General features: G+C 71.4%; 52 protein-coding genes and 1 tRNA gene (2 of these 53 only partly in view). 17 read left to right on the top strand and 36 right to left on the bottom strand.

Translation table 11 applies throughout. The features are described from left to right. From ACIQPT_RS25820 to ACIQPT_RS25835, 4 genes are all read right to left on the bottom strand, one after another. A protein-coding gene (locus ACIQPT_RS25820; protein ID WP_401158936.1) for an ATP-binding protein crosses the window boundary here: on the bottom strand, window positions 1-1192 show its 5' end (the start). 1325 nt of this gene lie to the left of the window's left edge; the window shows 1192 of its 2517 coding nt (coding positions 1-1192); the start codon lies at window positions 1190-1192; the stop codon falls past the left edge of the window. 221 nt (window positions 1193-1413) lie between these two features. After that, the gene (locus ACIQPT_RS25825; RefSeq protein WP_003966237.1) at window positions 1414-1737 is read right to left on the bottom strand and encodes an STAS domain-containing protein; all 324 of its coding nucleotides are present in this window, start codon (window positions 1735-1737) and stop codon (window positions 1414-1416) included. Window positions 1738-2008: 271 nt separating this feature from the next. Beyond that, window positions 2009-2857, bottom strand: a complete 849-nt coding sequence (locus ACIQPT_RS25830) for a 3-hydroxyacyl-CoA dehydrogenase family protein (RefSeq protein WP_364887947.1) — start codon at window positions 2855-2857, stop codon at window positions 2009-2011. A gap of 149 nt (window positions 2858-3006) precedes the next feature. Beyond that, window positions 3007-3648, bottom strand: coding sequence for a TetR/AcrR family transcriptional regulator (locus tag ACIQPT_RS25835; RefSeq protein ID WP_401158940.1), 642 nt, complete (start codon window positions 3646-3648; stop codon window positions 3007-3009). A gap of 107 nt (window positions 3649-3755) precedes the next feature. Here ACIQPT_RS25835 and ACIQPT_RS25840 point away from each other — a divergent pair, with 107 nt between their 5' ends. Genes ACIQPT_RS25840 through ACIQPT_RS25850 form a run of 3 tightly spaced genes read left to right on the top strand, consistent with a single transcriptional unit; the run spans window position 3756 to window position 5884 of the window. Next, complete coding sequence (locus ACIQPT_RS25840; protein WP_401158943.1) at window positions 3756-4538, top strand: ABC transporter ATP-binding protein; 783 nt, start codon at window positions 3756-3758, stop codon at window positions 4536-4538. A 10-nt stretch (window positions 4539-4548) separates the two neighbouring features. Further along, a complete protein-coding gene (locus ACIQPT_RS25845; protein WP_401158945.1) occupies window positions 4549-5298 on the top strand; it encodes an ABC transporter permease in 750 nt (249 codons plus the stop codon). A gap of 13 nt (window positions 5299-5311) precedes the next feature. Beyond that, window positions 5312-5884, top strand: coding sequence for a cob(I)yrinic acid a,c-diamide adenosyltransferase (locus tag ACIQPT_RS25850; protein ID WP_401158946.1), 573 nt, complete (start codon window positions 5312-5314; stop codon window positions 5882-5884). Between the two features lie 2 nt (window positions 5885-5886). Here the strand turns inward: ACIQPT_RS25850 and ACIQPT_RS25855 are convergent, their stop codons facing one another. After that, entirely contained in the window at window positions 5887-6459 is a 573-nt protein-coding gene (locus ACIQPT_RS25855) for a hypothetical protein (protein WP_401158948.1), read from the bottom strand. Between the two features lie 150 nt (window positions 6460-6609). Here ACIQPT_RS25855 and ACIQPT_RS25860 point away from each other — a divergent pair, with 150 nt between their 5' ends. From ACIQPT_RS25860 to ACIQPT_RS25870, 3 genes are all read left to right on the top strand, one after another. Continuing rightward, window positions 6610-7806 carry a sensor histidine kinase gene (locus ACIQPT_RS25860; RefSeq protein WP_401158949.1) on the top strand — a complete coding sequence of 399 codons (1197 nt, stop codon included), beginning with the start codon at window positions 6610-6612 and terminating at the stop codon, window positions 7804-7806. Then, window positions 7803-8453: a response regulator gene (locus ACIQPT_RS25865; RefSeq protein WP_401158951.1), complete on the top strand. Its 651-nt coding sequence runs from the start codon at window positions 7803-7805 to the stop codon at window positions 8451-8453. Before ACIQPT_RS25860 ends, ACIQPT_RS25865 begins: the two co-directional genes overlap by 4 nt. A 165-nt stretch (window positions 8454-8618) precedes the next feature. Next, entirely contained in the window at window positions 8619-10493 is a 1875-nt protein-coding gene (locus ACIQPT_RS25870) for a glycosyl hydrolase family 18 protein (RefSeq protein WP_401158953.1), read from the top strand. A gap of 114 nt (window positions 10494-10607) precedes the next feature. Here ACIQPT_RS25870 and ACIQPT_RS25875 read toward each other — a convergent pair whose 3' ends face one another. From ACIQPT_RS25875 to ACIQPT_RS25995, 25 genes are all read right to left on the bottom strand, one after another. Beyond that, the gene (locus ACIQPT_RS25875) at window positions 10608-11054 is read right to left on the bottom strand and encodes a DUF2550 domain-containing protein (protein ID WP_401159141.1); all 447 of its coding nucleotides are present in this window, start codon (window positions 11052-11054) and stop codon (window positions 10608-10610) included. Between the two features lie 133 nt (window positions 11055-11187). After that, complete coding sequence (locus tag ACIQPT_RS25880) at window positions 11188-11562, bottom strand: F0F1 ATP synthase subunit epsilon (protein WP_003966248.1); 375 nt, start codon at window positions 11560-11562, stop codon at window positions 11188-11190. 109 nt (window positions 11563-11671) lie between these two features. After that, window positions 11672-13114 (bottom strand): F0F1 ATP synthase subunit beta, encoded by a 1443-nt coding sequence (atpD, locus tag ACIQPT_RS25885; RefSeq protein ID WP_103534326.1) that lies wholly within the window; start codon window positions 13112-13114, stop codon window positions 11672-11674. Continuing rightward, complete coding sequence (locus tag ACIQPT_RS25890) at window positions 13114-14031, bottom strand: F0F1 ATP synthase subunit gamma (RefSeq protein ID WP_401158956.1); 918 nt, start codon at window positions 14029-14031, stop codon at window positions 13114-13116. Before ACIQPT_RS25890 ends, atpD begins: the two co-directional genes overlap by 1 nt. A 3-nt stretch (window positions 14032-14034) precedes the next feature. Continuing rightward, a complete protein-coding gene (gene atpA, locus ACIQPT_RS25895; RefSeq protein WP_401158958.1) occupies window positions 14035-15606 on the bottom strand; it encodes a F0F1 ATP synthase subunit alpha in 1572 nt (523 codons plus the stop codon). A 132-nt stretch (window positions 15607-15738) separates the two neighbouring features. Then, window positions 15739-16554 (bottom strand): F0F1 ATP synthase subunit delta, encoded by an 816-nt coding sequence (locus tag ACIQPT_RS25900; RefSeq protein ID WP_401158959.1) that lies wholly within the window; start codon window positions 16552-16554, stop codon window positions 15739-15741. Continuing rightward, complete coding sequence (locus ACIQPT_RS25905) at window positions 16551-17087, bottom strand: F0F1 ATP synthase subunit B (protein ID WP_401158961.1); 537 nt, start codon at window positions 17085-17087, stop codon at window positions 16551-16553. The genes ACIQPT_RS25900 and ACIQPT_RS25905 overlap by 4 nt, the downstream gene beginning before the upstream one ends. Before the next feature lie 37 nt (window positions 17088-17124). Continuing rightward, on the bottom strand, window positions 17125-17361 hold the full coding sequence (atpE, locus tag ACIQPT_RS25910) for an ATP synthase F0 subunit C (protein WP_099130156.1): 237 nt from the start codon (window positions 17359-17361) through the stop codon (window positions 17125-17127). A 95-nt stretch (window positions 17362-17456) separates the two neighbouring features. Continuing rightward, window positions 17457-18284: a F0F1 ATP synthase subunit A gene (atpB, locus tag ACIQPT_RS25915; RefSeq protein WP_401158963.1), complete on the bottom strand. Its 828-nt coding sequence runs from the start codon at window positions 18282-18284 to the stop codon at window positions 17457-17459. Between the two features lie 200 nt (window positions 18285-18484). Continuing rightward, a complete protein-coding gene (locus tag ACIQPT_RS25920; protein ID WP_401158965.1) occupies window positions 18485-18925 on the bottom strand; it encodes a hypothetical protein in 441 nt (146 codons plus the stop codon). 267 nt (window positions 18926-19192) lie between these two features. Next, entirely contained in the window at window positions 19193-20578 is a 1386-nt protein-coding gene (locus tag ACIQPT_RS25925; protein WP_401158967.1) for an MraY family glycosyltransferase, read from the bottom strand. A gap of 84 nt (window positions 20579-20662) precedes the next feature. After that, on the bottom strand, window positions 20663-21943 hold the full coding sequence (gene glyA, locus ACIQPT_RS25930) for a serine hydroxymethyltransferase (protein ID WP_401158970.1): 1281 nt from the start codon (window positions 21941-21943) through the stop codon (window positions 20663-20665). A 150-nt stretch (window positions 21944-22093) separates the two neighbouring features. Beyond that, window positions 22094-22735, bottom strand: a complete 642-nt coding sequence (locus ACIQPT_RS25935) for a low molecular weight phosphatase family protein (protein WP_030580903.1) — start codon at window positions 22733-22735, stop codon at window positions 22094-22096. Continuing rightward, on the bottom strand, window positions 22732-23379 hold the full coding sequence (locus ACIQPT_RS25940) for an L-threonylcarbamoyladenylate synthase (RefSeq protein WP_006127582.1): 648 nt from the start codon (window positions 23377-23379) through the stop codon (window positions 22732-22734). Before ACIQPT_RS25940 ends, ACIQPT_RS25935 begins: the two co-directional genes overlap by 4 nt. Before the next feature lie 58 nt (window positions 23380-23437). Next, window positions 23438-24283 carry a peptide chain release factor N(5)-glutamine methyltransferase gene (gene prmC, locus ACIQPT_RS25945; protein ID WP_007447711.1) on the bottom strand — a complete coding sequence of 282 codons (846 nt, stop codon included), beginning with the start codon at window positions 24281-24283 and terminating at the stop codon, window positions 23438-23440. Between the two features lie 46 nt (window positions 24284-24329). Beyond that, window positions 24330-25406 carry a peptide chain release factor 1 gene (prfA, locus tag ACIQPT_RS25950; RefSeq protein ID WP_401158972.1) on the bottom strand — a complete coding sequence of 359 codons (1077 nt, stop codon included), beginning with the start codon at window positions 25404-25406 and terminating at the stop codon, window positions 24330-24332. 173 nt (window positions 25407-25579) lie between these two features. After that, a complete protein-coding gene (gene rpmE, locus ACIQPT_RS25955) occupies window positions 25580-25804 on the bottom strand; it encodes a 50S ribosomal protein L31 (protein ID WP_015611364.1) in 225 nt (74 codons plus the stop codon). Between the two features lie 164 nt (window positions 25805-25968). After that, complete coding sequence (locus tag ACIQPT_RS25960) at window positions 25969-27072, bottom strand: LCP family protein (RefSeq protein WP_401158974.1); 1104 nt, start codon at window positions 27070-27072, stop codon at window positions 25969-25971. Between the two features lie 333 nt (window positions 27073-27405). Then, the gene (gene rho, locus ACIQPT_RS25965) at window positions 27406-29463 is read right to left on the bottom strand and encodes a transcription termination factor Rho (protein WP_401158976.1); all 2058 of its coding nucleotides are present in this window, start codon (window positions 29461-29463) and stop codon (window positions 27406-27408) included. A gap of 389 nt (window positions 29464-29852) precedes the next feature. Continuing rightward, a complete protein-coding gene (gene thrB, locus ACIQPT_RS25970; protein WP_401158978.1) occupies window positions 29853-30770 on the bottom strand; it encodes a homoserine kinase in 918 nt (305 codons plus the stop codon). A 401-nt stretch (window positions 30771-31171) separates the two neighbouring features. Next, window positions 31172-32242, bottom strand: coding sequence for a threonine synthase (gene thrC, locus ACIQPT_RS25975; RefSeq protein WP_401158980.1), 1071 nt, complete (start codon window positions 32240-32242; stop codon window positions 31172-31174). A gap of 7 nt (window positions 32243-32249) precedes the next feature. Continuing rightward, the gene (locus ACIQPT_RS25980; RefSeq protein WP_274035934.1) at window positions 32250-33539 is read right to left on the bottom strand and encodes a homoserine dehydrogenase; all 1290 of its coding nucleotides are present in this window, start codon (window positions 33537-33539) and stop codon (window positions 32250-32252) included. A gap of 98 nt (window positions 33540-33637) precedes the next feature. Then, window positions 33638-35029 (bottom strand): diaminopimelate decarboxylase, encoded by a 1392-nt coding sequence (gene lysA, locus ACIQPT_RS25985; RefSeq protein WP_401158983.1) that lies wholly within the window; start codon window positions 35027-35029, stop codon window positions 33638-33640. Window positions 35030-35062: 33 nt separating this feature from the next. After that, window positions 35063-36217: an ArgS-related anticodon-binding protein NrtL gene (gene nrtL, locus ACIQPT_RS25990; protein ID WP_401158985.1), complete on the bottom strand. Its 1155-nt coding sequence runs from the start codon at window positions 36215-36217 to the stop codon at window positions 35063-35065. A 111-nt stretch (window positions 36218-36328) separates the two neighbouring features. Then, window positions 36329-36742: a response regulator gene (locus tag ACIQPT_RS25995; protein WP_401158987.1), complete on the bottom strand. Its 414-nt coding sequence runs from the start codon at window positions 36740-36742 to the stop codon at window positions 36329-36331. A gap of 211 nt (window positions 36743-36953) precedes the next feature. Here ACIQPT_RS25995 and ACIQPT_RS26000 point away from each other — a divergent pair. Further along, window positions 36954-37025: transfer RNA gene (locus ACIQPT_RS26000), tRNA-Arg, on the top strand. A gap of 124 nt (window positions 37026-37149) precedes the next feature. Here ACIQPT_RS26000 and ACIQPT_RS26005 read toward each other — a convergent pair. The 3 genes from ACIQPT_RS26005 to glyA (ACIQPT_RS26015) all read right to left on the bottom strand — a co-directional run bounded on the left by ACIQPT_RS26005 (window position 37150) and on the right by glyA (ACIQPT_RS26015) (window position 39699). Next, window positions 37150-37713 carry a hypothetical protein gene (locus ACIQPT_RS26005; protein ID WP_401158989.1) on the bottom strand — a complete coding sequence of 188 codons (564 nt, stop codon included), beginning with the start codon at window positions 37711-37713 and terminating at the stop codon, window positions 37150-37152. Window positions 37714-37962: 249 nt separating this feature from the next. After that, the gene (locus ACIQPT_RS26010; protein WP_401158991.1) at window positions 37963-38286 is read right to left on the bottom strand and encodes a hypothetical protein; all 324 of its coding nucleotides are present in this window, start codon (window positions 38284-38286) and stop codon (window positions 37963-37965) included. A 114-nt stretch (window positions 38287-38400) separates the two neighbouring features. Next, entirely contained in the window at window positions 38401-39699 is a 1299-nt protein-coding gene (gene glyA, locus ACIQPT_RS26015; RefSeq protein ID WP_401158993.1) for a serine hydroxymethyltransferase, read from the bottom strand. Between the two features lie 295 nt (window positions 39700-39994). On the opposite strand from glyA (ACIQPT_RS26015), the gene ACIQPT_RS26020 reads away from it, so the two are divergent. Then, window positions 39995-41683, top strand: a complete 1689-nt coding sequence (locus tag ACIQPT_RS26020; protein WP_401158995.1) for a hypothetical protein — start codon at window positions 39995-39997, stop codon at window positions 41681-41683. On the opposite strand, the gene ACIQPT_RS26025 is transcribed toward ACIQPT_RS26020, so the two are convergent. The 3 genes from ACIQPT_RS26025 to ACIQPT_RS26035 all read right to left on the bottom strand — a co-directional run bounded on the left by ACIQPT_RS26025 (window position 41652) and on the right by ACIQPT_RS26035 (window position 45938). Beyond that, window positions 41652-43403, bottom strand: coding sequence for a serine/threonine-protein kinase (locus tag ACIQPT_RS26025; protein ID WP_401158997.1), 1752 nt, complete (start codon window positions 43401-43403; stop codon window positions 41652-41654). The genes ACIQPT_RS26020 and ACIQPT_RS26025 overlap by 32 nt on opposite strands. A 115-nt stretch (window positions 43404-43518) precedes the next feature. Further along, window positions 43519-44553: a hypothetical protein gene (locus ACIQPT_RS26030; RefSeq protein WP_401158999.1), complete on the bottom strand. Its 1035-nt coding sequence runs from the start codon at window positions 44551-44553 to the stop codon at window positions 43519-43521. 206 nt (window positions 44554-44759) lie between these two features. Further along, on the bottom strand, window positions 44760-45938 hold the full coding sequence (locus ACIQPT_RS26035) for a Ku protein (RefSeq protein WP_401159001.1): 1179 nt from the start codon (window positions 45936-45938) through the stop codon (window positions 44760-44762). Between the two features lie 60 nt (window positions 45939-45998). Here ACIQPT_RS26035 and ligD point away from each other — a divergent pair, with 60 nt between their 5' ends. The 9 genes from ligD to ACIQPT_RS26080 all read left to right on the top strand — a co-directional run. Next, the gene (ligD, locus tag ACIQPT_RS26040; protein WP_401159004.1) at window positions 45999-46889 is read left to right on the top strand and encodes a non-homologous end-joining DNA ligase; all 891 of its coding nucleotides are present in this window, start codon (window positions 45999-46001) and stop codon (window positions 46887-46889) included. 254 nt (window positions 46890-47143) lie between these two features. Then, window positions 47144-49453, top strand: a complete 2310-nt coding sequence (locus ACIQPT_RS26045) for a HEAT repeat domain-containing protein (protein WP_401159006.1) — start codon at window positions 47144-47146, stop codon at window positions 49451-49453. After that, a complete protein-coding gene (locus ACIQPT_RS26050) occupies window positions 49450-49767 on the top strand; it encodes a zinc-ribbon domain-containing protein (RefSeq protein WP_401159008.1) in 318 nt (105 codons plus the stop codon). The genes ACIQPT_RS26045 and ACIQPT_RS26050 overlap by 4 nt, the downstream gene beginning before the upstream one ends. Before the next feature lie 111 nt (window positions 49768-49878). Further along, window positions 49879-50673 carry a hypothetical protein gene (locus ACIQPT_RS26055; protein ID WP_401159010.1) on the top strand — a complete coding sequence of 265 codons (795 nt, stop codon included), beginning with the start codon at window positions 49879-49881 and terminating at the stop codon, window positions 50671-50673. Next, a complete protein-coding gene (locus tag ACIQPT_RS26060; RefSeq protein ID WP_401159012.1) occupies window positions 50670-52052 on the top strand; it encodes an ATP-binding protein in 1383 nt (460 codons plus the stop codon). Before ACIQPT_RS26055 ends, ACIQPT_RS26060 begins: the two co-directional genes overlap by 4 nt. Window positions 52053-52145: 93 nt before the next feature. Continuing rightward, complete coding sequence (locus tag ACIQPT_RS26065; RefSeq protein WP_401159014.1) at window positions 52146-52658, top strand: SH3 domain-containing protein; 513 nt, start codon at window positions 52146-52148, stop codon at window positions 52656-52658. 191 nt (window positions 52659-52849) lie between these two features. After that, the gene (locus tag ACIQPT_RS26070) at window positions 52850-54235 is read left to right on the top strand and encodes an FtsW/RodA/SpoVE family cell cycle protein (protein ID WP_401159016.1); all 1386 of its coding nucleotides are present in this window, start codon (window positions 52850-52852) and stop codon (window positions 54233-54235) included. After that, window positions 54232-55689: a penicillin-binding transpeptidase domain-containing protein gene (locus ACIQPT_RS26075; protein ID WP_401159018.1), complete on the top strand. Its 1458-nt coding sequence runs from the start codon at window positions 54232-54234 to the stop codon at window positions 55687-55689. Before ACIQPT_RS26070 ends, ACIQPT_RS26075 begins: the two co-directional genes overlap by 4 nt. A 37-nt stretch (window positions 55690-55726) precedes the next feature. Further along, on the top strand, window positions 55727-56710 hold the 5' portion of the coding sequence (locus tag ACIQPT_RS26080; RefSeq protein ID WP_401159020.1) for an amidase family protein. The gene runs 99 nt beyond the window's last position; only the first 984 of its 1083 coding nucleotides appear in the window; its start codon is at window positions 55727-55729; the stop codon falls past the right edge of the window.

Consider the following 56710-nt stretch of genomic DNA (forward strand, 5'->3'; position numbering starts at 1 on the left):
CGGCGAGCTCGCCGAGCGCGGCGTCCGCGTGGGTGTCGCCCACCAGGGCCGGCAGATGGGCCTGGTGGGGCATCTCGCCGCCGAGGGCGACGGCGAAGCGGAGCGTCGCGCGGGCCGCCTCGCTGAGCCGGGAGGCGAGCAGCACGGCGGGTGCCGCGCCCTCGCCGAGGCTCGGCAGCGGGACGTCGAGGGCTTCGGCGGCGGGGGGTGCGAGGGCCGGGGGCGCGTCGTCCGCGCGTGGCTCGAAGTAGTCGTACTCGTCGAAGGCTTCGGGGTCCACGCGCAGCCGGTCGCGCTGGACGAGGAGGGATCCGGCCTGGACGAAGCGGAGCGGCAGGCCCTCGGACTCGAACCAGAGGTCGCCCGCCCAGTTCCGCTCCTCCTCGGTGAGGGGGCGTTCGACGACCTTCTCCAGCAGGGCCAGCGAGGCGCCGCGGCCGAGGCCGGCGAGGAGCACCTCCTCCAGGTGGGCGTCGATGCCGGGGGTCGTGATGTCGGGGGTGACGGCGAGCAGGAAGGCACACTCGGGGGTGGCGGCGAGCAGTTCGTCGAGGGCCGCTCCGCCGATCTCCAGGTCGTCGACGGCGACGACGGCGCCGATGGACCGGACGAGCGCGAGCAGCTCGTCGCGGTCGGGGCGGTGGTTCGGGGCCTTGAAGACGGTGTCGAAGAGGGCGTGCAGCAGATCGGTGCCGGTGCGGCCCCGGCCGTTGAGGCGGACGACCCCGTCGGGGGCCAGGTCCGCGCAGTCGGCGGCGACGGCGTCGAGGAGCGCGGTGCGGCCGGAGCCGGCCTGGCCGGTGAGGCGGACGCTGCGGCCGCGCGCCAGCAGGCGGACCAGGCGCTCGCGCTCCTCCTGGCGCTCCAGGAGGGGCAGCTGCGGGGCGGGCGGGCCCGGAGGGACGGGGGGTGCGCCGGCGCGTTCGTGGTCGGCGCGTTCGGCGGGGGTGCGGCGGACCGGGGCGTCGGGGCCGGAGCCGGGCGGGCAGGCCTCGACCTCGCTGCCGTCGACGGGGTTGACCGTGAGCAGCAGGTCGCCGACGGTCAGCTGGACGACGCGGACCTGCTGCGGTGTCCCCGGGCCGAAGTCGGCGCCGCCGGAGTCGCGGGACGGCCGGCGGTGGCCGGGGTCGCCGCCGGAGCGGTCGTGGCCCTGCCCGTACTCTTCCGGTGCCCGGTGTGTCGGGTCCATCGCAAAGTCCCCCAGACGCGTCGTGCGTGGTTGCCCCTCCCGGCCTCGCACGCCCCGCTGTCGCTTCCGGTCCGGTGTCCGCCCATGGGTTCGGTTTCATTCGGCGGACGGCCGAACCCTAGACCTTGGCACAGTATGCATAAAGCGCCGGGGTGCCACGCCGTCCAGGTCGTCACGTTCCGGTGAGGATTGCGTGACTTTCCCGGTTGCCCGGACGAGCGCTAAACGCGCGGCAGCGACTCCGCGGCGATGCCGCCCTCGATGGCCAGGATGCGGTGCAGCCGGGTGGCCACCAGGAGGCGCTGCATCTGCGGCGGCACGCCGCGCAGCACGAGACGGCGTCCGGCCCGCCCGGCCCGGCGGTGGGCCCCCATGATGACGCCCAGTCCGGTGGCGTCCCAGGAATCCAGCTCGGTCAGGTCCAGCACGAGGTCGCCGACGCCGTCGTCCACGGCCGAGTGCAGGACCGTACGGGCGTCCGCCGCGCTTCGGACGTCGAGGCGGCCCCCGACGACCAGCTCGGCGTGGTCGCCCCTGATGTGCATATGCGCTCCCCGGTCGTGCTCCGTAGAAGGTCCGTCTGTCTGAAAGGTCCGTCGGCCTCGAAGGGCCGTCTGTCTGTTCTGTCGCCGGCCTTGCCTCTGCCACCACTGACGGCCGCAACGACAGGGAAGTTGCCGTCTGTAAGCAAACCGATACCGAATTCACTCGGTGGAGTGACTCCGGTTCGTCGGGGACCGGTCTCCGCCGGGTAAAATCCCCGGCTCCCCCGGCCCGGACGGTGGTGGACCGGGCGGGCCGGGGGTGTGGATCCGGTCAGTACGTGTAGAAGCCCTGCCCGCTCTTGCGCCCGATGTCACCTGCGTCGACCATCCGGCGCATCAGCTCCGGGGCGGCGAACTTCTCGTCCTGCGACTCGGTGTAGATGTTGCCGGTGGCGTGCAGCAGGATGTCGACGCCGGTCAGGTCCGCGGTGGCGAGCGGGCCCATCGCGTGGCCGAAGCCCAGCTTGCAGGCGATGTCGATGTCCTCGGCCGAGGCGACGCCCGACTCGTACAGCTTGGCGGCCTCGACGACGAGCGCCGAGATCAGCCGGGTGGTGACGAAGCCCGCCACATCGCGGTTGACGACGATGCAGGTCTTGCCGACCGACTCGGCGAACTCCCGGGCGGTGGCGAGGGTTTCGTCGCTGGTCTTGTAGCCGCGCACCAGCTCGCAGAGCTGCATCATCGGGACCGGCGAGAAGAAGTGCACGCCGACGACGCGTTCCGGACGCTCCGTCACGGCCGCGATCTTGGTGATCGGGATGGCGGAGGTGTTGGACGCGAGGACGGTGTGCTCGCCGACGACCTTGTCCAGGGCGCGGAAGATCTCGTGCTTGACTTCCAGCTTCTCGAAGACGGCTTCCACGACGACGTCCGCGTCGGCCACCGCGTCGAGGTCGGTGGTCGTGGTGATGCGGGCGAGCGCGGCCTCGGCGTCGGCCGCGTCCAGCTTGCCCTTGGAGACGAACTTGTCGTACGAGGCCTTGATGCCGTCACGGCCCCGGGTCAGCGCGGCGTCGGTGACGTCCCTCAGCACGACGTCCCAGCCCGCCTGGGCGGAGACCTGCGCGATCCCGGATCCCATGAGTCCGGCACCGATGACGGCGAGCTTCCTGGCCACGTTCGCACCTCTTGGTTTCTGTTCGCCCGTGCGCTTCTGTTCACGGCGGTTCACATGCTCTCCGGCGGAGGTTAGTACCCGTCGGGCGCGCTGGGGCGGTGAAGAGATGCGCGTCACGTCTCAGATGACGGACATCACACCGGGACGCGTCATTCGGCTCCGCGCCGCGCGTAGTTGAGGACCTGCTCGCCGAGGAGCCCCTCGATGTCGTCGAGGACGCCGAGGGCGTCGTGGGAGACCTCGACGGCCTTGCGGCCCTTCATCATCTCCTGGCTGACATAGCCGACGAGGGCGTGTTCGATCCAGGCGATCTGGCCGCCGACGAGGAGCGGCAGCGGGTCGTCCTCGCTCGCGCCGGTGTCCTCGCGCAGGGTGGCGACGACGGACTGGAGCACCTCCTGCTGGAGGTACCAGAGGCGGGCCTTGAGGGTGGGGGCGTCCTCGATGACGCGCATGAAGTCGGCGAAGCCGTCCATCAGCCCGAACTCCGGGGAGACGGCGACGACGGCGGCGCGCACCTCGCGCAGGACGGCCTCGGCGGCCGACTCGCCACGGTCGCGGGCGCGGACGTACCGGGCGACGCGCTGGGTGACGCCCTTCATCCGGTCGAGGAACAGGTCCTCCTTGGCCGGGAAGTAGTTGTAGACCGTGTTCACGGAGACGTCGGCCAGGTCGGCGATCTCGGCGACGGTCACCGTGACGAAGCCGTGCTGGAGGAACAGCCCGGTCGCCATGTCCGAGATGCGCTGTTTGGCCTGGCGCTTCTTGCGTTCCCTGAGTCCCTCAGCCATGCCCCCATCGTAGGACGCACCGGACGATCATGATGGCGATGAATTTTTGGGTGACTTAGATTTTTGGTGACGTTGCATTTTTGGGGTCACTCTGTTTTTCTGGCGGCATGACCGTCATCAGCACCGCCGGGCTCGCCCGGACGTTCACGACCCCGAGCGGCCCGGTGGAAGCCGTCCGCTCCATCGACCTGACCATCCGCACGGGAGAGATCGTCGGCCTCCTCGGCCCCAACGGTGCGGGCAAGACGACCACCCTGCGCACGCTCACCACCCTGCTCGCCCCGACCGGCGGCGCGGCCACCGTGGCCGGGCACGACCTGCTCGCCGACCCCGCCGCCGTCCGCGCGGTCTGCGGCTACGTCGCCCAGTCCGGCGGCGTCGACCCGTATCTGACCGTCCGGGAGGAGCTCGTCACCCAGGGCCGGCTGTACCGGCTGAGCCGTACGGAGGCCGCCGCGCGGGCCGAGGAACTGGCCGCGGCGCTCGGCCTCGACGGGCTGCTCGACCGGAAGGCGGTGAGCCTCTCCGGGGGTCAGCGGCGGCGGCTCGACATCGCCATGGGCCTCACCCACCGCCCGGCCGTGCTCTTCCTGGACGAGCCCACCACGGGCCTGGACCCGGGCAGCCGGGCCGACCTGTGGGACCTGGTGCGGAGCCTGCGCGACGAGACCGGCACCACCGTCGTCCTGACCACCCACTATCTCGACGAGGCCGACGCGCTGGCGGACCGGCTGATCCTGATCGACGGCGGCACGGTCGTCGCCGAGGGGACCCCCGCCGAGCTGAAGACCCGGTACGCCGGCTCCCCCGACGCCTCCCTCCAGGACGCGTTCCTGGCCGCCACCGGCCGCCCCGCCACCCCTGCCGACGCCGCCCCCGTAGCCGTATAGGACCCCTTCCGTGCTCTTCCACGACACCGCGATCGTCTTCGGGCGGTACGCCCGGCAGACCCTGCGCTCCCGCTTCCAGGTCCTCTTCGGCCTGCTGATGCCGCTGCTCTACCTCTTCTTCTTCGGCCCGCTTCTCCAGGATCTGCCGCTCGGCTCCGCCGCCGACTCCTGGCAGATTCTCGTGCCCGGCCTGCTCCTCCAACTCAGCTTGTTCGGCGCCTCCTTCGCCGGTTTCGCGATCATCATCGAGAAGTCGACGGGCGTGGTGGAGCGGATGCGGGTGACCCCGGTCAGCCGGCTCGCCCTGCTGCTGGGGCGGGTGCTGCGCGACGCCCTGTTGTTCACCTTCCAGGCCGTCCTGCTGGTGCTCGCCGCACTGCTCATGGGGTTGCGCGCCCCGCTGGCGGGCATCCTCATCGGCTTCGCGTTCACCGGGGTGCTGGCCCTCTCGCTGGCCTCCCTCTCGTACGCCCTGGCGATGCGCGTCAGCACCCCGCAGGAGTTCGGACCGGTGATCAACGCGGTGACGATGCCGGCCATGCTGCTCTCCGGTCTGATGCTGCCCATCACGCTCGGCCCCGGCTGGCTGGACGTCGTCTCGCACTTCACGCCGTTCCGCTATCTGGTGGACGCGGTGCGGGACGCCTACACCGGCTCGTACGCCACGACGCACATGCTCTACGGGGTCCTGGTCGCCGTGGGCTTCGCCGCAGCGGCCGTGACGGTGGGCACACGGGTCTTCCGACGGGCCGGAGCGTAACTACGCTGACCCCATGGTCAATCTGACGCGCATCTACACCCGGACCGGCGACCAGGGCACCACGGCCCTCGGCGACATGAGCCGCACCGCCAAGACCGATCTGCGGATCTCGGCGTACGCGGACGCCAACGAGGCCAACGCGGCGATCGGGACCGCCATCGCGCTCGGGCAGCTGCCCGAGGACGTGGTGAAGGTCCTCGTCCGCGTCCAGAACGACCTCTTCGACGTGGGCGCGGACCTCTGCACCCCGGTCGTGGAGGACCCGAAGTATCCGCCGCTGCGGGTCGAGCAGTCCTACATCGACAAGCTGGAGGCGGACTGCGACCGCTTCCTGGAGGAGCTGGAGAAGCTCCGCAGCTTCATCCTCCCGGGAGGTACGCCGGGGGCCGCCCTGCTGCACCAGGCCTGCACCGTGGTCCGGCGGGCCGAGCGGTCCACCTGGGCGGCCCTGGAGGTGCACGGCGACTCCATGAACACGCTGACCGCCACCTACCTCAACCGCCTCTCCGACCTCCTGTTCATCCTGGCGCGGAGCGCGAACAAGGAGGTCGGGGACGTGCTGTGGGTGCCGGGCGGCGAGCGGTAGGGCTACCGCCGGTCGGCCGGCTCGCGTTCCGCCACCGCGTCCTTGGGGGCCTGCTTCGGCCACACCGTGTAACCCCCCGCGATGATCAGGTTGATGCCGATCACCCAGCCCATCTTCTGCTGCCACATCCGGAGCGTTTCGGTGTCCCCGCCGCTGCCGACGTACCAGATCGCCGCCTGGAGCAGGCCCAGCGCGACCACGGCGGCCAGGATCCAGCGGGCGGCGGTGCGCCACTCGTGGGCGGCGCGGGCCATGCCGTACTTCGGCGGCTTCACCGGCGGCGGGCCGCCGAACCAGCGGTGGGCGACGCGGGCGTCGACCCACTTGACGGTGTGGTGGCCGAGGCCCACCGTGAAGCCGATGTAGACGGCGGCCAGGCCGTGCTTCCAGTCCGGCTCGGCGCCGTTCTTCAGGTCGATGGCCGTCACCACCAGCAGGACGACCTCCAGCAGCGGCTCGCACAGCAGCACGGCCGCGCCGAGCTTCGGCTTTCTCGCGACGTACCGCAGGGCGAGCCCGGCGGCCAGCAGAACCCAGAATGCGACCTCGCAGGCCACGACCAGTAGGGCGATCACGACTCTCTCCTCCCGTTCTCCTCCAGCCTCCCGGCCGCCGGGCGTCGGGGCGTCGTCGGCAGTGACGAAACGGGACTGCATCGTTCGATGTAGTCGCGGATCGGCCCACGAAGGGAGGTCCGGGGGCGACGGTGCGTGTTGGATGGAGGGGTGCTCACCTCGATCCGCCCCGACCGCGACGCGATGACCCTCGCCGCCTCCGGGCTGCTCGGGGGGCTGCTCCTGTGGCTGCTGGGCCTCCACACCCAGGGCGGCCACTCCCTCGCCGCACCCTGGGTCACTCTCGTACCGCTGACCGCCATGGCCGGGGCCGAGCTGCTGCGCCGCGCCGCCCCGCGCACGGCGTTGACGATCGGCACGCTCGCGCTGGTGGCGGACCAGTTCACCTGGGGCAACCTCGCCACCATCCTGATGTTCACGGACGTCATGTACGCGGCCGTGCTGTACGGGACCCCGGCCGCCGCCCGTCGCCTCCCGGCGGCCACGCTCCTGATCACCGTCGCCTCGACGATCGGCTTCCTGGCCTGGTTCCGTAAGCCCGAGGCACTGCTGATCGGCCTGGTCATCGGGCTGGTCTCCTTCATCCCCGCCCTCACCGGCGTCAGCGTGCGCACCCACCGCACCGCCGCCGACGCCGCCCGGCTGGCCGCCCGGCAGACCGCGCGGCTGGCCGAGATGGACCGGACGCAGGCGGTGGTCGCCGAGCGCGCCCGGATGGCGCGGGAGCTGCACGACATGGTGGCCAACCACCTGTCCGCCGTGGCGATCCACTCCACCGCCGCCCTGTCCATCGACGACCCGGAGACCTCGCGCAGCGCCCTGAAGGTGATCCGGGAGAACAGCGTCGAGGGGCTCGCCGAGATGCGCCGGCTGATCGGCCTGCTGCGGGAGAGCGGCGAGGACGAGGAGCCCGTGGCGGCCCCGACGCTCGCCGCCCTGGACACCCTGGTCGAGCAGACGAACGTCAACGGGGCGTCCGGCGGGCTGGTCTGCACCCTGGAGGACACCCGGGAGGCGGGGGGCGACGCGCTGCCGACGCCGGTCGAGCTGGCCGCGTACCGGATCGTCCAGGAGTCCCTGACCAACGCCCTCAAGCACGCGGCGCCGGGCCCGGTCACCGTACGGCTCGCCGACGCCGACGGCGTGCTGACGGTAGAGGTGGTAAGCGTGTTCGGCAGTCGCCCCGGCCCCACCGCGCCCGGTTCGGGGGCGGGCCTGGTGGGCATGCGGGAGCGGGTGGCGCTGCTCGGCGGGACGATCGTCGCGGGGTCCGAACCGGACGGCGGGCGGAAGATCTGGCGGGTACGGGCCGAACTGCCCGTGACGGAGAGGACGATGCGGGAATGACGATCCGGGTACTGGTCGCGGAGGACCAGTCGGCGGTACGCGCGGGACTGGTGCTGATCCTCGGCAGCGCGCCGGACATCGAGGTCGTCGGGGAAGCGGGGGACGGCGAGGCGGCGGTGCGCCTGGCCCGTGAACTCCGCCCGGATCTGGTGCTGATGGATGTGCAGATGCCCCGCCTGGACGGGGTGTCGGCGACCCGGCAGGTGGTCGCGGAGGAGCTCGCGGACGTCCTCGTGCTAACCACGTTCGACCTGGACGAGTACGTCTTCGGGGCGCTGCGCGCGGGCGCCTCCGGGTTCCTGCTGAAGAACACCGACGCCCGCGATCTGCTGGAGGCGGTACGGACGGTGGCGCGCGGCGAGGGGCTGATCGCGCCGGCCGTGACCCGCCGGCTGATCGCGGAGTTCGCCGGGTCGACGCCCGTACGGGGCAGGGCGACGGCCGATCCGGCGGTGCTGGACACACTCACCCGACGCGAACGCGAGGTTCTGGGGTGTCTGGGCGAGGGGTTGTCGAACGCGGAGATCGCGCTGCGCCTGTCGATGGCCGAGGCCACGGTGAAGACGCACGTCAGCAGGCTGCTGGGCAAGCTGGAGCTGCGCAGCCGGGTTCAGGCGGCCGTTCTGGCCCAGGAGTTGGGGATCTGATCGGGTTCCCGATCTTTGGTCCAGACCTCTTGACGGTTGGTCCAGACCTTTCTACTGTCACCGACACACACTGCGGTGAGTACGAGAGCACCCGTACTCAGGGCGGCGCAGGGTTTGCAGTCCACGAATCACCCCCGTTTGTTGGACCTCACCCGAGGAGCACCGTTGAGCACTGACACCCCACAACGCCGATCCAGACTCAGATGGATTCCCACCCTGAGCGGCAGATCCAAGGTCGTCGCGGGCCTGACCGCGCTGGTCGTGCCGCTGGCCGCGATGGTGGGGCTCGCCTCCCCCGCCTCGGCAGCCGCGTCGGCCACCGCCACGTACACGAAGAAGTCCGACTGGGGCAGCGGCTTCGAGGGCCAGTGGACGGTGAAGAACACCGGAACCACCGCGCTCTCCTCCTGGACCATCGAGTGGGACTTCCCCTCCGGCACCTCGGCCGGCTCCGCCTGGGACGCCACCGTCACCAGCAGCGGCAACCACTGGACCGCCAAGAACCTCTCCTGGAACGGGACCGTGGCGCCCGGCGCCAGCATCAGCTTCGGCTTCAACGGCACCGGCTCCGGCTCCCCCACGGGCTGCAAGCTGAACGGCGCCTCCTGTGACGGCGGCCCCACCGTCCCCGGTGACAACCCGCCCTCGGCCCCCGGCGCCCCCACCACCAGCGATGTCACCGACACCTCGGTGAAGCTCAGCTGGAGCGCCGCGACGGACGACAACGGCGTCAAGAACTACGACGTGCTGCGCGACGGCGCGAAGGTCGCCACGGTCACCGGCACCACGTACACCAACACCGGCCTGACGGCGGGCACCGACTACTCCTACGCCGTGCAGGCCCGGGACACCGCCGACCAGACCGGCCCGGTCTCCGGCTCCGTCTCCGTGCGCACCACCGGTGGCGGCGGCGAGCCGCCCGTCGGAGAGAAGATCAACCTGGGCTACTTCACCAACTGGGGCGTCTACGGGCGCAACTACCACGTCAAGAACCTGGTGACGTCCGGCTCGGCCGCGAAGATCACGCACATCAACTACGCCTTCGGCAACGTGCAGAACGGCAAGTGCACCATCGGTGACTCCTACGCCGACTACGACAAGGCGTACACCGCCGACCAGTCCGTCGACGGCGTCGCCGACACGTGGGACCAGCCGCTGCGCGGCAACTTCAACCAGCTGCGCAAGCTGAAGGCCGCCTACCCGCACATCAAGGTCCTCTGGTCGTTCGGCGGCTGGACCTGGTCCGGTGGCTTCCCCCAGGCCGCGCAGAACCCCGCCGCCTTCGCCCAGTCCTGCTACGACCTGGTCGAGGACCCCCGCTGGGCCGATGTCTTCGACGGCATCGACCTCGACTGGGAGTACCCCAACGCCTGCGGTCTGACCTGTGACACCAGTGGCCCCGGCGCGCTGAAGAAGCTCTCCGACGCCACGCGGGCGAAGTTCGGTTCGAACAACCTGGTCACCGCCGCCATCACCGCGGACGGCTCGGCCGGCGGCAAGATCGACGCCACCGACTACGCGGGCGCCGCCCAGTCCATGGACTGGTACAACGTGATGACGTACGACTTCTTCGGCGCCTGGGCGGACAAGGGCCCGACGGCCCCGCACTCGCCGCTGAACCCGTACACCGGCATCCCGCAGGAGGGCTTCACCTCCGCCGACGCCGTCGCCAAGCTGAAGGCCCAGGGCGTCCCCGCCAAGAAGCTGCTCCTCGGCATCGGCTTCTACGGCCGCGGCTGGACCGGCGTCACCCAGTCCGCCCCCGGCGGCACCGCGACCGGCGCGGCCCAGGGCACGTACGAGGCGGGCATCGAGGACTACAAGGTCCTCAAGAACTCCTGCCCGTCCACCGGCACGGTCGCCGGCACCGCGTACGCCCACTGCGGCACCAACTGGTGGAGCTACGACACCCCGGCCACCATCGGCTCGAAGATGACCTGGGCGAAGAACCAGGGCCTGGGAGGCGCGTTCTTCTGGGAGTTCTCCGGTGACACCACCAACGGCGAACTGGTGAGCGCGATCAACAGCGGTCTCCAGTAGTCCCCACGCCGTAACGCACCACCGCACCACCCCGGAAAAGCACCGGGGAGACGGGTCCGCCCCCCGTCTCCCCGGTTTTTCGCTGTGTACGTACGCGGCTACGCGGCGAACGTGTTAGGCAACATTGACCCTCTGGCCGGGCGGCGCCGCCTCCAGCCAGGCGAGGAAACCGGTCAGGGCGTCCTCGCTCATCGCCAGCTCCAGGCGCGTCCCCCGGTGGAGACAGCCGAGCACGACGGAGTCGGACAGGAGCGCCAGCTCCTCCTCGCCCTCCGGCAGCCGACGGGCGATCACCTCGATCGCAGAACGCTCCAGGCCCCGGCGGGGGCGAGGAGCGTAGGAGAAGACACGGAACCAGTCGACGCGGTCACCGCTGTAGCGGGCGACCCCGTACACCCAGCCTTTGCCGAGCGCATCGGGTTCCTCCGACACGTCCCAGCGCAGGCTGCAGTCGAAGGTCCCTCCGGACCGCTGGATCAGCCTCCGGCGCAGGCCGAAGACGAACAGTCCCAACAGGACCAGTACGACGACGGACGCGCCCACCCACAACGCGAGGACCATCTCCACCGACCTCCTCGCATCGTCGAGTAACGAACACCGAAACCGTATTGCACCTGCATCGCCTCAGCCGCGACACGGCTGGATTGCTCCAGCTCGGGCCGCGGCTGAGTAAAAACATCTGTCAGTGGGGGTGCTAGCGCACCGCCACCGCGCGCAGTCGGACATCGGCGCGCCGCTGGGCAGCGGCGTCCGCGTCCGACTTCGCGAGCTCGAGCGCCCGCTCGGCGCGCTCGACATCGATCTCGTCGGCCAGCTCGGCGATCTCGGCCAGCAGCGACAGCTTGTCGTCCGCGAACGAGATGAATCCACCGTGCACAGCGGCGATCACGGTGCCGCCCTCGCTCGTGCGGATCGTCACCGGGCCCGATTCCAGCACACCGAGAAGCGGCTGGTGACCGGGCATGACGCCGATGTCGCCGGACGTGGTGCGCGCGACGACCAGGGTGGCCTCGCCGGACCAGACACTTCGGTCCGCGGCGACCAGCTCGACATGCAGCTCAGCAGCCAAGGGTGGCTCCTCGGGTCACCACCCGGCCGCCCGGCCGGGTGTTGGGTCAATTCTACGGGGCGTGGTGAGGGGGGCGGGACACACCCACCCCCCTCGGTGAGCCGGAGGCTCAGGAGACGCCGAGCTCCTTGGCCTTGGCCTTGAGGTCGTCCAGGCCGCCGCACATGAAGAACGCCTGCTCGGGGAAGTGGTCGTAGTCCCCGTCGCAGATCGCGTTGAACGCGGAGATCGACTCGTCGAGCGGAACGTCCGAACCGTCCAGGCCGGTGAACTGCTTGGCGGCGTGGGTGTTCTGCGACAGGAAGCGCTCGACGCGACGGGCACGGTGGACAACGAGCTTGTCCTCCTCGCCCAGCTCGTCGATACCGAGGATCGCGATGATGTCCTGGAGGTCCTTGTACTTCTGCAGGATCCCCTTGACGCGGCTGGCCGCGGCGTAGTGCTCCTGCGAGATGTAGCGCGGGTCCAGGATGCGGGACGTGGAGTCCAGCGGGTCCACGGCCGGGTAGATGCCCTTCTCGGAGATCGGACGGGAGAGAACCGTCGTCGCGTCGAGGTGGGCGAACGTGGTGGCCGGGGCCGGGTCGGTCAGGTCGTCCGCGGGGACGTAGATCGCCTGCATCGAGGTGATCGAGTGACCACGCGTCGAGGTGATGCGCTCCTGGAGCACACCCATCTCGTCGGCCAGGGTCGGCTGGTAACCCACCGCGGACGGCATACGGCCGAGCAGCGTGGAGACCTCGGAGCCGGCCTGCGTGAAGCGGAAGATGTTGTCGATGAAGAGCAGCACGTCCTGCTTCTGCACATCGCGGAAGTACTCCGCCATGGTCAGGGCGGACAGGGCCACGCGCAGACGCGTCCCCGGCGGCTCGTCCATCTGGCCGAAGACGAGCGCGGTCTTCTCCAGAACGCCCGACTCGGTCATCTCGTCGATGAGGTCGTTGCCCTCACGGGTGCGCTCGCCGACACCGGCGAACACCGACACACCGTCGTGCAGCTTCGCCACACGCATGATCATTTCCTGGATGAGGACCGTCTTGCCGACGCCCGCACCACCGAACAGACCGATCTTGCCGCCCTTGACGTACGGGGTCAGCAGGTCGACGACCTTCAGGCCGGTCTCGAACATCTCGGTCTTCGACTCGAGCTGGTCGAAGGCCGGGGCCTTGCGGTGGATCGGCCAGCGCTCGGTGATCTGCGCCTCGGCCTCCGGCTCGTTCAGGATCTGACCGAGGGTGTTGAACACCTTGCCCTTGGTGATGTCACCGACGGGGACGGTGATGCCCGCACCCGTGTCGGTCACCGCGGCCTGGCGGACCAGACCGTCGGTGGGCTGCATCGAGATCGCGCGGACCACGCCGTCACCCAGGTGCTGGGCGACCTCGAGGGTCAGCGTCTTGCGGGCGCCGTCCTCGGCCGGGTCGGCGACCTCGACGTGGAGGGCGTTGTAGATCTCCGGCATCGCGTCGACGGGGAACTCCACGTCGACGACCGGGCCGATGACCCGGGCGACGCGGCCCGTGGCAGCGGCCGTCTCAACTGTCGTCGTCATTACTTGTCACTCCCCGCGGTCGCGTCGGCCAGAGCACTGGCACCGCCGACGATCTCGCTGATTTCCTGGGTGATTTCGGCCTGTCGGGCCGCGTTGGCAAGCCGGGACAGGCTCTTGATGAGGTCTCCGGCGTTGTCGGTGGCCGACTTCATCGCGCGGCGGCGGGCGGCGTGCTCGGAAGCGGCAGCCTGCAGCAGTGCGTTGTAGATACGGCTCTCGACGTAGCGCGGCAGAAGGGCGTCGAGGACGTCCTCGGCCGACGGCTCGAAGTCGAACAGCGGCAGGATCTCACCCTTGCGGGTGCTCTCCTCCGCCACCTCGTCGAGCGAAAGCGGCAGCATCCGGTTGTCGATCGCGTTCTGCGTCATCATCGACACGAATTCCGTGAAGACGATGTGCAGCTCGTCGACGCCGCCCTCGGCCGTGTCCTTCTGGATGGCCGCGATCAACGGGGCCGCGATGCGCTTGGCATCGGCGTAGGCCGGGTTGTCGGTGAAGCCGGTCCAGGAGTCCTCGACCTTGCGCTCGCGGAAGCCGTAGTACGCGACACCCTTGCGGCCGACGATGTACGTGTCGACCTCCTTGCCCTCGGAGGCAAGGCGCTCCCGGAGTCGCTCCGCGGCCTTGATGGCGTTGGAGGAGTAGCCGCCGGCCAGACCGCGGTCGCTCGTGACGAGCAGGACCGCGGCGCGGGTCGGGGCTTCGACCTCGGTGGTGAGCGGGTGCTTGGCGTTGGAGCCGGTCGCCACCGCGGTCACCGCACGGGTGAGCTCGGTCGCGTACGGCTTGGACGCCGCCACCTTGCGCTGCGCCTTGACGATGCGCGAGGCGGCGATCATCTCCATCGCCTTGGTGATCTTCTTGGTCGCGGTGACGGCTTGGATGCGGCGCTTGTAAACGCGAAGCTGAGCGCCCATCGATCAGCCCTCGCCCAGGAGCTTGCCGTCCGAGGTCTCGAACTGCTGCTTGAAGGCGGCGATCGCGTCGGCGATCGACTGCAGCGTGTCGTCGGACATCTTGCCGCCCTCGGCGATGCTGGTCAGGAGGTCCTTGCGCTCACGGCGCAGGAACTCCAGCAGCTCGCCCTCGAAGCGACGGATGTCCTCGACCGGGACGTCGTCCATCTTGCCCGTGGTGCCGGCCCAGACCGAGACGACCTGCTCCTCCATCGGGAACGGGGCGTACTGCGGCTGCTTCAGCAGCTCGACCATGCGCTTACCGCGCTCCAGCGAGGCCTTCGAGGCCGCGTCCAGGTCGGAACCGAAGGCGGCGAACGCCTCCAGCTCGCGGTACTGGGCGAGGTCCACGCGAAGCCGGCCGGAGACCTGCTTCATGGCCTTGTGCTGGGCGGAGCCACCGACTCGGGAGACCGAGATACCGACGTTGAGCGCCGGACGCTGACCCGCGTTGAACAGGTCGGACTCCAGGAAGCACTGACCGTCGGTGATGGAGATGACGTTGGTCGGAATGAACGCCGACACGTCGTTCGCCTTGGTCTCGACGATCGGGAGGCCCGTCATCGAACCGGCGCCCATCTCGTCGGAGAGCTTGGCGCAGCGCTCCAGCAGACGCGAGTGCAGGTAGAAGACGTCACCCGGGTAGGCCTCGCGGCCCGGCGGGCGACGCAGCAGCAGGGACACGGCGCGGTAGGCGTCGGCCTGCTTCGAGAGGTCGTCGAAGATGATCAGGACGTGCTTGCCCTGGTACATCCAGTGCTGGCCGATGGCCGAACCGGTGTACGGCGCCAGGTACTTGAAGCCGGCCGGGTCGGACGCCGGGGCGGCGACGATGGTCGTGTACTCCAGCGCACCGGCCTCTTCGAGCGCACCACGCACGGAGGCGATGGTGGAACCCTTCTGACCGATGGCGACGTAGATGCAGCGGACCTGCTTGTTCACGTCGCCCGAGCGCCAGTTGTCGCGCTGGTTGATGATCGTGTCGACGGCCAGAGCGGTCTTACCCGTCTGACGGTCGCCGATGATCAGCTGACGCTGGCCGCGGCCGATCGGCACCATGGCGTCGACGGCCTTGTAGCCGGTCTGCATCGGCTCGTGCACCGACTTGCGGACCATGACGCCAGGGGCCTGCAGCTCGAGGGCGCGGCGGCCGTCGGTCGCGATCTCGCCGAGACCGTCGATCGGGGTGCCGAGCGGGTCGACGACGCGGCCGAGGTAACCCTCGCCGACGCCGACGGAGAGCACCTCACCGGTGCGCTGCACCGGCTGGCCCTCCTCGATGCCGCTGAACTCGCCGAGGACGATCGCACCGATCTCGCGCTCCTCGAGGTTGAGGGCGAGACCGAGGGTGCCGTCCTCGAACTTCAGCAGCTCGTTCGCCATGGCGGAGGGAAGACCCTCCACCTTCGCGATGCCGTCGCCGGCAACGCTGACCGTGCCGACCTCCTCGCGCGAGGCCGCGTCCGGCTGGTACGACTGGACAAAGTTATCCAGTGCGTCCCGGATCTCCTCCGGCCGGATCGTGAGCTCCGCCATCTGGGTTCCCTGCTCTCCTTGTTGGGCCCGAAGTTTCTTAAGGGGGTCTGGGGGCCGACCCCCAGGAATCTTCTGCAATTTCTGCACGGCCCAACCGGGCCGCTGGTCTTGCTTGTCTCTGTTGCGCTGAGGTCAGCCGGCCATGCGTCGGGTCGCCTCTTCGAGGCGCTCCGCGACGGTGCCGTTGATGATCTCGTCACCGACGCGCACCGAGATCCCGCCGAGGACCGCGGGGTCCACGTCCAGGTTCAGGTGCATCTGCCGGCCGTAGAGCTTCGCCAGGGCGTCGCCGAGGCGCTGCTTCTGCCGGTCGCTGAGCGGCACCGCCGAGGTGACGACGGCGACCATGCGGTCCCGGCGCTCCGCGGCGAGCTTGGACAGCGAGTCCAGCCCTGCTTCCAGGCTACGTCCACGGGGCTGGGTGACCAGGCGGACGATGATCCGCTCGGTGACCGGCTGCGCCTTGCCGCCGAGCAGGCTGCGGAGCAGCTCGCCCTTGGCGGACGCCGTGGCCGTACGGCTGGTGAGCGCGGCACGCAGCTCCGTGTCGGAGCCGACGATCCGGCCGAACCGGAACAGCTCGTCCTCGACGTCGTCGAGGTTCCCGCCGCGCTGGGCCGCGGTGAGGTCTGCGGTGTTCGCCAGCTCCTCGACCGAGTCCACCAGGTCACGCGACTGCGACCAGCGGGACCGGACCAGTCCGGAGACCAGGTCGACGGTCTCGCCGCCCACCTGCCCGCCGAGCAGGCGCGCGGCCAGCTCGGCCTTGCTCTCGCCGCTCTGGGCCGGGTCGGTGAGGACCCGGCGCAGGGATACTTCGCGGTGGAGCAGTGCGGTGACCGATGCCAGCTCCTCGGCGAGCTTCGCCGCGTCGACCGACGTGTTGTCGGTCAGCGCGTCGAGACGCTCGCGTGCGGCAGCCAGTGCTTCGCGGCTCGCGCCGTTCATCGGGCAGCCTCGGCCTTCGCCTCGAGCTCGTCGAGGAAACGGTCGACGGTGCCGCTCTGCCGGGCGTGGTCCTGGAGGGACTCGCCGACGAGCTTGCCGGCCAGGTCGGTGGCGAGCTTGCCCACGTCCTGGCGCAGCGCGGAGGCAGCGGCCTTGCGGTCTGCCTCGATCTGGGTGTGGCCGGCGGCGATGATCTCTTCGCGCTGCCGCTGACCTTCCGCCTTCATCTCCTGGATGATGACGGCACCCTGCTCCTGCGCCTCCTGGCGCAGACGAGCAGCCTCGTGACGGGCCTCGGCGAGCTGAGCCTTGTACTGCTCAAGAACGCTCTGAGCCTCGGTCTGAGCCGCTTCGGCCTTCTCGATGCCACCCTCGATCGCCTCGCGACGCTCTTCCAGGGTCTTGTTGATCACCGGAAGCAGCTTCTTCGAGAAGACGAAGAAGACGATGCCGAAGCAGATCAAGCCGATGACGATCTCGGGCCACACCGGGAACAGAGGGTTCTGCGCTTCCTCGGCTGCCAGGTACAACATGGTGGACCTTTCCGTCGAATCGAGCTAGTGCCGTACGTCAGCTGAGGATGAACGGAACGACGAAGCCGATGAGGGCCAGGGCCTCGACGACGGCGAAGCCGAGGAGCATGTTCTGGCGGATGAGGCCGGCAGCCTCGGGCTGGCGGGCGATGGCCTGCACACCGTTACCGAAGATGATGCCGATGCCGATACCGGGGCCGATCGCGGCGAGGCCGTAGCCGATGGTGCCGACGTTGCCGTTCACGGCCGCGAGGGTCTCGAAAGCAGCAGACATGTCTGTGGTTCCTTCTCTTGGTGGGTCCGGTGGAAATGGTCTTCGCACCGGGCGTCTGGGGAGCTGAGGGGTGAAGCCGGGGGGCTATCGGGTCCTCAGTGGGCTTCTTCGAGCGCCTGGGAGAGGTACGTGGCGGTCAGCACCGTGAACACGTAGGCCTGAAGGGCCTGGATGAACATCTCGAACACGGTCAGGACCAGCGTCACGATGAACGACGCGGAGGCGAAGACTGTGCCCAGGACGGTGCCGAGCATGTACCAGGTGGCGATCGTGAAGATCAGGATCAGGATGTGGCCCGCGAACATGTTCGCGAAGAGTCGTACCGCCAGCGTGAACGGCCGGATGAAGACGCTGGAGATGAACTCCAGCGGCGTCAGCAGCACATAGATCGGCTTGGGCAGACCGCTCGGGACGCAGAGGTTGCGGATGCCTCCGACGAATCCGTTCGTCCGGAACGTCACAGTCATGTACGTCACCCAAGCCACCAGGGCCAGGCCGATGGGGTAGGCGATGACCGAGCTGACCGGGAACTGGGCGATCGGAATGATGGCCCAGAGGTTCAGGATCCACACGAAGAAGAACAGCGAGACCAGCAGAGGAACGAAGGGCTCGCCCTTCTTGCCGATGATCTCACGGGCGATACCGCGGTGGACGAAGTCGTACAGCGCCTCGGCAACCATCTGGAGCTTGCCCGGGACGACCTTCGGCTTCGAGAAACCGGCCCAGAAGAAGGCCAGAATCGCGAACGTGCCGATGATCGCGAGCAGCATGGGCTTGTTGAACTCGACAGGCCCAATGGTGAAGAGCGGCTCGAAGATGAACGACCACACGCTGGGGGCCTGGAACCCACAATCCTTGAACAGGTGGCAGTTCGTCTCGAAGGCGAGCGTCTGGGCGTCAGTCACCAAGAGCTCCTTCTGCATGGCGCATGGATGCGGCTACCTCGTTGTGTCGGAGCGGCTGGCAGCCGCAGGTCGGCACCGGACTGGTTCTTACGGTGAGGAGGCGGCGGCCGGGCCCGAAGCCTCGCGATGAATCAAGCGACCGCCCTGTTGCCCGCGCTCGCACTACCGCAACCGAGACCGGACGATAGCAGCACGTCGAACACGGCTTTATTCCGGCCCTACTCGTCACGATCTCCCCCAGCTCCGCCCGGACGGTTCCGGGTGTCCGCGTCGGGGTCGACGTAAAGGGTCTTGCTCCTGGCATGCCGCACGGTCTGCACGGTGATCCACGTGACCACCGAGACGACCAGGGAGAGAGCGAAGGCCCGCAGGTTGAAGAGGGAGGTGTTCCTGATGCTCATGATGAACACGAGCAGGAGCACGAGCTGGGCCGAGTAAATCATCAGCCCCATGCCCTGGAACAGGTGAGGCATGGTCTTGCCGACCCAGTTGAGCGCCAGCTGTCCGAGCGCCATGAAGACGATCACGACCACGCAGCCGACCGCGGCACCGATCGCCCCCTCGCCGCCGGCGACGAGCCCGCCCACAAGCGTGGCGATGGCTCCCACTGCGGCGGTGGGGGTGGCGATGCGCAGTAGTTCGCGCATGTCGGACTGCATGGCGGCAGCTCCACTGGTCTGAGAGGAGGAATGGGGCGTCGTCATGGACGAGCGTAGGCCCGGTCCGCGAGGCGGATTTTCGGGCCAATGGACCGTCTCACTAGGGTCCTTCGGCTCCGTCACCGGGTCTCGTGAACGGTATCACAAACTATTTGATGAGGTCTTTACCTGGAAAGTGTGCCAACTGTCACACATGAGAGTTACTCCGCGCGTGTGTGCACGACAAGGCGGCGCAATGTCTGGTAATGCACCGCAGGTTCCGAATCGTCAGCGCGAGGAGTCGATCGAACGGCGATCCGGGAACCGCGAACGAGCGCCGATCGCGGTAGCGCCGTTGACGCCGGACACTCCGACCGCGACGGGGGCCCGTTCGGCGGCCTCCTCGCCCATCTGAGCGTCCGCCGCGCCCTGTTGGGCCCCGGAGGTCACGAGCGCCGGCTTCTCCTCGTAGGAAGGGGAGGAAGTCTCCTCCGCCGCCCGGTGGCGGTAGCGCGGCGGCACGAAGCGGTTGGCCCAGTGCGGGGCGCGCGGGGTGAAGCGCGGCATCAGCAGCAGGGCGAGGCCCACCGCGCTCGACGCGATGATGACGAAGACGATCCACATCGAGGCCGAGTGCACCGAGTAGGCGACGGCGCCGAAGGCGATGAGGGCCGACCAGAAGTACATGATCAGCACGGCCCGGCTGTGCGAGTGGCCGATCTCCAGCAGGCGGTGGTGCAGATGGCCCCGGTCGGCGGCGAACGGCGACTGGCCGTTCCAGGTGCGCCGGACGATGGCGAGGACCAGGTCGGCGGCCGGGATCGCGATGATCGTCAGCGGCAGCACGAGCGGGATGAAGACCGGGAGCATCGCGTGGGTGGCCCCGCGCTCGCTGCCGAAGATCTGCATGTTGTCCGGGTCGACCTGGCCGGTGATCGAGATCGCGCCCGCCGCCAGCACCAGGCCGATCAGCATCGAGCCCGAGTCGCCCATGAAGATCCGCGCCGGGTGCATGTTGTGCGGCAGGAAGCCGAGGCACATGCCCATCAGGATCGCCGCGAACAGCGTCGCGGGGGCCGCCGCCTCGATCCCGTATCCCATCCAGAGGCGGTACGCGTACAGGAAGAACGCCGCCGACGCGATGCACACCATGCCCGCCGCGAGCCCGTCCAGGCCGTCGACGAAGTTGACCGCGTTGATCGTGATGACGACCAGCGCCACCGTGAGCAACGTGCCCTGCCACTGGGTGAGCGCCACCGTGCCGACGCCGGGGATCGGCAGCCACAGGATCGTGAGCCCCTGGATGACCATGACGGCGGCGGCGATCATCTGGCCGCCGAGCTTGATCAGGGCGTCGATCTCGAACTTGTCGTCGAGCACGCCGATCAGCCAGATCAGGGCGGCCCCGGAGAGCAACGCCCGCGGCTCGTTGGAGAGTTCGAAGACGCTCTTCAGGTTGTACAGGTGGTCGGCGACGATCAGTCCCGCACACAGTCCGCCGAACATGGCGATCCCACCGAGCCGAGGAGTCGGTTCCCGGTGGACGTCTCGCGCACGGATCGCGGGCATCGCCCCGACCGCGATGGCGAACTTACGCACCGGTCCGGTCAGCAGATAGGTCACCGCTGCCGTGACACAGAGCGTCAGCAGGTAATCACGCACGGGCTGCCCCACAGAACTCGCCGGCCATCCAAAACCCACACCCTAGTCTCTGGAACAAGGACTCCACGGTACGGGTGATGGTTGCACAACCCTCGCCTACCCCGGATAGGGCGGATTGCGCAGCGCCAGTTCACGGACCTCCGCCGCGATCGGGCTCACATCGCCCGGCTCCCGTACGGCCGCTCCGAACAGGGCCGCGATCCGGGCCATGTCCCCGTCGTCCATCCCCTGCGTGGTGACGGCCGCGGTGCCCAGGCGGATGCCGCGGGCGTCCCCGTACGGCAGTGCGCAGGTGTCCAGGACCATGCCGGCCGCCGCCAGCCGCAGCCGGGCGGTGCGGCCGTCGACGCCGAGCGGGGCCGGGTCCGCGACGATGATGTGGGTGTCCGTGCCGCCCGTGGTCACCTCGAAGCCCTCGGCCTCCAGACCGGCGGCGAGCACCCGGGCGTGGGCGACGACCTGGTGGGCGTAGAGCGTGTACGCCGGTGTCTCCGCCTCCCCGAACGCGACCGCCTTCGCGGCCACCGTGTGCATCTGCGCCCCGCCCTGCGTGAACGGGAACACCGCCCGGTCGATCCGCTCGGCCAGCTCCGCGCCGCACAGGATCATGCCGCCGCGCGGGCCGCGCAGCACCTTGTGCGTGGTGGCGCAGACCACGTCGGCGTACGGGACCGGGCTCGGCGCCGCTCCCCCGGCGATCAGCCCCATCGGGTGGGCGGCGTCCGCGATCAGATACGCGCCGACCTCGTCGGCGATCTCCCGGAACAGCTCGTAGTCGGGGTGGCGCGGGTAGGAGATCGAGCCGCAGACGATGGCCTTGGGGCGGCGGGCGCGGGCCAGGGCGCGGAGCCGGGTGTAGTCGATGAGCCCGGTGTCCGGGTCCACCTCGTAGCCGGCGAAGTCGAACCAGCGGCCGGAGAAGTTGCCCGGCGCACCGTGGGTGAGGTGTCCCCCGTACGGCAGTCCCATCGCGAGCACGGTGTCGCCGGGGCGCAGCAGCGCGGCGTAGGCGGCGAGGACGGCCGAGGAGCCGGAGTGCGGCTGGACGTTGGCGTGTTCGGCGCCGAAGAGGGCGGTGGCGCGGCGGACCGCGATGCGTTCGGCGGCGTCCGCGTGCTCGCAGCCGCCGTGGTGGCGGGCGCCCGGGTACCCCTCGGCGTACTTGTTGCCGAGCGGGGAGCCGAGGGCGGCCAGGACCGCGGGCGAGGCGAAGTTCTCGGCGGCGATCAGCTGGAGGGTGGTGGCCTGCCGGCCGCTCTCGGCGAGCAGGACCCCGGCGATCTCCGGGTCCTGGCGGAGCAGGGCGCCGAAGTCCTGGGGCAGGGCCTCGGGCGCGGGCGACACGGGTGCGGGTGCGGCGGGAGAGGTGACCGGCATGGGACGGCTCCGGGCCAGGAGGTGGGTGCGCCGGCGAGGGGTGCCGGTGTCAGCTCCAATGTAGGCCGGGGCCGGGCGCCGTGCCCGCTGTCGCGGCGTCCCGTACGCCGGTCGGCGCACCGGCCGCCCGGTGCGACGCGGGTGTGCCGCTCAGCTCGGGGCGCGTACGCCGGTGAGCGCGGTGACGACCGGGTCGAGGGCCTGGTTGATCTCGTCGCCGATGGAGCGGAAGAAGGTGATGGGGGCGCCGTAGGGGTCGTAGACCTCGTCCGCCTCGGCGGTCGGGGCCAGCAGCCAGCCGCGCAGCGCGGCGGCGGCGCGGACCAGGGCGCGGGCGCGCTCGACGACGCCCTCGTCGCGCGGGTCGGGCAGGGTGGCCGGGTCTATGGCCCGTACCAGCCGGGTGAACTCCTTGAGCGTGAAGGTGCGCAGGCCCGCGGAGTGGCCCATGGAGATGACCTGGGCGCGGTGGTCGCGGGTGGCGGTGAGGACCAGGTCGGCGCGGATCACGTGCTCGTCGAGGAGCTCGCGGCCGACGAAGCCGGTGGCGTCCGCGCCGAAGTCGGCGAGGACGACCTCGGCGTTGGCCTCCATGGGCGCGCCCTCATGGCCCCAGGTGCCCGCGCTCTCCACGATCAGGCCGCCGCTGAGCGGGTCGCCGAGGCGGTCCACCAGGGCATGGCGGGTCAGCCGCTCGGTGATCGGCGAGCGGCAGACGTTGCCGGTGCTGACGTGGAGGATGCGGAAGGTGTCGGTCCGCCCCGCTATGCCACGCCCCTCGGGGGCGGTCAATTGGCCACCTCGAGGTCGGGGACCACCTTGCGCAGCTCCTCCGCGGAAAGGGCGCCGGCGCGCAGCAGGACCGGGGTGGCGCCGGTGACGTCGACGATCGAGGACGGCACGATGCCGGGCGTCGGGCCGCCGTCGAGGTAGACGGAGACGGAGTCGCCGAGCATGCCCTGGGCGGCGTCGCAGTCCTCCGGCGCGGGGTGTCCGGTGAGGTTGGCGCTGGAGACGGCCATCGGGCCGACCTCGGTCAGCAGCTCGATGGCGACCGGGTGCAGCGGCATCCGGATGGCGACGGTGCCCCGGGTGTCGCCGAGGTCCCACTGGAGGGAGGGCTGGTGCCGGGCGACGAGGGTGAGGGCGCCGGGCCAGAAGGCGTCGACGAGCTCCCAGGCCTCTTCCGAGAAGTCGGTGACCAGGCCGTGCAGGGTGTTCGGCGAGCCGATGAGGACAGGGGTGGGCATGTTGCGGCCCCGGCCCTTGGCGTCGAGCAGGTCCGCGACGGCCTCCGAGGTGAAGGCGTCCGCACCGATCCCGTACACGGTGTCGGTGGGCAGCACGACCAGTTCGCCCCGGCGGACGGCCGATGCGGCCTCGCGCAGGCCCGTGGTCCGGTCGGTGGCGTCGTTGCAGTCGTATCGCCGAGCCATCAGCCGGCCTCCTGGAGCGGGTACGGGTACGGGTGCGGGTGGTGGTGCCGGGGGCGGGTCACGGCATGGCCTTGCGGGCGGTCGCGAACCGGGGCCGCTTGTTCAGGTCGGGGTGGTCGGCGGCGTCCGCCCAGCCCCGCTCCTCGGTGAAGATCCACGGCACCTGGCCGCCCTGGGTGTCGGCGTGCTCGATGACGACGAGGCCGCCGGGGCGCAGCAGACGGTGGGCGGTGCGTTCGATGCCGCGGATGGTGTCGAGGCCGTCCTCGCCGGAGAACAGGGCCATCTCCGGGTCGTGGTCGCGGGCCTCGGGGGCGACGTACTCCCACTCGGTGAGCGGGATGTACGGCGGGTTGGAGATCACCAGGTCGACCTGGCCGTCGAGCTCCGGAAGGGCGCTCAGGGCGTCTCCCTTGTGCACGGTGACCCTGGACCCCTCGGCGTTCTTCCGCGTCCACCTGAGGGCGTCCTCGGAGAGCTCCACGGCGTGCACCTTGGAGCGGGGGACCTCCTGCGCCATGGCGAGCGCGATGGCGCCCGATCCGGTGCACAGGTCGACGACGACGGGCTCGACGACGTCCATCGCGCGCACGGCGTCTATCGCCCAGCCGACGACCGACTCGGTCTCGGGCCGGGGCACGAAGACGCCGGGTCCGACCTGGAGCTCCAGGTAGCGGAAGAAGGCGCGGCCGGTGATGTGCTGGAGGGGTTCGCGGGCCTCGCGGCGGGCGATCGTCTCCCAGTACCGGGCGTCGAAGTCGGTGTCGGGCACCGTGTGCAGCGCGCCCCGCTTCACCCCGTGGACGAAGGCCGCGAGTTCCTCGGCGTCGAATCGCGGTGAGGGGACACCGGCGTCGGCCAGCCGCTGGGTGGCCTGGGCCACCTCGGCGAGCAGCAGGTTCATCGCGGTTCTCCGTACGGGTTACGGGTGTGCGGGGCGGGCGGGGCGCTTACGCGTTGGCGAGCTTGGCGGCGGAGTCGGCGTCGACGCAGGCCTGGATGACGGCGTCGAGCTCTCCGTCGAGGACCTGGTCCAAGTTGTACGCCTTGAAGCCGACGCGGTGGTCCGAGATGCGGTTTTCCGGGAAGTTGTACGTGCGGATCTTCTCGGAGCGGTCGACGGTACGGACCTGGCTGCGGCGGACGTCGGAGGCCTCCTGCTCGGCGGCCTCCTGGGCGGCGGCCAGCAGCCGGGAGCGCAGGATGCGCATGGCCTGCTCCTTGTTCTGGAGCTGGCTCTTCTCGTTCTGGCAGGAGGCGACGACGCCGGTCGGCAGGTGGGTGATGCGGACGGCGGAGTCGGTCGTGTTGACGGACTGGCCGCCGGGGCCCGAGGAGCGGTAGACGTCGATACGGAGATCGTTGGCGTGGATCTCGACGTCGACCTCCTCGGCCTCGGGGGTGACGAGCACGCCCGCGGCGGAGGTGTGGATGCGGCCCTGGGACTCGGTGGAGGGCACACGCTGCACGCGGTGCACGCCGCCCTCGTACTTCATCCGGGCCCAGACGCCCTGGCCGGGCTCGGTGGCGCCGTTGCCGCCCTTGGTCTTCACGGCGACCTGGACGTCCTTGTAGCCGCCGAGCTCGGACTCGGTGGAGTCGATGATCTCGGTCTTCCAGCCGATGCGCTCGGCGTAGCGCAGATACATGCGCAGCAGATCGCCGGCGAACAGGGCGGACTCGTCGCCGCCGGCGCCCGCCTTGATCTCCAGGAGCACGTCCTTGTCGTCGCTGGGGTCGCGCGGGACGAGGAGGAGGCGGAGCTTCTCGGTGAGCTCTTCGCGCTGCTTCTCCAGGTCCTTGACCTCGGCGGCGAAGTCGGGGTCGTCCGCGGCGAACTCGCGCGCGGTCTCGATGTCCTCGCCGGTCTGCTTCCAGGTCCGGTACGTGGAGACGATCGGGGTCAGCTCCGCGTAGCGCTTGTTCAGCTTGCGCGCGTTGGCCTGGTCGGCGTGGACCGACGGGTCGGCGAGCTTCTTCTCAAGACCGGCGTGTTCGCCGATCAGTTCCTCGACCGCCTCGAACATTCGGGGGCTCCTGGTTGCTTTACGTCTGCGGGCCTGCTGGAGGGCGTACTGCCGGGTGGGGCGTCCGGGGGCGACCCCCGGTGTACGGAGGCGACTCCCGCACACCCGACCGGAAAAAACGCCGGTTCCGACGCCCCCGGGAAGAGGGCGCCGAGAACCGGCGCAGTGGCTCGCTACTTGCTGGCGGAGCCGGCAGCCTTGCCGAAGCGGGCCTCGAAGCGGGCCACGCGGCCGCCGGTGTCGAGGATCTTCTGCTTGCCCGTGTAGAACGGGTGGCACTCGGAGCAGACGTCGGCGCGGATGGCGCCGGAGTCGATGGTGCTCCGGGTGGTGAACGACGCACCGCAGGTGCAGCTGACCTGCGTCTCGACGTACTCGGGGTGGATGTCGCGCTTCAAGGTGTCTCCTAGTTTCGGGAGGGCGCCGGGTCGTCCGCGCGGATTGCGCGGCCGTGAACCGGGGCCGACGTACCAGTCTGCCAGGACCGGCCGTATCTCCCAAAACCGGGGGCGGAGCGCAGGTATTCCCCGACGCCCCGCTCACGGACGGTGACTCCTGGCGGCTACTCGACGACCTGCGCGGCGTCGCCCTTGTCGCCGGCCGACTTCTCGGTGGCGGAGGCGGGGATCGGCCGGTCGTTCTTGAGTGCGGCCCAGACCTGCCGGCCGGCCTTCTCCTGCGGCAGGACCCGGTTCGGGTCGGCCGGGTCGTACTCCACGGGCAGCGTCACCATGTGCACGTTCTTCGCGCCGAGCCCCTTGAGGCCGTTGGCGAATCCGGTGAGCTTCTTGACCGAGCCGAGCCCGGAGTCGGTGGTGACGGCCTTGGTGGCGGCGTCCGCGAGGCCGAACAGCTTCTTGGGGCTGGAGAACACGCCGACGCTCTTCGCCTGCTCCATCAGCGCCTTGATGAAGGCCTGTTGGAGCTGGATGCGCCCCAGGTCGCTGCCGTCGCCGACGCTCTTGCGGGTACGGACGAGGCCGAGGGACTCCTCGCCGTCCAGGGTGTGGGTGCCGGGCTCCAGGTCGAGGTGGCTCTTGGAGTCGTTGATGGCGGTCTTCGTGGTGATCTCGACGCCGCCGAGCTCGTCGATGATCTTCTTGAAGCCGGTGAAGTCGACTTCCAGGTAGTGGTCCATGCGGATGCCGGACATCGACTCGACGGTCTTCACCGCGCAGGCGGGCCCGCCGACCTCGTAGGCGGTGTTGAACATCGCCCGGTGTTCGGCGGGCACCGTTTCGTCCGTCGTGTCACTCGTGCAGGCGGGGCGCTCTATGAGGGTGTCGCGCGGTATCGAGACGACGCTCGCGGACTTGTGCCCCTTGTCGACGTGCACGACCATCGCCGTGTCGGAGCGGGCCGCGCCCTCGTCGACGCCGTACTTCCCGTTGTCGCCGGAGCGCGAGTCGGAACCGAGCACCAGGATGTCCTGCGAGCCGTCGTCCACGTCGTCGGGGCGGTCGGCGCCGAGCTTGGCGTCGATGTCGATGCTGGAGAGGTTGCCGTCGAGCGCCATGTACGCGTATCCGAGTCCGGCCCCGCCGACGACCACGACGCCCGCCACCGTCCAGGCCGCGACGACCTTGGCACGGTGCCGGCGCGAGGGCTTCCGCCGTCGGCTGCCGGTGCCACGTATGCGGCCCGTGCTCCTGCTCTGCTCGCTCACGCGTCTCCCTCGGTCCTGGCGCTCCGCTGCTCCTCGCCCCCGGCCTTGTCGGTTCCGGGAGGGTTGTGTCATCTCTTGATCAGACGTCGAAGCAGCAAGAAGGGTTGCACAGCGGCCTGTGTGCCCGGTTGGGACGGCAGGCACGGTGCGCGAGCCGGCGGCGGGCCGGTGATCCGGCCGTTCACCTGCGGTTTCCCGGCCACCTCCGGCACCGGCCGGAGCGCCGTCGGGCGGTCCGCCGTGTGGCAAAGGTCTCGGGCCGGGCCTGCGGACGCACGAGGGCCTCCGTCACCGGAGTGACGGAGGCCCTCGTGTTCAACTGCCAAAAGAACGTCAGTCGTTGCCGTTTCCGCTGCCCGGCGTCGTCTTCTGGATCTGGAGCAGGAACTCCGCGTTGGACTGGGTCTTCTTCATCCGGTCCAGGAGGAGCTCGATCGCCTGCTGCTGGTCGAGCGCGTGCAGCACCCGGCGCAGCTTCCAGACGACCGCCAGCTCGTCGGTGCCGAGCAGGATCTCTTCCTTACGGGTGGAGGACGCGTCGACGTCCACCGCCGGGAAGATGCGCTTGTCCGAGAGCTTCCGGTCGAGCTTGAGCTCCATGTTGCCGGTGCCCTTGAACTCCTCGAAGATCACCTCGTCCATGCGCGAGCCGGTCTCGACGAGCGCGGTGGCCAGGATGGTCAGCGAGCCGCCGTCCTCGATGTTGCGCGCGGCGCCGAAGAAGCGCTTCGGGGGGTACAGCGCGGTCGAGTCGACACCACCGGAGAGGATGCGGCCGGAGGCCGGCGCCGCGAGGTTGTACGCGCGGCCCAGGCGGGTGATCGAGTCGAGCAGGACGACCACGTCGTGACCCAGCTCGACGAGGCGCTTGGCGCGCTCGATGGCCAGCTCGGCGACGGTGGTGTGGTCCTCGGCGGGACGGTCGAAGGTCGAGGAGATGACCTCGCCCTTCACCGACCGCTGCATGTCGGTGACCTCTTCCGGACGCTCGTCGACCAGGACGACCATCAGGTGGCACTCGGGGCTGTTGACCGTGATGGCGTTGGCGATGGCCTGCAGGATCATCGTCTTGCCGGTCTTCGGCGGGGCCACGATGAGCCCGCGCTGGCCCTTGCCGATCGGGGCCACCAGGTCGATGATCCGCGTCGTCAGGATGTTGGAGTCGGTCTCCAGACGGAGCCGGTCCTGCGGGTAGAGCGGGGTCAGCTTCTGGAACTCGGGGCGGCCGCGGCCGGACTCGGGGGCCATGCCGTTGACCGAGTCGAGGCGGACCAGCGCGTTGAACTTCTCGCGCCGCTCGCCGTCCTTGGGCTGACGCACCGCGCCGGTGACGTGGTCACCCTTGCGCAGGCCGTTCTTGCGGACCTGGGCGAGCGAGACGTACACGTCGTTCGGGCCCGGCAGGTAGCCGGAGGTCCGGATGAACGCGTAGTTGTCGAGGATGTCCAGGATGCCCGCGACGGGGATCAGGACGTCGTCGTCGGCCACCTGCACGTCGCTCGCGAAGTCGTCGCGGCCGCGACGGCCCCGGCGGTCGCGGTAGCGTCCGCGACGGCCGCGACGGCCGCCCGCCTCGTCGTCGAAGTCGTCCTGCGGACCGTTGTCACGGTTCTGCTGGCCCTGGCCCTGACCGCCGCCGCCCTGGCCCTGGCGCTGCGGGCGCTGCCCGCCGCCGCCCTGCTGGCCCTGGTCGTCGCCCTTGCCCCGGCGGTCGCGCTGACGCTCGCGGCGCTCGCCACGCTCACCGCGGTCGCCCCGCTCGCCGCGGCCCTGACGGTCGCCACGACGGCCTTCGGCCGTATCGGTGGCGGCCTCGGCCTTGGCGTCGCCCTTCGGCTCGGCGCGCTCCTCGGTCTTCTGCTCGGCCTGGGGCTCCGCCTTGGCCTTGACCTCGGACTTCGCCTCGGTCTTGGTGTCGGGGCTGCCCGCCTGCGCGGTCGCACGGCGGCGACGACGCTCGCCCGCGGGCTGGTCGTCGCTGGCCGGCTGACCGGGGATGTCGATCTGCTGCTGGGCGGCCGTGTCCTTCTCGGCGGCGGCAGCGGCGCCCTCGTCCCCGGTGCGCGCCTTGGAGGTCGCGCGGCGCTTCGGCTTGCTCTCCGCCTCGGCGGGGGCCTCTGCGGCCTTGGAGGAGGTCTTGGGGGCGGCGGATCCGCCACCCGCCTGCGCCTCCTTGATGACCTCGATCAGCTGGCTCTTGCGCATCCGCGCGGTGCCCCTGATGCCGAGGCCGGACGCGACCTGCTGCAGCTCGGCCAGGACCATGCCCTCGAGGCCGGTGCCGGAGCGGCGGCGCCGTGCGGTGGTGCCAGTGGCAGCACCTTCGGCGGGCGCGGCGCTGTCGACGTTCTTGTCGGCAGTCACGCCCATCAGATCGGTGGTGTCGCTCACGAAGGGTCCTTCCCTGGAGCGGACGTCGGCCTTCTGGCTCGGCGACCGGTTGTGCTGTCCGACTGCGGTCTGTTGATCTTGCTCGATCGCGGACCTTGCCGGGGCGGTGGTCCGCCGGGTACGGCGGAGAGATGAACGTGCGGGGTCCGGCGCGAGATCCCCCTGCTCGGCCCACTCCTGGACGAGCGAGGGGTGTCGTGCCGGTTCCGGAGCGTGCTCGAAACTGCTCAGGCAGGCTGCTCAGGCAGTTGGGGAGGCTCCCGGAAGAATGGCGGTCCCGGAGGGGGACACGAAGCAACGCGCCTCAAAGACGTCGGTTGCAGACTTGAGGTTAACACTACCGGCTCCAACAAACATTCCCCCTCTCGCTCACCGGTAATCACATGCGGTTACGCGGCCAGCGGCAGCACACTGGCGCCCGTCGCGTCGAGGGCCAGCCGGTTCGCCGCCCAGCCCTCCCCCGCCAGTCGGGCGACCTTGTCGGCCGAGCTTTCCTCCGTCAGCGCGAGGACCGTGGGCCCCGCACCGGAGATGACGGCCGGCACGCCGTCGGCGCGCAGGCGGTTGACCAGTTCCACGCTCTCGGGCATGGCGGGGCCCCGGTACTCCTGGTGGATCCGGTCCTCGGTGGCGGCGAGCAGCAGCTCGGGGCGGCGGGTCAGCGCCTCGACGAGGAGGGCCGCCCGGCCGGCGTTGAGGGCCGCGTCGACGTGCGGGACGGTGCGCGGGAGCAGGCCGCGCGCCGTCTCGGTGAGCACCGGGCGCCCGGGGACGAAGACCACCGGGACGACGGATTCGGCGGGGTCCATCCGGATCGCCCGGGCCGCGCCGCCGTCCATCCAGGCGAGGGTGAATCCGCCGAGCAGGCAGGCCGCGACATTGTCGGGGTGCCCCTCGATCTCGGTCGCCAGCTCCAGCAGGGCCGCGTCGTCGAGGCGGGCGTCGCCGCCGGTCGTCACGGCGCGGGCGGCGACGATTCCGGCGCAGATCGCGGCGGAGGAGGAGCCGAGGCCGCGGCCGTGCGGGATGCGGTTGGCGCAGACGATCTCCAGCCCGCGGGGCTGGCCGCCGAGCAGGTCGAACGCGGTGCGCAGGGAGCGCACGAGCAGGTGGCTCTCGTCGCGGGGCAGCGTCTCGCTGCCCTCACCTGCGATGTCGATGTGCAGCCCGGAGTCGGCGACCCGGACGACGACGTCGTCGTACAGCCCCAGCGAGAGGCCCAGGGAATCGAACCCCGGACCCAGGTTGGCGCTGGTTGCGGGGACGCGCACCCTGACGGCGGCGGCTCGGAACGCGGGACCGGCCATCGGTCGGACCACTCCTTGTAAGGCGGCGGGGATGCAGTGCGGGTGGCTCTGCGGCGGCGGGGCGTTGAAGACGGGTTATGGGCTGGTGCGTGCGGCGGGGGTCATGGCGGTGGGGGTCGCGACTGTGCGGAGGGCTCCGAAACGGTGCGGGAATCCGGTGGCCGGCCCGGCGGCCACGACGGGGACCGCAGGCGTGGCGGTCCGGCGGGCGGATGCCGGGCGGATGGGGTACAGCTTATCGAAGGAAGGTTCTGTGGCGACATAGGGCGCACAGGAGGCGCACGATGCGTGTCGCCCGCCTCCCATGCGCTCTCCGCCCCGGAAAAGGGCCGGTTGGGCAGGGTTGTCGCGGTTGCCCCGGGTCGGCCGCGGCGGGTGCCGCGGCCGGCCCGGGGACCGGATCAGACGAGTCCGAGCTTCTCGGCGGCGGCGGCCGCGTCGACCGGGACCGTGACCGGCTGCGGGGCGCCCGCGACGGCCCAGTCGGGGTCCTTGAGGCCGTTGCCGGTGACCGTGCAGACGATGCGCTGGCCGGGGTCGACCTTGCCCTCCTCGGCGGCCTTGAGCAGACCGGCGACGGACGCGGCCGACGCGGGCTCCACGAAGACGCCCTCCTGGGAGGCCAACAGCCGGTACGCGGACAGGATCTGCCGGTCCGTCACCTCGTCGATGAAGCCGCCCGACTCGTCACGCGCGGCGAGCGCGTAGTTCCAGGACGCCGGGTTGCCGATCCGGATCGCGGTGGCGATGGTGGACGGGTCCTTGACGACCTCGCCGCGCACGATGGGCGCGGAGCCGGAGGCCTGGAATCCCCACATGCGCGGGGAACGGCTCGAGACGCCGTCACCGGCGTACTCGGTGTACCCCTTCCAGTACGCGGTGATGTTGCCCGCGTTGCCGACCGGCAGGACGTGGATGTCGGGGGCGTCGCCGAGCGCGTCGACGATCTCGAACGCGGCGGTCTTCTGGCCCTCGATACGGACCGGATTGACCGAATTGACCAGCGCCACCGGGTAGTTGTCCGAGAGCGAGCGGGCCAGGGTCAGGCAGTCGTCGAAGTTGCCGTCGACCTGGAGGATCTTGGCGCCGTGCACGAGCGCCTGGCCCATCTTGCCGAGCGCGATCTTGCCCTGCGGTACGAGGACGGCGCAGACCATGCCCGCGCGCACCGCGTACGCCGCGGCGGAGGCCGAGGTGTTGCCGGTGGAGGCGCAGATGACGGCCTTCGCACCCTCCTCCTTGGCCCGGGTGATGGCCATGGTCATGCCGCGGTCCTTGAACGAACCGGTGGGGTTGGCGCCCTCGACCTTGAGGTGCACCTCGCAGCCCGTGCGCTCGGAGAGGACCTGCGCCGGAACGAGCGGCGTACCGCCCTCACGAAGGGTGACGACCGGCGTCGTGGACGTGACCGGAAGCCGGTCCCGGTACTCCTCGATGATGCCGCGCCACTGGTGGGTGCCCTTGCTGGTCATGGGTCCTTTACTCCCCTTCAACACGCATGATGCTGGCGACACCGCGCACGGTGTCGAGCTTGCGCAGCGCTTCGACGGTCCCGGAGAGGGCGGCGTCGGGCGCGCGGTGGGTGACGACGACGAGGGACGCCTCGCCGTCCTTTCCCTGCTGGCGGACGGTATCGATCGATACCCCCTGCTCGGCGAAGACCGTCGCGACCTGGGCGAGAACGCCCGGCTTGTCGGCCACGTCGAGGCTGATGTGGTACCGCGTGACGACCTCGCCCATGGGGCTGACCGGCAGGCGGGTGTAGGCGGACTCACCGGGGCCGGTGGCCTCGCCCAGTTTGTTGCGGCAGACCGCGACGAGGTCGCCGAGGACCGCGGAGGCGGTCGGCGAGCCGCCGGCGCCGGGCCCGTAGAACATGAGCTGTCCTGCGGCGTCGGCCTCGATGAACACCGCGTTGTACGCCTCGCGGACCGAGGCCAGCGGATGGCTGAGCGGGATCATCGCGGGATGCACGCGGGCGGTGACGGAGGCCCCGTCGGCGGCGCGCTCACAGATGGCCAGCAGCTTGACGGTGCAGCCCATGCGTCGGGCGGAGGCGATGTCGGCGGCGGTGACCTCCGTGATGCCCTCGCGGTGCACGTCGCCGATCTTCACCCGGGTGTGGAAGGCGATCCCGGCGAGGATCGCGGCCTTCGCGGCAGCGTCGAAGCCCTCGACGTCGGCGGTCGGGTCGGCCTCCGCGTACCCGAGGGCGGTGGCCTCGTCGAGCGCCTCGGAGTAACCGGCGCCGCTGGTGTCCATCTTGTCGAGGATGAAGTTGGTCGTGCCGTTGACGATGCCGAGCACCCGGTTGACCTTGTCCCCGGCGAGCGACTCGCGCAGCGGCCGCACCAGCGGGATGGCCCCGGCGACGGCGGCCTCGTAATACAGGTCACGGCCGTACTTCTCGGCGGCGGCGTGCAGGGCGGCGCCGTCCTCGGCGAGCAGCGCCTTGTTGGCGGAGACGACGCTCGCGCCGTTCTCGAAGGCGGTGGTGATGAGCGCGCGGGCCGGCTCGATGCCCCCGATGACCTCGATGACGACGTCGATGTCGCCGCGCCGCACGAGCGCGGTCGCGTCGGTGGTGATCAGTGCGGGGTCGATGCCCTCACGCACCTTCGAGGGCCGGCGGACGGCCACACCGGCGAGCTCGACGGGCGCACCGATGCGCGCCGCGAGGTCGTCGGCGTGCGTCGTCATGATGCGCGCCACCTCTGAGCCGACCACACCACAGCCCAGCAGCGCCACCTTCAGCGGACGCGTACGCATCATCCGACCTCGTTTCTCATACATGCTCATTGGGGACCAGTCTCACTCACCGGACGGGAGTTTCTGACCCCCGTCCGGATCCTGAGATGACTATTTCATCAGCCGACATCGAGACGCAGGAGATCTTCCTCCGTCTCGCGCCGGACGATGACGCGTGCCTCTCCGTCGCGGACCGCGACGACCGGCGGGCGCAGTGCGTGGTTGTAGTTGCTCGCCATGGAACGGCAGTACGCGCCGGTGGCGGGGACGGCGATCAGATCGCCGGGCGCCAGGTCGGCGGGCAGGAACGCGTCCTTGACCACGATGTCACCGCTCTCGCAGTGCTTGCCGACGACCCGGACGAGCATGGGCTCGGCGTCCGAGGTCCGCGAGACCAGCGCGACGCTGTACTCGGCGTCGTACAGCGCGGTGCGGATGTTGTCCGACATGCCGCCGTCGACGCTGACGTACGTCCGCAGCCCCTCCAGGGGCTTGATCGTGCCGACCTCGTACAGCGTGAACGCGGTGGGTCCGACGATGGCGCGCCCCGGCTCGACGGAGATCCGGGGGGTGCGCAGCTTCGCGGACTCGCACTCGCGGGTGACGATGTCGCTGAGCGCCTTGGCGATCTCGTGCGGCTCGCGGGGGTCGTCCTCGGAGGTGTACGCGATGCCGAGGCCGCCGCCGAGGTCGATCTCGGGCAGTTCGACGCCGTGCTCGTCGCGGATCTCGGCGAGCAGCTGGACCACGCGCCGGGCGGAGACCTCGAAGCCGGCCATGTCGAAGATCTGCGAGCCGATGTGCGAGTGGACGCCGATGAGTTCGAGCCCGTCGAGGGCGAGCGCGCGGCGCACGGCCTCGGCGGCCTGCCCGTCGGCGAGCGCGATGCCGAACTTCTGGTCCTCGTGCGCGGTGGCGATGAACTCGTGGGTGTGGGCCTCGACGCCGACGGTGACGCGGATCTGCACACGCTGGCGGATGCCGTGCGACCGGGCGATGTGAGCGACGCGGACGATCTCCTGGAAGGAGTCGAGGACGATCCGCCCGACGCCGGCCCGGACGGCCCGCTCGATCTCGGCGACGGTCTTGTTGTTGCCGTGGAAGGCGATGCGCTCGGCGGGCATCCCGGCGTCGAGGGCCGTGGTCAGCTCTCCCCCGGAGCACACGTCAAGATTCAGCCCCTCTTCCTTCAGCCAGCGCACCACGGCGCGGGAGAGGAAGGCCTTCCCGGCGTAGAAGACGTCGGCGTCCGGCCCGAAGGCATCCGCCCAGGCGCGGCAGCGGGCCCGGAAGTCGCTCTCGTCGAGGAAGTAGGCGGGGGTGCCGAACTCCTCGGCGAGCCGGGCGACGGTGATCCCGCCGACGGTGAGCGCGCCGTCCGCGTCACGGGTGACGGTGCGGGACCAGACCTTCTCGTCGAGGACGTTGAGGTCGGCGGCGGGCGCGGAGTAGTGCCCCTCGGTGAAGACGTCGGCGTGGCGAGGTCCTGCGGGGTGTGCGGAACGGCTCATCGTGATGGTTCTTTCGGGTCTCTTCTGATCGCGTCAGAGGTGTTCGGGCGCACGGATGCCGAGCAGGGACAGGCCGCCTGCCAGCACCGTCCCGGCGGCTTCGGCGAGAGCCAGCCGGGCACGGTGGGCGGCCGAGGGTTTCTCGTCACCGACGGGCAGGGGCGGGCAGGAGTCGTGGAAGTCGAAGAACGCGTGCGCGACGGCTTCCAGCTGCCGGGCGACCCGGTCGGGCGCGCGGTGACGAGCTGCGGCGAGCAGGACGCCGGGGTGGTCGGCGACGAGGTCGAGGAGAGGGCGGGCGGCACCGCCGTACGGGGCGGAGCCCTCGGCCGGGCTTTCGCCGTACGGCGCGTGCGGGGCCGGGCTTTCGCCGTACGGGGTGGGCTCGGCGGGGTCTTCGGCGTACGGGGCGGGCTCGGCGGTGAAGCCGAGGAGGGCGGCCCCGCGGGTGAGGGCACGGGCCCTGGCGTGGGCGTAACGGACCCGGAAGAGCGGATTGGCCTCGCCCTGGACGAGCAGTTCGGGGCCGAGGGCGGCGCGGTCGTGTCCGGCGGGCCGCAGGAGCCCCCAGCGGGCCGCGTCGGGCCCGAGCCGCTCCAGCAGTTCCCCCGCGGTGGCCCCGGCGGGAACGGGGCGGATCTCGGTGAGCGGTACGGGGGGTGTCCCGTACGCGTTGACGGTGACGCCGAGGCGGACCCAGTCCGGGTCGGGCGCCTGTTCGCAGGTGATCCGGCCCCGGGCGCCCTGGGCGACGAGGAGCCGGAACACGGCCTGGGCGGTGACGGCGGCGCGGACCTCCCGCGCGTGGTGGTACTGGTGGATCTCGTCCCGGAGCGCGTCCCCGTGTCCGTACGCGAGACCCTGTTGCCGTACGGCGTCGAGCACGGCCCGGTCGCCCGCGGCCGGGGCGTCGAGGGTGAAGCTCAGGAACCCCGGTCCGGTGATCTCGACCCGCCCGACACCGGGCTCGGCGGCGACACGTTCCCGCAGGATGCGTGCGACCTCCAGCGCGGGCAGCGCGGCGGGCCCGGCGAGCTGGAGCGCGACGGCGCAGGCGTAGTCGCCGCTGCCGCCGGGCCGTGTCCTCTCCACTCGCACGCGCGCGGGCACGGGCGCGCGCAACGCATCCTCGTCGACCGCGCGGCGCACGGCGTGCAGCACGGTCCGGGAGAGGTCGGCGGGGGTCACGGGTCAAGCGTAGGTGAGAGAGGGGGGCACTTCGCGACCCGGTTTCGCCATCCGGTCACCCGGACCCCGTTTCGCCACCTCGGTCGGCCGGACCCGGCTCCGCCGGCCCGGTCAGCCGGTGGTGCTTCCCGCCCGCCCGGCGCCGTGCCGCCCGTCCACCGAGGGCTCTTCCTCCCCGGTCACCAGCCGGCGCATGATCCGCACCAGCTCGCTCGGCTCGAACGGCTTCGCCAGGAACGCGTCGACCCCGGCCGCCACGCCCGCGTCGACCTCGTAGGGCGTACAGGCGCTGATGACGACGATGGGAAGGCCGCGGGTCCGGGGATCGGCGCGCAGGCGGGTGGCGGTCTCCAGACCGTCCAGCCGGGGCATCACGACGTCGAGGGTGATCGCGTCGGGGCGGACCCGCTCGACCAGGTCCAGGCACTCGACACCATCGGCCGCGGTCACGACCTCGAAGCCCTCCAGCTCGAGATTGACCCTGATCAGCTGCCGGATGACCTTGTTGTCGTCGACAACAAGCACGCGGCCGTACGCCCCTGACACTCTTCGAGAGTAGGTCGGCCGGAGGGGCGGCGTCCGGGTTTTGTCCACTTCCGCCCCGGACGGGTGGCCACCGCTCCCACGGGCGGCCCGACCGGGAGGAAGAAGCATGGAGGCACGGCGGAATACCTGTTCACGGACACCCCGTGGGAGCTGGTAGTGTTTCACCCGTCGCAGAGCAGCACCGCGATACGCCCCCGTAGCTCAGGGGATAGAGCATCGGCCTCCGGAGCCGGGTGCGCAGGTTCGAATCCTGCCGGGGGCACTTCCGGATTGAAGAACCGGACCAGCAGAGGCTGGTCCGGTTTTTTCGTGTGTGCCGGGTGCGTGCCGTGCCCTCGTGAAGGCGAGCGGAGCGCGGTCCGGCTCACCCCCACGAGGTGGGCGGGTCAGTACTTGCCGTCGACCGGGATCCAGCCGGACCAGGCCTCGGGCTGGTAGAACTTGCCGGTGTCGCCGTCGTAACGCAGGACGCGGAGGCGCACGTTCCCGGTCTCGCGGTAGTCCTTGTTGCAGGTCGCCCAGGTGTTCACGCCGAGCTTGTTGACGCAGACCTCCGCGGCGCGGCCGTAGTCGGTGTAGACGCCGACGGCCGCCGACATGCCGTCCTTCTTCGTGTCGCCCGCCCAGACGATGTCACCGTTGTGCTGGAAGCATCCGCTGGAGCCGTAGGCGGCGGTCGCGCCCAGGCACGTGCCCGACGGCGGTGCGGCCTTGGCGGATGCCATCGCGTCCGCCGTTCCCGTCGTCCCCGTCCCGTCAACCGGGAAGGGGACTTCGGTCCCGGGTTCCGGGGCGATGCCTTCGACGATCTTCACGTCCGCGGGCATCTGCACTTCCAGGGGGGCCTCCGGTGCGTCGTCGGCCAGCGCCGGCGTCGCGGTGACGGCCGAGAGCGCAAGTGCCGACGCACCGACGAGAACGCTCACCTTCGAGCGCCAGTTTTCACGCATGCTTCACTACCCCCGCGCCTGACCTCTGTGGCGAGATCATCAAATATCAATTGTGAACAGGGTGTGAGACTAAGAGATCGCTGTGACGGATGGAAGGGGCTTCTGTGACGCGAGTGCTTCATGGTGCCCCTGGTGATGTGCGTCGTATGTGCGTCGAAGGCGGTGCAGGACGCAGAAAAGGAGGGCGGGCACACGGTTGTGTGCCCGCCCTCCTTTCCCGGCGCTCTCACCCGCTCACGAGCGGGGTGCTCACGGCAGGGTGGGCGGCCCGGAGGCCCGCTCCCCCTCGGCGAAGTCGGCGAACGAGAGGTCGAGGGCGCACTCCGCCGGGATCTCGGCGACGGTGGTCGCGCACTTCGCGGGACCGGCCGCGCTCTGCCCGTTCAACTCGGGCGGGCCCGTCTGGCGCTTGCCCGTCTCGATCTTCCCCAACGGGCCTTCCTCGGGGGCCGGCACGGTGGGGGCGGCGGGCCGCTCGGCGTCGGCGGTGTCCGACGAGGACGAGCAGGCCGCTACGCCCGCCGTGGCGCACAGGACGAGTGCGGCCGAGGCCGCGGCGGTACGAAAGCGCATGAAGGTCCCCCCTACGCGGATGCCCGGACATCCGGGTCATCAGTCGAACCACGGTGCCACAACGGGCGGTTCGGAGGGCGGAGGACCGGTGAAGAAGGCGCGCAGAGTGACTCGTCAGCCGACCGGCAGCCCCGGTGCCGGGTAAGCGTCCATGAGGTCCTTCACCTCCTCCCGCACCTTCTTGATCGCAGTCTCGTCGCCCGTGCGCGCCGCTTCGACGGCCGTGGTGATCCAAGCGGCGACGGTGGCCATCGCCGAGGCGGGAATGGCCCGAGACGTGAGCGCGGGGGTGCCGATGCGGATTCCGGAGGGGTCGAACGGCCTGCGGGGGTCGTAGGGGACGGTGTTGTGGTTGACGACGATGCCCGCGCGGTCGAGGGCCTTGGCGGCGGTCCTGCCGGGGACGTCCTTGTTCGTCAGGTCGATCAGCAGCAGATGGTTGTCGGTGCCGCCGGAGACCAGGTCGAAGCCGCGGACGGCCAACTCCTCCCCCAGCACTCGGGCGTTGGCGACGACCTGGTGCGCGTACGAGCAGAAGCCGGCGGTGGTCGCTTCGCCGAGGGCGGCCGCGATGGCGGCCGTGGTCTGGTTGTGCGGGCCGCCCTGGAGGCCCGGGAAGACCGCGCGGTCGATGGCGCGGGCGTGCTCGGCCGTGCTGAGCAGCATCGCGCCGCGCGGGCCGCGCAGGGTCTTGTGGGTGGTGGTGGAGACGACGTCCGCGTGGCCGGCGGGCGAGGGGTGCGCGCCGCCCGCGATCAGGCCCGCGATGTGCGCGATGTCGGCGACCAGGACGGCGCCCGTCTCCCGGGCGATCTCCGCGAAGCCCGCGAAATCGATCGTGCGCGGCACGGCCGTGCCGCCGCAGAAGATGAGCTTGGGCCGCTCGGCGAGGGCCAGGTCACGGACCTCGTCCAGATCGATCCGGCCGGTGTCGCGGCGGACCCCGTACCGGACGCCGCGGAACCAGCGGCCGGTGGCGGAGACGTCCCAGCCGTGCGTGAGGTGGCCGCCCATCGGGAGGGACATGCCGAGGACGGCGTCGCCGGGCTGGAGGAAGGCCAGGTACGCGGCGAGGTTGGCCGGGGAACCCGAGTACGGCTGGACGTTGGCGTGGTCCATCCCGAAGAGGGCCTCGGCGCGGCGGACCGCCAGCGTCTCGACCTGGTCGATGATCTGCTGGCCCTCGTAGTACCGCTTGCCGGGGTAGCCCTCGGAGTACTTGTTCTGGAGCACCGTGCCGGAGGCTTCGAGCACGGCGGCGGAGACGTAGTTCTCGCTGGGGATCAGGCGCAGGGTGTCGGCCTGGAGCCGCTCCTCCGCGCCGATCAGGGCGGCCAGTTCCGGGTCGGTCGTGGTGAGCGCCGGATGGCGTGGTGCGGGGGCGGGGGCGATGTCCGTGGTCCGGGTGGTCATGGAAGGGGTCCTTCCGGGTCGGCCGCTGTGTGCGGCGTGGACCCGGATGCCCAGGCGGACGGCTCTCCGGAGATGACGCCCCGGGCACGCCCGGGGTGTGCCGCTCCCTCGTGGTCGGTTCCACGGAGCGCCCCTGCCGGGGCACGCGCCAGTCGCGGCATGCCGCAGTTTAGAGGGCGATGGCGTGCGAGGTGGTGCGGCAGGTGAAGAAGATCGCCGTGATCGCGCGTGAAGCGTGACGGAACCGGGCAGAGTCACCTGGACTTTTTTGTGACTCTACGGTGGGGGGACCGTTATGGAGTCCGGTGATCAGCACGGGGCCGCGGGACGGAGCGTCGGCGGGGCCGGGTGGGGCGGGGCCGTGCCGCCGCCTCCGGACGGGCCGCCCGGGTTCGGGCCGCCGCCACCGCCTTCCCGTGCGCCGACCGTCGGGCCGCCGCCGTCCGGTGCGGCTCTGCGTGCGGTCGGCGCGGCGTTGCTCAATCTGACCGGACTCGGGCTCGGCTACGCCCTGTTGGGGCGCTGGGTGCGGGCCGCTGTGTGCTGGGCGGCCACGGCGGGGCTGTTGTGGGTGGCGTTGCCCGCCGATCCGGACGGGGTGCCCGGGGGTGTCCTCGTCGGGTATCTGGTGGTGCTGGTGCTCGCCGCCGCCGACGGGGCCCGGATCGCCCTGCGTTCGGCGCTGGGCGGGGCGTGGCGGCCCGTTGTGGCGGCCGGTCTCGGCGTGGTGCTGCTGGCCGTGCCGGCGGGCGGGGCGGTGGTGTACGGCTCCGCGCGGGACGAGGCTCGGGAGCAGATGCTGCTGGAGCGGCTGGCGGACGGGGACCAGCGGGTCGCTTCGGCCTCGCGGCAGCCGTTCGGCCCGGCGAAGGGGGAGTACGAGAAGGGGCTCGACGTCTATCGCGCGCTCGGTGAGGACCATCCCGGTTCCCGGGCCGCCGAGTTGGTCCCGGACCGCCTCAAGAAGTATTACGACGCCGTCTCCGCCCCGTACGCCAAGAAGCGGCACTGCGACGCCGTGGAGCCGTTGACCTATCTGCGGACGCTGCCGGACTCGGTGGACGCGAAGGTGCTGGGCGAGCTCGCCGCCTGGCCGGACGACCCGCTCGCCGAGTCGCTGTACGGGTGCGGGGTCTCGCGCCTCGGCGCGGCGGGCGGGGGTGGCGCGGAGCTGGGCGAGTTGCTGCGTACGTTCCCCGAGTCCGCGCCCGCGCAGCAGGTCGGACCGGCGATCAACGAGCGGATCAAGGCGCAGGTCGCGGCGTTGAAGGGGGCCGAGCCGTGTGCGGCCACCAAAGTGCTGCGCAGCCTCGGCACCACCGCGTCCGAGCTTCCCGTCGCCAGTGTGAGGGGGCTGCGCTCCGACGCGGACCACGGCGTCAAGGAGGGCTCGTACGCCTGCGGGGTCGACCAGTTCAAGGACAGGAAGTTCGGTGACGCGCGCAGGACGCTCACCGATTTCGCCCGTGCGTACAAGACCGACGAGCGGGTGGGCAAGGCGCGGAACATCGCCATAGCCGCGGAGATCGCCGACGACCGGCCGGCGGCGGGCAAGCGGCTGCCGCCGTCGAAGCGGCCCGGCGGCGCCCGGATGGAGCTGGTCATCAGCAATGACGCGCCGAACGCGGTCGAGGTGCTCTACACCGGTCCCGTCACCGGCACCGTCACACTGAAGGCCTGCGCCGGCTGCAAGCGGTACAGCGCGTCCGCCGGACCGCGGCAGGCCTGCAAGGCGAGCGGCAAGAGCTACCCGAAGGCACGGCTTCGGCTTCCCGCCGGGGAGTACCACTTCCTCTACAAGCACGGCACGGGCGCGACCGCCGGGGTGGACAGCTACTCCTCGGGTTCGAAGGTCCAGCCGGGCTACACGTACACCAGCTGCACCTACGTCGTCGAGCGGAATCCGTTCGGGCTGGACCTGCCCCAGATACCGGACCCGGTCAAGCCGGTGCTCAGCCCTTCGGACGCGGGCTCTTCTCGATGACCCGCCCGTCCAGGCCGGCGGTGAGGTAGGCCCCGCCGTGGGTGTCGGAGACGTAGACGCGCAGCACCGGGCGGTCGTCGTGGAAGGGCGACGAGGGGTCCACGATCACATAGCGGCTCTCCGGGTCCGGGATGTTGAGCGTCTTCTCCGCCGTACTCAGCAGGGCGGGCAGCGCGTCCCAGTCGACGGAGTTCAGGTCGACCGTCGTGTCCCCCGACATCCGCGTGCCGCCCATCTCGTCGTTCTTCGCCCGGCCGTCGCGGTAGCTGAAGCGGTCGTAGAGCGCGGAGTTGGACTTCAGCGGCGCCTGGGCCGAGGCGTGCTGGTCGTAGAGGGTGAAGTCGGTGACTTTCGTGCCGCCCATGAGTGGCTTCAGCGCCTTGATCGCCGTGCGCGCCCCGTCCGGGGTCAGCAGGTTCCCGGCCTCCGGTACGTCCTTCTCGCCGGGAGCGCCGGACGTGTCGGATGTCTCGGACGTGTCGGATCCGTTGGGCCCGTTCGACTCGTCGGCGACCGGGTTCGGCGCCGGAGCTGAGGCCTGGGGTGCGCTCGCCCTGTCGCGGGGGCGGTCGTCGCTGTCGGAGGCCTTGGACGAGGACGAGAAGGGGTCGACCATCCAGAGGATGACGCCCGCGATGACCACGGCCGAGACGACGGACGAGGCCGCGCTGATCATCCGGGCGCGGCGCAGTATGCGCTGTTGGCGCTCTTCCGGTGTGGGGGATGCGTCGCCGGCGCCGGTGCCGGCCTGCGGGGAGCCGTAGCCGTAGGCCGTCGGTACGCGGTCCCGCACGGCGGCTGTCTGCGTGGGCGTGGCGTGTGCGGGCGCGGGCCGTTCCCGTACGGGCTCCGTGGGTGTCGGGGCCGGGCCCCCGCCGGTGTGTGTCGCGGCCTCGGCCAGCAGGCGGTCGAGGGTCTCGGCGTCCGGGCGGGCCGGGATGTCCCGGGTGAGGAGAGCGCTCAGCACGGGGGCGAGGGACCCGGCCCGTACCGGCGGCGGGATCTCCTCGTCGAGCACGGCGGCCAGCGTGGCCAGGGTCGTGGCCCGGCGCAGCGGGTGGCGGCCCTCGACGGCGACGTACAGCATCATGCCGAGCGACCAGAGGTCGGAGGACGGGTCGCCCTCGGTGCCCCGGATGCGCTCGGGGGCTATGTAGTCGGGCGAGCCGATGAGGGCGCCGGTGGCGGTGAGGCTCGTCGACTCCCGGATCGCGGCGATGCCGAAGTCGGTGAGGACGGGGCGGCCGTCGGTGCGCAGGAGCACATTGGCGGGCTTGACGTCGCGGTGCTGGATGCCGGCGGCGTGGGCGGCGCGGAGGGCGGAGAGGACGCCGCGCCCCAGTTCGGCGGCCTCGGCGGGCTCCATGGGCCCGGCGGCGAGCCGTTCGTGCAGGGAGGAGCCGGCCACCAGCTCCATCACGATCCACGGGTAGCCCTCCTCGCCGGGGTCGACGATGTGGTGGACGGTGACCACGCAGGGATGGTCGACCCGGGCCAGGGCGCGGGCCTCGCGCAGCACCCGGGCGCGCAACGTGCGGGCCCCTTCGGGGTCGTACTCCGCGAGCGCCGGGTCCGGGGGGCGTACCTCTTTGAGCGCGACATCGCGGTGGAGCGCCTCGTCACGGGCCCGCCAGACCATGCCCATGCCACCACTGCCGAGCCGCTCCAGCAGCGTGAAGCGGCCGTCGATCACCCGTCCCGAGGGGGCCTCTGCGCTCATGGGCCGTAGCGTACGGGGGGCGTACGACAGGGGGCAGCCGGGGCCGGGGCCGGGGCCGGGGCAGCGACCGGGCAGGCAGGATGATCGGAAGTCGGTGGGGAACGGCGGTGCGGGCTCAGGCGGTCGACTGCCGTACGACGTGGGCCAGGTGCTGGCTGATCGCTGTTCGGCTCCAGTCCGCCGCCCCTCCCGTGCCCACGCTCCCCTCGCCCCGCGCGCAGTCCCACAGCCAGCGCTCGCCCGCGCCGGCGGACGGACCGCGGAAATCGTCCTGCTCCGTGATCCACCGGGCCGCCGCACGGATCGTCTCCGCCCGGGCGTCACCGCGGGTGGGCACCTTGGCGAGCAGATACGCGCGCCCGGTGGTGTAGCGGAGCAGACCCCACGGCGGGCCTCCCCCGCCCCGGTGCTCCTGGGCCACGGAGCGGGGGGCGAACGGCGCGTAGTCCCCGTAGCGGAGAAGCTCCCGGTAGCCGGGCCGGTTCGCCAGGATCTCGTGCCACAGGGCGAGTTCGTGACGAGGCGCTTCATCGGTTCCCGCCACCTCGATCCCGCTGACGTCCTCGGGGAATCCGCCCGCGATCACCGCGACGCGGTTCCAGGCAGTCAGCGGGAGCAGGGCGTCCAGGGCCCGCAGGGCTTCCTTCCCCGCGTCCGGCCGAGTCTCCGGCACCGCGTGCAGGTCGAGGAGAAGGTCGCGGCGGACCCCGTGGTCGAGTGCGTCGAGCAGCCGCCGGGTGTCGTCGGTGGAACGTTCGTCCCAGCCGCCCGGGAGCGCGACGCGTATGCCGATCTCACCGGAGCCGGTCACCGCCGACCGGTTGGCCGACCGCTGCTGTTCCGGGGGACGCTCCGGTCCGGTCACCGGGCGCAGCGACGACCCGGCCCAGACTTCGGAAAGCAGCGCGGCCGCTGCCCCCGTCGTCCAGTCCGCGTAGGGGGCGTCCAGCCAGGCGGGGCTGTGCCGCTGCACCTGGGCGGCCCGGCGAACGGCCTTGCGGAGCCGCGCGGCGTCGGTGGTCGTGCCCGGCGGCAGCGTCCACAGGGGAGCCACCCTTCGCCGAGCGTCCGGCACGAGATCGCCGTAAGCGCGCAGCGCGGACAGGCGGGCCGGAAGCCTCGGCACGTACAACGGCAGCGGTGCGGACATGGCGGCCCCCTCGATGCTCCACGCGCCCGGCGTCCACATCCAGCGTGCGGCGGCCCGACGGGGCGGGAAAGGGGGCGTTCTCGGCCAATGGGCGCGAAACACACAGCGAGGTCGGCGAGGCGCCGGGGAGGTCAGGAGGCCAGGAGGCCAGGAGGCCAGGAGTGCGACTCTCTGGCCGGGCCCGTCGCCGTCAGGGCCCGTCGCCGTCAGGCCGAGGCGCGCTTGCGGGAAGATGCCGTCTTCTTCGCCGTGGTGCCGCCGCTCGACGGTGTCTGCTTCTTCGCCGCCGTCTTCTTCCCGGCCGTCCCGCTTCCGCTTCCGCCGCTACCGCCGCTCCCGCCGCTTGCGGCGGACTTCTTCGCCGTCGACGTGGACTTCTTCGCGCCGGTGGGCTTGGGGGCGGACTTCTTCGTCGTGGAGCTTCCGGAGCGGGTGACCGTCTTGCCCGTCGGGGTGCGGTGCGTGGTCTTCTTCGTGGTCCTGCCGGACGCCCTCGAAGGCGTCTTCGATGATGCCTTCGATGCTGTCTTCGAGGTCGTCTTCTTGATGGGGTGGACGTCGGCGATGTCGCCGTCGCCCTCGTCCTCCGCCTCCTCCCCCTGCTCGCCCCGGGACTTCTTGGCCGCCTGCACGCTGTTCTCCAGGGCCGCGATCAGGTCGATGACCTTGCCGCCGCCGGCCTCCTCGGTCTCGGCCGGGCGCACGCTCTCGCCGGAGGCCTTCGCGGCGATGAGTTCTTCCACCGCCTCCCGGTAGTCGTCGTGGAGGCTGTCCATGTCGACCTCGCCGAGGGTGTCCATCAGGGCGTCCGCCAGGTCGAGTTCGGCGTCGCGGACCGTGACGTCGCTGTCCGGGGCGACGCCCTCGGGGGCGCGGATCTCGTCCGGCCACAGAAGGCCGTGCATGGCGATCACGTCGTCGACGACGCGGAGCATGCCGAGCCGTTCGCGGCCGCGCAGGGCGTACTTGGCGACCGCGACCTTGTTGCTGCGCTTGAGGGCCTCGCGGAGCAGGGTGTACGGCTTGGCGGCCGGGACTCCGTTGGCGGAGAGGTAGTACGCCGCGTCCATCTGGAGCGGGTCGATCCGGTCCGCGGGCACGAAGGCGACGATCTCGATGGTCTTCGCCGTGGGCAGCGGGAGCTGGGCGAGATCCTCGTCGGTGATCGGGATCATCGAGCCGTCGGCGTCCTCGTAGGCCTTGCCGATCTCGCCGCTCTCGATCTCCTCCTCGTCCAGTTCACAGACCTTGCGGTACCGGATCCGGCCACCGTCGGCGAGGTGGATCTGCCGGAAGTGGATCGAGTGGTTCTCGGTGGCGTTGACCAGCTTGATCGGAATGCTGACCAGTCCGAAGGAGATCGCGCCGTTCCATATGGACCTCACCGTTCACCCCTTGTCGACCTCTAAAGCCGCTTTAACGTGATTTCGTGTGACTCTTATCGTATGACGCCGATCACCGAGGTGGAGGGGCGACGGGTCTCGCTCAGCAATCTCGACAAGGTCCTGTATCCCGCCACCGGGACGACCAAGGGCGAGGTGCTCCACTACTACGCGGCCACCGCGGGCAGCGTGATCCTGCCCCATCTGCGCGACCGTCCCGTCTCCTTCCTGCGGTACCCGGACGGGCCGGGCGGCCAGCTCTTCTTCACCAAGAATCCGCCGCCCGGTACGCCCGCCTGGGTGGCCACCGCCGCCGTGCCCCGGAGCGAGGACCGGAACGCCCGGCAGGTGGTCGTGCGGGATCTGGCCTCGCTCATGTGGGCGGCCAACCTGGTGGTGGAGTTCCACACCCCGCAGTGGCGTGACGACGCGCCGGAGATCGCCGACCGGATGGTCTTCGACCTGGACCCCGGTTCCCCCGCGACCGTCGTGGAGTGCTGCGCGGTGGCGCTCTGGCTGCGGGAGCGCCTGGCGGCAGACGGGCTGTTCGCGTACGGGAAGACGTCCGGGTCCAAGGGGCTGCATCTGCTGGTCCCGCTGGAGCCCACCCCCTCCGGCGAGGTGTCCGCGTACGCGAAGCGGCTCGCGGTGGAGGCGGAGGCGGCCCTGCCGGGACTGGCACTGCACCGGATGAGGCGTGCCCTGCGGCCGGGCAAGGTCTTCGTCGACTTCAGCCAGAACGCCGCGGCGAAGACGACCGCCACGCCCTACACCCTGCGGGCCAGGCCCGAGCCCACCGTGTCGGCGCCGGTCACCTGGGACGAGATCGCGGGATGCCGGGAGGCCGGGGCCCTGGTGTTCCGCGCCGGGGACATGGCCGCCCGGCTGGACCTGCACGGCGATCTCCTCGCCCCGCTGAACGATCCGGAGCGGGCGCGTCCGCTGCCCGCGTGAACCCCCGAAAGGGTCCTGGACGCCCCGGGAACACCCGCTGCTCACAGGGAACCCACAGCCGAATCGTCTTGACCGGGTCATGACCTCGTTACGGCCCGGGGAAAGGCCACAAGTGGCGGGTGGATTGTCGGAGCCGTGGTGCACACTCTGCGCAGGCGCTTTCTACGGGGCGCGCCGGGAGGGGTGTGACGGACGGCGCGCGCCACGGGGGCGTGCCGGTCCGGACGCTGTCGTGGTCGTGGGGAGGGGATGGCGTGTTCTCGGGGATCGACGAGGTCGACTGGGCTTCGATGGAGCATGCCTACGGGCCTGCCGACGATGTGCCGGAGCTCCTGCGGGGGCTCGCCTCCGACGATCCGGCGGAGCGGGAGGCGGCGCTCGACGGCATGTACGGCGCGGTGCACCACCAGGGCGATGTGTACGCGTGCACGCTCGCGTGCATCCCGTTCCTGTTCGAGCTGGTCGTGGATCCGGGCGTGCAGGACCGGGGCAGCGTGGTGGAACTGCTCACCAGCATCGGCGGCTTCGACCTCGACGAGGACGACGAGGCGGAGATCGACGAGGACGAGATCGAGGGCGCCGCGAACTACGCGATGGCGGCCGCGGCGGTCACCGCGGGCGCGGGGGTGTTCTTCGAGCTGATCGCCGACGAGGACCCCGGGGTGCGGCTCGCGGCCCCGCTGGCGCTCGCCACGCTGCACCGGCACCCCGTGCGGGTGCTCGCGCTGCTGCGGGAGCGGCTGCCGGTGGAGCCCGAGGAGGAGGTGCGGCTCGCGCTCGTGGAGGCAGCCGGGCGGGTCGCGCTGCGGCACCGGCCGCTGGCGGGGCGGGTCGCGGAGTGGCTGGGCCGGCTGGCGTCCCGGGCGCACTCCCCGGGGCTGCGGCTCGCGGCCCTGGCCCAGCTGGCGCGCTGTGCGCCCGACGGGCTGCCCGGCGATGTGGTGCCGGTGGTCTCGGGGCTGCTGCGCGAGATGCGTTCGACGCCCGAGGAGCCCGCCGCCCCGGAGAGCGCCGTCCCGGAGGGGGACGCCGCGGAGGGGGACGCCGCGGAGGGGGACGCCGCGCGGGACGGGGGCGAGCCGGATTCCGGCCCGGACCCGGACGCAGGGCCGGTGGACTCCGAACAGGTGGACTCCGAGCCGATGGACAGGGATACGGAGCCGATGGACGCGGAGCCGGTGGCCGCGGCCGAGATCTCCCGGGGCGAGCAGGTCGCGACGCCGACGCTCGTGGGGCAGCTGCGGTCGCTGTCCGCCCAGGGGCACACGGAGAACGCGGAGAGCGGAGAGAACGCCGGGCGCGGCACCCCCTGGGCCGCGGATCTGCTGCGCACCCTGCACGTCGGTCTCGACGACCGGGTGGGCGACCGCACGGCGCTGCTCGCCGACCAGTTGCGCAGCCCCGACCGCCGGCAGCGCATCGACGCGGTGCGGATGAGCGGCGGGCTGATACGGGCCTGGCGCGGCCCGTACGAGGAGTTGGTGGCGCTCGTCGGCGATCAGCTCGCCGACCCCGAGCCCCGGCTGGCCGAGGCCGCGTCCCATGTGCTGGAGGAGCTGTTCTCCCTCGCCGCGCCCGCCGCGGACGCCCTGGCCGCCCGGCTGGCCGCCGAGCCCGGGGAGTGGGTGAAGACCTGGGCCGGCGGTCCGCCCGGGCTCGGCTCCACCGTGAAGGCCCTGGCGCGCCTCGGCGACGACCGGGCGGTGCCCGCGCTCGCGGCGGCTCTGGAGTTGCCGCAGGTGGCGCACGATGTGGGCTTCGCGGTGGGCCACCTGGGAGCGGCGGCCCGGCCGCTCGCCGGGGCGCTGCGGCGCAGGCTCGCGGAGGTGGAGCTGGACGAGGGCGCCTACGACCGGGCGAGCCCGCTGCTGGCCGGGCTGACCGCGCTGCGCGCGGGCGAGGCGGCCCCCGAGGTCCTGCGGGTGCTGCGCGGGGCGCCGGAGTACCGGGGCGAGTGGCTGCGTACGGCGGCGCTGCGGGCGCTGGGTTCGTTCGGGCCCGCCGCGCGGGAGGCGGTCCCGGAGCTGAGGGCGCTGATGCGCCGCCCGGGGACGGCGTGCGCGACCGAGGCGGCCGAGGCGCTGTGGGCGGTCTCCGGGGACACCGATGCGGTGCTGCCGGTGCTGATCGAGGGCCTCCAGTCGGACCAGGTGCACGACCGGCGGGCGGCGGTGGTGGCGCTGGGGGCGCTCGGGCCGCGCGCGGCGGTGGTGGCGCCCCGGCTGCGCGGGCTGCTGGCGCACGAGGAGCTGTGGCTGCGGGTGGACGCGGCGATCGCGCTGTGGGAGGTGACCGGCCGGTCGCCGGAGACCACCGAGGCGCTGCTCGCCGGCTGGGAGCAAAGCCGCCATGTCCGGGTCCGGGTGGCAGAATGCGTGGCACGGATGGGGCCGGTCCCGGCGGGGTCGGCCGCGGCACACGTCCTGCGGAGCGAACTCGCCTCCGTGCGCCGTCACAACGCCATGGACGGCGGGTACGGCAGTCATGACATCCACGAGGACGAAAAGCTCCTGGCGCTGTGCCGACGGGCACTCCGGGGGACGGGGAAAGGGACCACGGCATGATCATTTTCGGCACCAAGGGCTATCTCTACCAGCTGGCCATCCTGACGATGGTGTGCGGCTGGTGCGGCAATCCGGCGGCGCACACCCTGCGCAAGCGGGTCACGAAGTTCACGCTGTTCTTCGTGCCGCTGTTCCCGTTCTCGACGAAGTACGCCACGCAGTGCACCTTCTGCGGCGGGGAGCGGCAGATACCCAAGGAGGAGGCGGACCAGCTGCTCGCCCAGGCCGCGGCCGGGCAGGACGGAACCGCCCACGGCCAGGCCCCGCAGCAGCCCGGCTTCACCCCGCCCGGACAGAACCCGTACCAGCGCTGACCCTGCGGCGACCGTAGAGCCACGCAACGTCACGCAGTGGTGCGAACCGGGCATTGCACACGGCCGTCCGACTAGGGTGTGAAGCCTCTGTCGTCGAGGAGGAGGCGAGCCGTGCGCCCGCACCGCGCCCCGGCGGCGACCCGTACCGCCGTGTCCGCCGTCGCCGCGCTCGCCCTGCTGTCCGGCTGTGGCGCCGCCGGCGGGCTGAAGAGCGCCGGGGACGCGCCGTCGGCCGTCGAGCCCAAGCACCTCTGGCCGGATCTGCCGCCCGCCTCCTCCGCCCCGTACGACTACGGCGAGGGCGAGACCGCGCGTATCCCGGGGATCCGGGTGACCGGCGGCGATGTGCGACGGCTGGACCCGGTGGCGGTGGCGCAGGCCGGGCTGAAGGCGAAGACCAACCGGGACAGCGGCCTGGACGAGCTGCCGGACGCGACCGTCCGGCAGATCAGGGCGTGCCGGACCGCCCCGGACGACTGCCCGGTCCTCGCGCCCTACTACCGCGACCTGACCGGCGACGGCAGGGACGAACTGGTGCTCGGCATCCGGATGCCCGATCAGCAGCTCGCCGTGCGCGTGTACATGCCGGACGGGGACCGGCTGACCCGGATCATGTCCACCTACGACGCCGTCATCAGCGTGGAGCTGGCGGGCCGGGACGTGATCATGCGGGCCCCTTCGGTGATCCCGGGGTACGAGTACCGCACCGCGTGGTCCTGGGACGACCGGCAGCGCGCGATGCTGCCCACCCGGGACGAGATCCTCCGGACGCCCGAGCACCGGAAGGCCCCGAAGCCGAAGCACTCGCCGACGCGCACGCCTTCGGGCACGGCGACGGGCACGCCCTCGCCGTCCGCCGGCTCCGGCACCCGTACGCCTTCGGAATCGCCGGCGGAGACGCGATGAGACGTCGGCGCCGGTTCCGCTCGCCCTCCTGGACCGCGAGCCTCACCTGGAAGTCCGCGGTCTTCCTGACCGCCATGTGCTGCACCCTGGCCGCCCTCCTCGGCGTCCTGGTGCACACCGCCGTCACCCGGCAGACGGTCGACCACGCCCGCGAGAAGGCGCTGGCCCGGCTGGAGGTGGTGACCGACGCGTACGAGGCCGGGGAGCCGCTGCCCCGGGGGTCCGGCATCGACCCGCCGGGGCTGCCCGCCTCGCTGCGGGCCCTGGCGGCCGGCGGCGAGCGGGGCACGGTCGTGGCGGACGGACCGCACCGGCCCGGCGACCCGGACGGGCAGAGCGGCCCGGCGATGTGGGCGGCGGGCCCGGCGGACGGGCGGGCGCTGGCCACCTGGACGGACTACAGCCACAGCGCCCGCACCATCGGCGGCCTCGACCGGGCGATCATCGGCTCCTCGCTGCTGGCCATCGCCGCCACCCTGCTCGTCGGGCTGTTCGCCGTCGGCCGGGTGACCCGCAGGCTCCACCAGAGCGCCCGGGTGGCCCGCCGGATCAGCGCGGGCGACCTCGACGCCCGGGTGGACGACCCGCGCACCGCGCGCCCGGTCCGTGCCCAGGACGAGGTGGCGATCGTGGCGGGCGCACTCGACACCATGGCCTCGACCCTCCAGCGCAAGCTCCAGACCGAGCAGCGGTTCACCGCCGACGTGGCGCACGAGCTGCGCACCCCGCTGACCGGTCTGTCGGCCGCCGCCGAACTGCTGCCGCCCGGCCGCCCTGCGGAGCTGGTGCGCGACCGGGTGCGGGCGATGCGGGCGCTGACGGAGGACCTGCTGGAGATCTCCCGGCTGGACGCCCGTACCGAGCAGGTCGACCTCGCCGTGCACGATCTCGCGCCGCTGGCGGAGCGGGTCGTCCGGGCGTCGGGCACCGACACCGAGGTACGGGTGAGCGGCGCGGCCCGGGTGGAGACCGACCGGCGGCGCCTGGAGCGGGTGATCGGCAATCTGGTGGCCAACGCGCATCGGCACGGCGGCCCTCCGGTGGTGCTGAGCGTGGACGGCGCGGTGGTCTCCGTACGCGATCACGGCCCGGGGTTCCCGGCGTATCTGCTGGACGGCGGGCCGCAGCGGTTCCGTACGGACGGCGCGGGCAAGGGCCACGGTCTCGGGCTGACGATCGCGCTGGGCCAGGCCCAGGTCATCGGCGCCCGGCTGGAGTTCGGCAATCCGCCGGACGGCGGGGCGCTCGCCCGGTTGACCCTGCCGGAGTACGTGACTCTCGACGACGGGGATTCCGGCGGGAATCCGGGCCAGGACGGGGGCCCGGAGGGGACGGACGCCCCGGACGGCCCAGCGGAGGACCGCCCTCACACATCGTGACGCGTTGCGGACCGTGAGTGGCGAACTTAGCGTGACCAGCACGAGCCCAGCTCGTGTCCCCCACGGTCCCTTTCCTCATCGCATGGAGGCAGCATGTCCCCCCTGTCCCGCCCCTCGCGGCTCCGTCGGCTCGGCCTCTGCGTCGCCACCGGCACGCTCGCGGCGCTCACGGCCGCCGCTCCCGCCGCCATGGCGGCCGACCCCCAGCCCGTCGGGCAGCGCGCCGAGGCCACCGCGCCGGACCCGACGTCCGACGAGCTCTCCGCCTCGGCCCTGCAGCGCGAGCACGAGGCGCAGCAGAAGGAGGCCCGCCAGGAGGCGCGGAAGGAGGGTCAGGGCCAGGGCCAGGCAAAGCCCCAGGCGCCCAAGAAGACCTACAAGGGACGGGTCATCGCCAAGCCGTACCTGCTGCTCCGTGACAAGCCGACCCGCAGCAGCCGGATCGTCGGCTCGGTGAAGTACGGCTCGGTCGTCAACATCTTCTGCAAGACCACGGGCGACAACGTCGACCACAACAACCGCTGGTACCTGCTGACCGACGGTACGTGGGCCTGGGGTTCGGCCCGCTACATCGAGAACATCGGCGCCGCGCCGAAGTGGTGCTGACCTCGCGTCACCCGCACATGCGTCCGCCCGTGGAGCCCGGCCCTGTCGCCGCGAGCCCCGCGGGCGGACGCACGTTCCGGTGGGCGTCGGCATGAGCAAGGGTGTGAGCCGGCATGAGCAAAGTGGGCACTGACATGAGCAAAGGTGTGACATAAGGGAAATACCTCGCACCTCTTGCTACGTTGCGGAGCATGACCGCAACGACGGCGGACGCTCCCCCGCCCGAGCTACGCCTGCCCAAGCGGCGCGGGGTGGAGCTCGCCCTCCTCGTCGGGGGCGTCCTGATCTCCGTCCTCGGCTATGCGGCGGTCGGCCTCGCCCACGACGGCGCCGTACCCCCCGATGTCGTCGGGTACGGCGCCGGGCTCGGCGCGCTCGCGCTGCTCGCCCATGCCGCGGTCCGTTTCCGGGCCCCGTACGCCGATCCGCTGCTGCTGCCGATCGCGGTCCTGCTCAACGGTCTCGGCCTGGTGCTGATCTACCGGCTCGACCTGGAGACTCCGCATGACCAGGCCGCGCCCACCCAGCTCGTCTGGTCCACGCTCGGCGTCGCGCTGTTCACCGCCGTGGTGGTGCTGCTGCGCGACTACCGGGTGCTCCAGCGGTACGCGTATCTCTCGGTGGCCGCGGCGCTCGCGTTCATGATCGTGCCGATCTTCTTCCCCGCGGTGAACGGGGCGAAGATCTGGATCCGGATCGGCGGACTTTCCTTCCAGCCCGGCGAGTTCGCCAAGATCCTGCTCGCGGTGTTCTTCGCCGCCTATCTGGCCGCGAACCGCAACGCGCTCGCGTACACCGGCCGCACGGTGTGGAAGCTGCAACTGCCCGCCGGACGGGTGCTCGGGCCGATCGTGGCGATCTGGCTGCTGAGCGTCGGGGTCCTGGTGCTGGAGCGCGACCTCGGCACCTCGCTGCTGTTCTTCGGGCTCTTCGTCATCATGCTGTACGTGGCGACCGGCCGGACCGGCTGGATCGCGGTCGGCCTGCTCCTGGCCGCCGTCGGGGCCTTCGTCGTGGGCTCCTTCGAGCCGCACGTCCACAGCCGGGTGCAGGACTGGCTGGACCCGTTCGCCTCGATCGACGCCGGGCAGGGCCCCGGCCAGCTCGCCCAGTCGCTGTTCGCGTTCGCGGCGGGCGGGATGCTCGGGACCGGGCTCGGCGCGGGCCACTCCATCCTCATCGGCTTCGCCGCGAAGTCCGACTTCATCCTGGCGACGGCGGGCGAGGAGCTGGGGCTGAGCGGGCTGACCGCGATCTTCCTGCTCTACGCGCTGCTCGTGGCGCGCGGCTACCGGGCCGGGCTCGCCCTGCGCGACCCGTTCGGGCGGCTGCTGGCCATCGGTCTGGCGTCGATCCTGGCGCTCCAGGTGTTCGTGATCGCGGGCGGGGTGATGGGGCTGATCCCGCTGACCGGGATGGCGATGCCGTTCCTCGCCCAGGGCGGTTCCTCCGTCGTCACCAACTGGATCATCGTGGCGCTGCTGATCCGGGTCAGCGACGTCTCGCGCCGACCCCACCCGGAACAGGTGGAGACCGGGGTCATCGCGGCAGCAGTGGACGAGGAGAACGACCGGTGATCCGTTACATCCGGCGGGCCGCCGCCTTCTGTCTGCTGCTGCTCGTGGCGCTGCTCGTCAACGCGGCCCGCGTCCAGCTCTTCGAGGCCGACGAACTGGACGACAACCCGGCCAACCGCCGTAACACCATCGCCCGTTACGACCAGCCGCGCGGCAACATCCTGGTCGGCGACCGGCCCGTGACCGGCAACAAGGAGACCGGCGAGCAGCTCAGCTTCGAACGCACCTATCTGCACGGCCCGCTGTACGCCCCGGTGACCGGCTACGCCTCGCAGACGTACGGCACCACGCTCATCGAGAACGCCGAGGACTCCGTCCTGTCCGGTACCAATTCGCTGCTGGCACCGCTGCCGTTCTGGAACGAGTTCACCCGGGGCCGGCAGCCGGGCGGCGATGTCGTCACCACGATCCGGGCGTCGATGCAGCAGGCCGCGTACGACGGGCTGAGCGGCCGGCGGGGCGCGGTCGCGGCCCTGGATCCGTCGACGGGCAAGATCCTGGCCCTGGTCTCGACCCCGTCGTACGACCCCGAGCGGCTGTCGGGGACCGGTGCCGCGGTGACCGAGGCGTGGACCCGGCTGAACGCGGCCAAGAGCCTGCCGATGCTCAACCGGGCCATCCGGCAGACCTATCCGCCGGGCTCCGCCTTCAAGATCGTGACGGCGGCGGCGGCGCTGGACGCCCGGGTGGTGACGGACGCCGACGCGGCCACGGACACCCCGTCGCCGTATGTCCTGCCCGGTACGAGGACGACGCTGCCGAACGAGTCGAGCGGCTGCGAGGAGGCGTCCCTCGCGGATGCGATCCGGGTCTCCTGCAACACGGTGATGGCCCATCTGGGGGTGGAGGTCGGGCTGGACGGGATGGTGGAGGCGGCGGAGAAGTTCGGTTTCAACGACACCGGACTGCGCATCCCGTCCGGGGTGGCCCGGAGCAACTTCGACACCGATATGAGCGACGACCAGCTCGCGCTCTCCTCGATCGGGCAGTTCAACACGACCGCGACCCCGCTCCAGATGGCGATGGTCGCCGCGGCGGTCGCCAACGGCGGGGATCTGCGCCGTCCCCATCTGGTGGACCGGGTGACCACGAACGACGGGGACACGGTCCGCCAGGAGGGGGCTCCCGCGTACGAGCGGGCGATGAGCCCGTCGACGGCCGTTCAGCTCCAGCGGATGATGGTCGACGTGGTGGAGAACGGCACCGGGTCGAACGCGGCGATCGACGGGGTGAAGGTCGGCGGCAAGACCGGCACCGCCCAGCACGGCGTCGACAACTCCGGTCTGCCGTACGCCTGGTTCATCTCCTGGGCCCAGGCCCCCGACTCCGGCCGCCCGGCGGTCGCGGTGGCGGTGGTCGTGGAGGACGCGGCCGCCGACCGGGCCGACATCAGCGGCGGCGGCAGCGCGGCCCCGATCGCCCGGGCGGTGATGGAGGCGGCGCTGGACGAGTGACCCGCCCGGCGTCGGACGGTGCGGGCAGACTGGGCCCATGACGCGTACGACCTCCGCCGTGGCGCGGGCCCTGGAGCGGATCGACCGGCTGGACCCGGCGCTCAACGCGTTCGTCGAGGTCTGGCCCGACGAGGCGCTCGCCCGGGAACGGGAGGCCGTGGCGCGGCGGCTCCCGCTGGGCGGGCTGCCGTTCGCGGTGAAGGGCCCCACCGGCATCCGCTCGTACGCGGCCCGCCGGCTGATCGCGGCGGGCGGGGTCCCGGTCGGCGCGACCTCCGTCCCCGGCCCCGGGACGGTCTGGCAGACCTGGGGCCGGGGCGCCCACGGCCGTACGGTCAACCCGTGGCGGGCGGACCGCACGCCGGGCGGCTCCTCGGCCGGGTCGGCGGTCGCGGTGGCGGCGGGGATGGTGGAGCTGGCGACGGGCAGCGACGGGGCCGGGTCGGTCCGCATCCCGGCCGCCTGGTGCGGGGTGTTCGGGCTGAAGACGACGAACGGGCTGCTCCCCTCGCCCGACCGGTCCGGGCTGGCCTCGGCCGGTGTGCTCGCCCGGTCGGCGGCGGCAGCGGAACCGTATCTGCGCCATGTGCTGGACGGGTACGAACCGCCCGCCGCCCCGACTCTCCCGCTTCCCGCCGTCTACAGCGAGGACCTCGGCTTCGCGGACGTGGATCCGGAGGTGGCGGCGGTCGTCCGGGCGGCGGTGGACCGGCTCGTCGCGGCGGGGACCGTACGCCTGCTGGACGCCGACTGCGCTCTGCTCGACCCGGTGCGGGCCTGGCAGGCGGTACGGGGCGGGACGCCCGGGGACCCGGAGGCAGTGGCGGTCCGGCGGGCGAACGACGACCGGCTCGATGATCTCTTCGCCGCCGCGCCCCTGTTGCTGACCCCGGTCACGCCGAACCGGCCGCATGGGCACGAGGGCCCGGGCGACCTCTACTCGACCGCCTTGACCTGGGCGTTCAACCTGAGCGGCCATCCGGCGGCCAGCCTGCCCGCCGGATTCACCGGAGACGGCTGC

Origin of the sequence: Streptomyces sp. NPDC091289, assembly GCF_044757365.1 — a bacterium.
GTDB lineage: Bacteria > Actinomycetota > Actinomycetes > Streptomycetales > Streptomycetaceae > Streptomyces.

What these genes read in the sequence shown, in the direction of transcription:
- ACIQPT_RS26020 (WP_401158995.1), top strand. Translation starts at nt 39,995, where the DNA reads ATGGAGTCCGGTGATCAGCACGGGGCCGCGGGACGGAGCGTCGGCGGG.
- ACIQPT_RS25835 (WP_401158940.1), bottom strand. Translation starts at nt 3,648, where the DNA reads ATGGCTGAGGGACTCAGGGAACGCAAGAAGCGCCAGGCCAAACAGCGC.
- ACIQPT_RS25940 (WP_006127582.1), bottom strand. Translation starts at nt 23,379, where the DNA reads ATGGCTCGGCGATACGACTGCAACGACGCCACCGACCGGACCACGGGC.
- ACIQPT_RS25825 (WP_003966237.1), bottom strand. Translation starts at nt 1,737, where the DNA reads ATGCACATCAGGGGCGACCACGCCGAGCTGGTCGTCGGGGGCCGCCTC.
- ACIQPT_RS25840 (WP_401158943.1), top strand. Translation starts at nt 3,756, where the DNA reads ATGACCGTCATCAGCACCGCCGGGCTCGCCCGGACGTTCACGACCCCG.
- ACIQPT_RS25875 (WP_401159141.1), bottom strand. Translation starts at nt 11,054, where the DNA reads ATGGTCCTCGCGTTGTGGGTGGGCGCGTCCGTCGTCGTACTGGTCCTG.
- ACIQPT_RS25980 (WP_274035934.1), bottom strand. Translation starts at nt 33,539, where the DNA reads ATGCGTACGCGTCCGCTGAAGGTGGCGCTGCTGGGCTGTGGTGTGGTC.
- atpD (WP_103534326.1), bottom strand. Translation starts at nt 13,114, where the DNA reads ATGACGACGACAGTTGAGACGGCCGCTGCCACGGGCCGCGTCGCCCGG.
- ACIQPT_RS25865 (WP_401158951.1), top strand. Translation starts at nt 7,803, where the DNA reads ATGACGATCCGGGTACTGGTCGCGGAGGACCAGTCGGCGGTACGCGCG.
- ACIQPT_RS25890 (WP_401158956.1), bottom strand. Translation starts at nt 14,031, where the DNA reads ATGGGCGCTCAGCTTCGCGTTTACAAGCGCCGCATCCAAGCCGTCACC.
- atpE (WP_099130156.1), bottom strand. Translation starts at nt 17,361, where the DNA reads ATGTCTGCTGCTTTCGAGACCCTCGCGGCCGTGAACGGCAACGTCGGC.
- prfA (WP_401158972.1), bottom strand. Translation starts at nt 25,406, where the DNA reads ATGTTCGAGGCGGTCGAGGAACTGATCGGCGAACACGCCGGTCTTGAG.
- ACIQPT_RS26010 (WP_401158991.1), bottom strand. Translation starts at nt 38,286, where the DNA reads ATGCGCTTTCGTACCGCCGCGGCCTCGGCCGCACTCGTCCTGTGCGCC.
- glyA (WP_401158970.1), bottom strand. Translation starts at nt 21,943, where the DNA reads ATGCCGGTCACCTCTCCCGCCGCACCCGCACCCGTGTCGCCCGCGCCC.
- prmC (WP_007447711.1), bottom strand. Translation starts at nt 24,283, where the DNA reads ATGAACCTGCTGCTCGCCGAGGTGGCCCAGGCCACCCAGCGGCTGGCC.
- ligD (WP_401159004.1), top strand. Translation starts at nt 45,999, where the DNA reads ATGACGCCGATCACCGAGGTGGAGGGGCGACGGGTCTCGCTCAGCAAT.
- lysA (WP_401158983.1), bottom strand. Translation starts at nt 35,029, where the DNA reads ATGAGCCGTTCCGCACACCCCGCAGGACCTCGCCACGCCGACGTCTTC.
- ACIQPT_RS25920 (WP_401158965.1), bottom strand. Translation starts at nt 18,925, where the DNA reads ATGCAGTCCGACATGCGCGAACTACTGCGCATCGCCACCCCCACCGCC.
- thrC (WP_401158980.1), bottom strand. Translation starts at nt 32,242, where the DNA reads ATGACCAGCAAGGGCACCCACCAGTGGCGCGGCATCATCGAGGAGTAC.
- ACIQPT_RS25900 (WP_401158959.1), bottom strand. Translation starts at nt 16,554, where the DNA reads ATGAACGGCGCGAGCCGCGAAGCACTGGCTGCCGCACGCGAGCGTCTC.
- ACIQPT_RS25905 (WP_401158961.1), bottom strand. Translation starts at nt 17,087, where the DNA reads ATGTTGTACCTGGCAGCCGAGGAAGCGCAGAACCCTCTGTTCCCGGTG.
- atpA (WP_401158958.1), bottom strand. Translation starts at nt 15,606, where the DNA reads ATGGCGGAGCTCACGATCCGGCCGGAGGAGATCCGGGACGCACTGGAT.
- ACIQPT_RS26050 (WP_401159008.1), top strand. Translation starts at nt 49,450, where the DNA reads ATGATCATTTTCGGCACCAAGGGCTATCTCTACCAGCTGGCCATCCTG.
- glyA (WP_401158993.1), bottom strand. Translation starts at nt 39,699, where the DNA reads ATGACCACCCGGACCACGGACATCGCCCCCGCCCCCGCACCACGCCAT.
- ACIQPT_RS26025 (WP_401158997.1), bottom strand. Translation starts at nt 43,403, where the DNA reads ATGAGCGCAGAGGCCCCCTCGGGACGGGTGATCGACGGCCGCTTCACG.
- thrB (WP_401158978.1), bottom strand. Translation starts at nt 30,770, where the DNA reads ATGGCCGGTCCCGCGTTCCGAGCCGCCGCCGTCAGGGTGCGCGTCCCC.
- ACIQPT_RS26065 (WP_401159014.1), top strand. Translation starts at nt 52,146, where the DNA reads ATGTCCCCCCTGTCCCGCCCCTCGCGGCTCCGTCGGCTCGGCCTCTGC.
- ACIQPT_RS26030 (WP_401158999.1), bottom strand. Translation starts at nt 44,553, where the DNA reads ATGTCCGCACCGCTGCCGTTGTACGTGCCGAGGCTTCCGGCCCGCCTG.
- ACIQPT_RS26060 (WP_401159012.1), top strand. Translation starts at nt 50,670, where the DNA reads ATGAGACGTCGGCGCCGGTTCCGCTCGCCCTCCTGGACCGCGAGCCTC.
- ACIQPT_RS25850 (WP_401158946.1), top strand. Translation starts at nt 5,312, where the DNA reads ATGGTCAATCTGACGCGCATCTACACCCGGACCGGCGACCAGGGCACC.
- ACIQPT_RS26070 (WP_401159016.1), top strand. Translation starts at nt 52,850, where the DNA reads ATGACCGCAACGACGGCGGACGCTCCCCCGCCCGAGCTACGCCTGCCC.
- atpB (WP_401158963.1), bottom strand. Translation starts at nt 18,284, where the DNA reads ATGCAGAAGGAGCTCTTGGTGACTGACGCCCAGACGCTCGCCTTCGAG.
- ACIQPT_RS26005 (WP_401158989.1), bottom strand. Translation starts at nt 37,713, where the DNA reads ATGCGTGAAAACTGGCGCTCGAAGGTGAGCGTTCTCGTCGGTGCGTCG.